Source organism: Lentzea sp. NPDC092896, assembly GCF_044754905.1.
Taxonomy (GTDB): domain Bacteria; phylum Actinomycetota; class Actinomycetes; order Mycobacteriales; family Pseudonocardiaceae; genus Lentzea.
This window is the reverse complement of the sequence record NZ_JBIVPX010000012.1, coordinates 108975-165756: the sequence shown is the minus strand read 5'-3', so window position 1 is coordinate 165756 and position 56782 is coordinate 108975. Positions and strand designations below refer to the sequence as shown.

At 68.7% G+C, this 56782-nt stretch carries 51 protein-coding genes and 2 pseudogenes (2 of these 53 only partly in view); 27 read left to right on the top strand and 26 right to left on the bottom strand.

All coding sequences use genetic code 11. The annotated features are described in order from the left end of the window. Positions 1-1078 carry the 5' portion of a M14 family zinc carboxypeptidase gene (locus ACIQF0_RS41685; protein WP_401039477.1) on the bottom strand. Its footprint begins 95 nt before the window's first position, so only the first 1078 of its 1173 coding nucleotides appear in the window; it begins with the start codon at positions 1076-1078; its stop codon lies off the left edge, out of view. After that, positions 1075-1698 carry a nicotinamide riboside transporter PnuC gene (pnuC, locus tag ACIQF0_RS41680; protein WP_360042208.1) on the bottom strand — a complete coding sequence of 208 codons (624 nt, stop codon included), beginning with the start codon at positions 1696-1698 and terminating at the stop codon, positions 1075-1077. Before pnuC ends, ACIQF0_RS41685 begins: the two co-directional genes overlap by 4 nt. Before the next feature lie 55 nt (positions 1699-1753). On the opposite strand from pnuC, the gene ACIQF0_RS41675 reads away from it, so the two are divergent. Both ACIQF0_RS41675 and ACIQF0_RS41670 read left to right on the top strand, forming a co-directional pair. Then, positions 1754-2863: a phytase gene (locus tag ACIQF0_RS41675; RefSeq protein WP_401039474.1), complete on the top strand. Its 1110-nt coding sequence runs from the start codon at positions 1754-1756 to the stop codon at positions 2861-2863. Next, positions 2851-3888, top strand: a complete 1038-nt coding sequence (locus tag ACIQF0_RS41670; protein WP_401039472.1) for a winged helix DNA-binding domain-containing protein — start codon at positions 2851-2853, stop codon at positions 3886-3888. Before ACIQF0_RS41675 ends, ACIQF0_RS41670 begins: the two co-directional genes overlap by 13 nt. Here the strand turns inward: ACIQF0_RS41670 and ACIQF0_RS41665 are convergent. From ACIQF0_RS41665 to ACIQF0_RS41655, 3 genes are all read right to left on the bottom strand, one after another. Next, positions 3885-4928 (bottom strand): glucose-1-phosphate thymidylyltransferase, encoded by a 1044-nt coding sequence (locus tag ACIQF0_RS41665; protein ID WP_360042200.1) that lies wholly within the window; start codon positions 4926-4928, stop codon positions 3885-3887. The genes ACIQF0_RS41670 and ACIQF0_RS41665 overlap by 4 nt on opposite strands. A gap of 140 nt (positions 4929-5068) precedes the next feature. Next, on the bottom strand, positions 5069-5839 hold the full coding sequence (locus ACIQF0_RS41660) for a hypothetical protein (RefSeq protein WP_401039468.1): 771 nt from the start codon (positions 5837-5839) through the stop codon (positions 5069-5071). 207 nt (positions 5840-6046) lie between these two features. Further along, a complete protein-coding gene (locus ACIQF0_RS41655) occupies positions 6047-7603 on the bottom strand; it encodes an alpha/beta fold hydrolase (protein ID WP_401039466.1) in 1557 nt (518 codons plus the stop codon). Positions 7604-7723: 120 nt separating this feature from the next. Here ACIQF0_RS41655 and ACIQF0_RS41650 point away from each other — a divergent pair. Continuing rightward, positions 7724-8875, top strand: a pseudogene (locus ACIQF0_RS41650) (PucR family transcriptional regulator); the annotation flags it as partial. Here the strand turns inward: ACIQF0_RS41650 and ACIQF0_RS41645 are convergent. Continuing rightward, positions 8850-8954: pseudogene (locus ACIQF0_RS41645) on the bottom strand (hypothetical protein); the annotation flags it as partial. The pseudogenes ACIQF0_RS41650 and ACIQF0_RS41645 overlap by 26 nt on opposite strands. 164 nt (positions 8955-9118) lie before the next feature. On the opposite strand from ACIQF0_RS41645, the gene ACIQF0_RS41640 reads away from it, so the two are divergent. Genes ACIQF0_RS41640 through fabF form a run of 4 tightly spaced genes read left to right on the top strand, consistent with a single transcriptional unit; the run spans position 9119 to position 12537 of the window. After that, positions 9119-10048: an ACP S-malonyltransferase gene (locus tag ACIQF0_RS41640; RefSeq protein WP_401039463.1), complete on the top strand. Its 930-nt coding sequence runs from the start codon at positions 9119-9121 to the stop codon at positions 10046-10048. Then, positions 10045-11022, top strand: coding sequence for a beta-ketoacyl-ACP synthase III (locus tag ACIQF0_RS41635; RefSeq protein ID WP_401039460.1), 978 nt, complete (start codon positions 10045-10047; stop codon positions 11020-11022). Before ACIQF0_RS41640 ends, ACIQF0_RS41635 begins: the two co-directional genes overlap by 4 nt. Positions 11023-11068: 46 nt before the next feature. Continuing rightward, the gene (locus ACIQF0_RS41630) at positions 11069-11305 is read left to right on the top strand and encodes an acyl carrier protein (RefSeq protein WP_030465146.1); all 237 of its coding nucleotides are present in this window, start codon (positions 11069-11071) and stop codon (positions 11303-11305) included. Next, positions 11302-12537: a beta-ketoacyl-ACP synthase II gene (gene fabF / locus ACIQF0_RS41625; RefSeq protein WP_360042185.1), complete on the top strand. Its 1236-nt coding sequence runs from the start codon at positions 11302-11304 to the stop codon at positions 12535-12537. The genes ACIQF0_RS41630 and fabF overlap by 4 nt, the downstream gene beginning before the upstream one ends. A 700-nt stretch (positions 12538-13237) precedes the next feature. Here fabF and ACIQF0_RS41620 read toward each other — a convergent pair. Next, a complete protein-coding gene (locus tag ACIQF0_RS41620) occupies positions 13238-13810 on the bottom strand; it encodes a hypothetical protein (protein ID WP_401039458.1) in 573 nt (190 codons plus the stop codon). A gap of 603 nt (positions 13811-14413) precedes the next feature. Here ACIQF0_RS41620 and lanKC point away from each other — a divergent pair. The 4 genes from lanKC to ACIQF0_RS41600 all read left to right on the top strand — a co-directional run bounded on the left by lanKC (position 14414) and on the right by ACIQF0_RS41600 (position 20654). After that, positions 14414-16975, top strand: coding sequence for a class III lanthionine synthetase LanKC (gene lanKC, locus ACIQF0_RS41615; protein ID WP_401039456.1), 2562 nt, complete (start codon positions 14414-14416; stop codon positions 16973-16975). A gap of 38 nt (positions 16976-17013) precedes the next feature. Beyond that, positions 17014-17175 carry a SapB/AmfS family lanthipeptide gene (locus tag ACIQF0_RS41610; protein ID WP_093600243.1) on the top strand — a complete coding sequence of 54 codons (162 nt, stop codon included), beginning with the start codon at positions 17014-17016 and terminating at the stop codon, positions 17173-17175. Between the two features lie 144 nt (positions 17176-17319). Further along, entirely contained in the window at positions 17320-18936 is a 1617-nt protein-coding gene (locus ACIQF0_RS41605; protein WP_401039454.1) for an ABC transporter ATP-binding protein, read from the top strand. After that, positions 18936-20654 carry an ABC transporter ATP-binding protein gene (locus ACIQF0_RS41600; RefSeq protein WP_401039452.1) on the top strand — a complete coding sequence of 573 codons (1719 nt, stop codon included), beginning with the start codon at positions 18936-18938 and terminating at the stop codon, positions 20652-20654. Before ACIQF0_RS41605 ends, ACIQF0_RS41600 begins: the two co-directional genes overlap by 1 nt. A gap of 30 nt (positions 20655-20684) precedes the next feature. Here the strand turns inward: ACIQF0_RS41600 and ACIQF0_RS41595 are convergent, their stop codons facing one another. Both ACIQF0_RS41595 and ACIQF0_RS41590 read right to left on the bottom strand, forming a co-directional pair. Then, positions 20685-21188, bottom strand: coding sequence for a DUF3145 domain-containing protein (locus ACIQF0_RS41595; RefSeq protein WP_030474501.1), 504 nt, complete (start codon positions 21186-21188; stop codon positions 20685-20687). A 200-nt stretch (positions 21189-21388) separates the two neighbouring features. Further along, the gene (locus tag ACIQF0_RS41590; protein WP_401039450.1) at positions 21389-22729 is read right to left on the bottom strand and encodes a S8 family peptidase; all 1341 of its coding nucleotides are present in this window, start codon (positions 22727-22729) and stop codon (positions 21389-21391) included. 143 nt (positions 22730-22872) lie between these two features. Here ACIQF0_RS41590 and ACIQF0_RS41585 point away from each other — a divergent pair, with 143 nt between their 5' ends. Genes ACIQF0_RS41585 through ACIQF0_RS41575 form a run of 3 tightly spaced genes read left to right on the top strand, consistent with a single transcriptional unit; the run spans position 22873 to position 25838 of the window. After that, positions 22873-24105 (top strand): hypothetical protein, encoded by a 1233-nt coding sequence (locus tag ACIQF0_RS41585; protein WP_401039448.1) that lies wholly within the window; start codon positions 22873-22875, stop codon positions 24103-24105. 12 nt (positions 24106-24117) lie between these two features. After that, positions 24118-24477, top strand: a complete 360-nt coding sequence (locus tag ACIQF0_RS41580) for a VOC family protein (protein ID WP_401039446.1) — start codon at positions 24118-24120, stop codon at positions 24475-24477. A gap of 20 nt (positions 24478-24497) precedes the next feature. Next, a complete protein-coding gene (locus tag ACIQF0_RS41575) occupies positions 24498-25838 on the top strand; it encodes a dihydrolipoyl dehydrogenase family protein (RefSeq protein WP_401039443.1) in 1341 nt (446 codons plus the stop codon). Here ACIQF0_RS41575 and ACIQF0_RS41570 read toward each other — a convergent pair. The 3 genes from ACIQF0_RS41570 to ACIQF0_RS41560 all read right to left on the bottom strand — a co-directional run bounded on the left by ACIQF0_RS41570 (position 25826) and on the right by ACIQF0_RS41560 (position 27369). Beyond that, positions 25826-26452: a TetR/AcrR family transcriptional regulator gene (locus ACIQF0_RS41570; RefSeq protein ID WP_401039440.1), complete on the bottom strand. Its 627-nt coding sequence runs from the start codon at positions 26450-26452 to the stop codon at positions 25826-25828. The genes ACIQF0_RS41575 and ACIQF0_RS41570 overlap by 13 nt on opposite strands. Before the next feature lie 94 nt (positions 26453-26546). Then, positions 26547-26765, bottom strand: a complete 219-nt coding sequence (locus ACIQF0_RS41565) for a DUF6343 family protein (RefSeq protein ID WP_360042152.1) — start codon at positions 26763-26765, stop codon at positions 26547-26549. A 1-nt stretch (position 26766) separates the two neighbouring features. Continuing rightward, positions 26767-27369: a hypothetical protein gene (locus tag ACIQF0_RS41560; protein ID WP_401039437.1), complete on the bottom strand. Its 603-nt coding sequence runs from the start codon at positions 27367-27369 to the stop codon at positions 26767-26769. 135 nt (positions 27370-27504) lie between these two features. On the opposite strand from ACIQF0_RS41560, the gene ACIQF0_RS41555 reads away from it, so the two are divergent. The 3 genes from ACIQF0_RS41555 to ACIQF0_RS41545 all read left to right on the top strand — a co-directional run bounded on the left by ACIQF0_RS41555 (position 27505) and on the right by ACIQF0_RS41545 (position 32980). Beyond that, a complete protein-coding gene (locus tag ACIQF0_RS41555; protein WP_401039434.1) occupies positions 27505-27933 on the top strand; it encodes a MarR family winged helix-turn-helix transcriptional regulator in 429 nt (142 codons plus the stop codon). Between the two features lie 125 nt (positions 27934-28058). Next, on the top strand, positions 28059-30284 hold the full coding sequence (locus tag ACIQF0_RS41550) for a HelD family protein (protein WP_401039668.1): 2226 nt from the start codon (positions 28059-28061) through the stop codon (positions 30282-30284). A gap of 95 nt (positions 30285-30379) precedes the next feature. Then, positions 30380-32980 carry an NACHT domain-containing protein gene (locus ACIQF0_RS41545; RefSeq protein WP_401039431.1) on the top strand — a complete coding sequence of 867 codons (2601 nt, stop codon included), beginning with the start codon at positions 30380-30382 and terminating at the stop codon, positions 32978-32980. Here ACIQF0_RS41545 and crcB read toward each other — a convergent pair. The 3 genes from crcB to ACIQF0_RS41530 are packed head-to-tail and all read right to left on the bottom strand — an operon-like array spanning position 32925 to position 34010. Beyond that, the gene (gene crcB, locus ACIQF0_RS41540; protein ID WP_401039428.1) at positions 32925-33263 is read right to left on the bottom strand and encodes a fluoride efflux transporter CrcB; all 339 of its coding nucleotides are present in this window, start codon (positions 33261-33263) and stop codon (positions 32925-32927) included. The two genes, ACIQF0_RS41545 and crcB, sit on opposite strands and share 56 nt — an antisense overlap. Further along, positions 33260-33586: a fluoride efflux transporter FluC gene (locus ACIQF0_RS41535; protein WP_401039425.1), complete on the bottom strand. Its 327-nt coding sequence runs from the start codon at positions 33584-33586 to the stop codon at positions 33260-33262. Before ACIQF0_RS41535 ends, crcB begins: the two co-directional genes overlap by 4 nt. Beyond that, entirely contained in the window at positions 33567-34010 is a 444-nt protein-coding gene (locus ACIQF0_RS41530) for a MarR family winged helix-turn-helix transcriptional regulator (RefSeq protein WP_258950829.1), read from the bottom strand. The genes ACIQF0_RS41535 and ACIQF0_RS41530 overlap by 20 nt, the downstream gene beginning before the upstream one ends. A gap of 57 nt (positions 34011-34067) precedes the next feature. On the opposite strand from ACIQF0_RS41530, the gene ACIQF0_RS41525 reads away from it, so the two are divergent. From ACIQF0_RS41525 to ACIQF0_RS41515, 3 genes are all read left to right on the top strand, one after another. Continuing rightward, on the top strand, positions 34068-35102 hold the full coding sequence (locus ACIQF0_RS41525) for an MFS transporter (protein ID WP_401039423.1): 1035 nt from the start codon (positions 34068-34070) through the stop codon (positions 35100-35102). A 73-nt stretch (positions 35103-35175) separates the two neighbouring features. Then, entirely contained in the window at positions 35176-35979 is an 804-nt protein-coding gene (locus tag ACIQF0_RS41520) for an SAM-dependent methyltransferase (protein WP_360042127.1), read from the top strand. A gap of 54 nt (positions 35980-36033) precedes the next feature. After that, entirely contained in the window at positions 36034-38007 is a 1974-nt protein-coding gene (locus ACIQF0_RS41515) for a putative bifunctional diguanylate cyclase/phosphodiesterase (RefSeq protein ID WP_401039420.1), read from the top strand. Here ACIQF0_RS41515 and ACIQF0_RS41510 read toward each other — a convergent pair. From ACIQF0_RS41510 to ACIQF0_RS41500, 3 genes are read right to left on the bottom strand one after another with little or no spacing between them, the layout of a single operon-like run. Continuing rightward, positions 37973-39331 (bottom strand): NAD(P)(+) transhydrogenase (Re/Si-specific) subunit beta, encoded by a 1359-nt coding sequence (locus tag ACIQF0_RS41510; RefSeq protein ID WP_360042121.1) that lies wholly within the window; start codon positions 39329-39331, stop codon positions 37973-37975. The two genes, ACIQF0_RS41515 and ACIQF0_RS41510, sit on opposite strands and share 35 nt — an antisense overlap. Then, complete coding sequence (locus ACIQF0_RS41505) at positions 39328-39594, bottom strand: NAD(P) transhydrogenase subunit alpha (protein ID WP_053737731.1); 267 nt, start codon at positions 39592-39594, stop codon at positions 39328-39330. Before ACIQF0_RS41505 ends, ACIQF0_RS41510 begins: the two co-directional genes overlap by 4 nt. Then, a complete protein-coding gene (locus ACIQF0_RS41500; protein ID WP_401039418.1) occupies positions 39591-40688 on the bottom strand; it encodes a Re/Si-specific NAD(P)(+) transhydrogenase subunit alpha in 1098 nt (365 codons plus the stop codon). Before ACIQF0_RS41500 ends, ACIQF0_RS41505 begins: the two co-directional genes overlap by 4 nt. A gap of 160 nt (positions 40689-40848) precedes the next feature. Here ACIQF0_RS41500 and ACIQF0_RS41495 point away from each other — a divergent pair, with 160 nt between their 5' ends. Further along, on the top strand, positions 40849-42057 hold the full coding sequence (locus ACIQF0_RS41495; protein WP_401039416.1) for an RNA-guided endonuclease InsQ/TnpB family protein: 1209 nt from the start codon (positions 40849-40851) through the stop codon (positions 42055-42057). Between the two features lie 41 nt (positions 42058-42098). Here the strand turns inward: ACIQF0_RS41495 and ACIQF0_RS41490 are convergent, their stop codons facing one another. From ACIQF0_RS41490 to ACIQF0_RS41480, 3 genes are all read right to left on the bottom strand, one after another. Beyond that, entirely contained in the window at positions 42099-43163 is a 1065-nt protein-coding gene (locus ACIQF0_RS41490) for an APC family permease (protein WP_401039665.1), read from the bottom strand. Between the two features lie 10 nt (positions 43164-43173). Continuing rightward, on the bottom strand, positions 43174-44349 hold the full coding sequence (locus ACIQF0_RS41485) for a nitric oxide synthase oxygenase (protein WP_401039413.1): 1176 nt from the start codon (positions 44347-44349) through the stop codon (positions 43174-43176). 182 nt (positions 44350-44531) lie between these two features. After that, positions 44532-45602 (bottom strand): FAD-dependent monooxygenase, encoded by a 1071-nt coding sequence (locus ACIQF0_RS41480; RefSeq protein WP_401039410.1) that lies wholly within the window; start codon positions 45600-45602, stop codon positions 44532-44534. Positions 45603-45672: 70 nt separating this feature from the next. On the opposite strand from ACIQF0_RS41480, the gene ACIQF0_RS41475 reads away from it, so the two are divergent. The 4 genes from ACIQF0_RS41475 to ACIQF0_RS41460 all read left to right on the top strand — a co-directional run bounded on the left by ACIQF0_RS41475 (position 45673) and on the right by ACIQF0_RS41460 (position 49304). After that, a complete protein-coding gene (locus ACIQF0_RS41475; protein WP_401039407.1) occupies positions 45673-46209 on the top strand; it encodes a TetR/AcrR family transcriptional regulator in 537 nt (178 codons plus the stop codon). A 125-nt stretch (positions 46210-46334) separates the two neighbouring features. After that, positions 46335-47876 (top strand): ABC-F family ATP-binding cassette domain-containing protein, encoded by a 1542-nt coding sequence (locus tag ACIQF0_RS41470; RefSeq protein WP_401039405.1) that lies wholly within the window; start codon positions 46335-46337, stop codon positions 47874-47876. A gap of 31 nt (positions 47877-47907) precedes the next feature. Further along, positions 47908-49116, top strand: coding sequence for a cytochrome P450 (locus ACIQF0_RS41465; protein ID WP_401039402.1), 1209 nt, complete (start codon positions 47908-47910; stop codon positions 49114-49116). Further along, positions 49113-49304, top strand: a complete 192-nt coding sequence (locus ACIQF0_RS41460; protein WP_360042100.1) for a ferredoxin — start codon at positions 49113-49115, stop codon at positions 49302-49304. The genes ACIQF0_RS41465 and ACIQF0_RS41460 overlap by 4 nt, the downstream gene beginning before the upstream one ends. Here the strand turns inward: ACIQF0_RS41460 and ACIQF0_RS41455 are convergent. Then, positions 49297-49926, bottom strand: coding sequence for a TNT domain-containing protein (locus tag ACIQF0_RS41455; RefSeq protein WP_401039399.1), 630 nt, complete (start codon positions 49924-49926; stop codon positions 49297-49299). The genes ACIQF0_RS41460 and ACIQF0_RS41455 overlap by 8 nt on opposite strands. Positions 49927-49975: 49 nt before the next feature. Between ACIQF0_RS41455 and ACIQF0_RS41450 the strand changes: the two genes are divergently transcribed. Beyond that, entirely contained in the window at positions 49976-50776 is an 801-nt protein-coding gene (locus ACIQF0_RS41450; RefSeq protein WP_360042094.1) for a phospholipid scramblase-related protein, read from the top strand. Here the strand turns inward: ACIQF0_RS41450 and ACIQF0_RS41445 are convergent. Next, a complete protein-coding gene (locus tag ACIQF0_RS41445; protein WP_401039397.1) occupies positions 50757-53693 on the bottom strand; it encodes a BTAD domain-containing putative transcriptional regulator in 2937 nt (978 codons plus the stop codon). The genes ACIQF0_RS41450 and ACIQF0_RS41445 overlap by 20 nt on opposite strands. A gap of 73 nt (positions 53694-53766) precedes the next feature. Between ACIQF0_RS41445 and ACIQF0_RS41440 the strand changes: the two genes are divergently transcribed. Next, on the top strand, positions 53767-54204 hold the full coding sequence (locus tag ACIQF0_RS41440) for a hypothetical protein (RefSeq protein WP_401039396.1): 438 nt from the start codon (positions 53767-53769) through the stop codon (positions 54202-54204). Positions 54205-54321: 117 nt separating this feature from the next. On the opposite strand, the gene ACIQF0_RS41435 is transcribed toward ACIQF0_RS41440, so the two are convergent. The 3 genes from ACIQF0_RS41435 to ACIQF0_RS41425 form a co-directional block, all read right to left on the bottom strand. Then, positions 54322-55248 carry a hypothetical protein gene (locus tag ACIQF0_RS41435; RefSeq protein ID WP_401039393.1) on the bottom strand — a complete coding sequence of 309 codons (927 nt, stop codon included), beginning with the start codon at positions 55246-55248 and terminating at the stop codon, positions 54322-54324. A gap of 309 nt (positions 55249-55557) precedes the next feature. Further along, the gene (locus tag ACIQF0_RS41430; protein ID WP_360042083.1) at positions 55558-55755 is read right to left on the bottom strand and encodes a ferredoxin; all 198 of its coding nucleotides are present in this window, start codon (positions 55753-55755) and stop codon (positions 55558-55560) included. Continuing rightward, positions 55752-56782, bottom strand: partial view of a cytochrome P450 gene (locus tag ACIQF0_RS41425; RefSeq protein WP_401039390.1) — the 3' portion only. The gene runs 163 nt beyond the window's last position; only the last 1031 of its 1194 coding nucleotides appear in the window; its start codon lies off the right edge, out of view — the gene reads right to left on this strand; its stop codon occupies positions 55752-55754. The genes ACIQF0_RS41430 and ACIQF0_RS41425 overlap by 4 nt, the downstream gene beginning before the upstream one ends.

Here is a 56782-nt window from a genome sequence, read left to right as displayed (position 1 = left end):
GCACGATGCGGTCGCCGCCTCGCAGGTACTGGGACGTGATGCCGTGCAGCGCCAGTTCGTCCTGCACGTCGCGGTACTGCGCGCCGGTCAGCACGTACCCGCATGGCGGGGTGGTCACCACGTCCGAGGGATCCGGGGCCTGGTTGTCGGCGCCGCCGAAGTAGATCGGGCCGGTGCGGACGGCGCGCGACGCCGCGTTGGCCGCCTCGATGCCGGACCGGTTCACGCGGACGAACGACTGGGTGCCGTCCAGCGCGAGCAGATGGGACTGGACGCGGTAAGCCGGGGTGTTGTCGACGTTGGTCTCGACCAGCAGGCCCATGCCGTGCTTCAACCCGCCCGTGTTGCGGAGGATGCGTTCCTGGCCATCACCCGCGATCTGGCCGGTCGGTTCGCCGGTCTCCGGGTCGATCAGGATGCCGTAGACGCCGGAAGTGCGGCCGGCCGCCTCCACCGAGGGCCGGACGTACGAGCGGGACAGCGTCTCCGAGAGCGAGTGCACGCCGTCAGCGACGTTCAGGTTGCGCGGCCACAGCCAGAGGACGTCCTTCACGTAGTACGGCTCGGACGGGCCGAACTCGTGCAGGTCGTGGATGACGTCGGGCTGCCAGTCGCGGATCACCGAGGCCATCGCGCGGGCCTCGGCGGAGCGCAGCAGCAGGTGGTCGCGGTTGATGTCGATGCCGGACGAGTTGCCGCGGGTGTCGGCCACGCGGCCGTCCGGGTTGGCGTTCGGGACGAACAGGTAGGTCACGTCGGACGAGCGCGGCAGCGAACGCATGCGGATCAGGCACGCCTCGCGGCCGGCGGGTTCGTCGCCGTGCTGCGAGCAGATGAAGAGAACCACCGTGCGCGCGGAGCGGGAGCCGACGCGCACGAGTTGGACGGGGCGGCCCTGGGCGGTGACGCCGATCTCCGTCACGGGGAGGCCGGTGGCGCGCAGGTAGGCCTGTTCCTCGGCCTCGGTGGTCCACTTGCCGGTGAGCTCGAATCCGGTGCGCGGCTCGGGAGCGGCGACGGCCGGAACGGCTACCAGCGACGAGACAGCGGTCAGCAGAGCGATCAACAGTCCCCTCATAGAGGAGACTTTGCCGCCTGTGTCAACCGGCGGGCGGTGCGGTTCCAGTCGACGAAACCGTGGATCACCAGGCCCGCGAAGATCACGTAGACGAACGCGCTGAAGTACAGGCCCGACTGGATCTGCAACGGCACGCCGACGGCGTCGACCACCAGCCACACCAGCCAGAACTCCACCAACCCGAGGCCCTGCAACGCGAAGGCCAGGATCGTGCCGATGAAGATCGCGGCGTCCGGCCACGGTGCCCACGAGGCGTCCAGGGCGTCCAGCACCAGTGCGAACGCGATCGTGCCGACGACGAAGGCGCCGGCCACGGCGGCACGTTCCCGCCAGGACCCCTTGCGCACCACCACACCGAAGACCGGGTCACGGCGACGCACCCACGCGTACCAGCCGTAGACGGCGATCGCACCAACGGCGACCTGCCTGGTCGCCAGGCCACCCAGGTGCGCCGACATGTACACGGTGAACAGCAAAGCGACCGAGACCAGCTGAACGGGCCAGGTCAAGAGTGAACGGCGCTGCGCGAGGAACACCACCGCGAGCGCCAGCACCTGCCCGACCAGCTCCGTGTAAGCGATCTTCTGGCCGAAGAGCGTCAATCCCACGTCGTACCACACGGTCTGTTCCCCCGCGGTTCAGTCGCAGTACATCGGTGTTTCCTACGGTCCCACCATGTCATCTTCCTTAGCACTGGCGCTCGTCCCTTTGTTCCTCACCGCCCCTGCGACGCCCGTCATCACACCGACGGTCATCACGCAGACGTTCGAGGAGCCTGCCGACGCGGACGATCCCGCCATCTGGGTGAACCCGCGCAACATCGAACGCAGTGTGGTCCTGGGCACACTCAAGGAAGGCGGCTTGGCGGCGTTCGACCTGAACGGCCGCACGATCGGCGTCCACCCGGCGCCGCTGCCGCCCACGCCCGACGCGAAGCCCGGCCGCTTCAACAACGTCGACGTCCTCGGCGACCTGGCGTTCGTCAGCGACCGCGGCCGTGACCGCGTCCGGGTGTTCCAAGTGGACGAACGCGGCGTGAAGGACGTCACGAACCCCGCGACCAGGCCGGTGTTCTCCAGGACCGAGGCAGAGGTCGACGAGCAGCACACCGCCTACGGCCTCGCCGCCGGTCGCGTAGACGGCAAGGACGTCGTCGTCGCGAGCCGGCGCAACGAGACCAGCATCGCGCTCCTCCAGGTCCAGAAGGGCAAGACCTACGACACCAGGAAGGTGTCCACTCTGGACCTTCCGAGCACCTTCACCCTGCCCGACGGCAAGAAGTGGACCGTCTGCGGCGAGCCGGGCGAGGGCCCGCAGGTCGAGGGCATGGTGATCGACGAGAGCACGAACACCCTGTACGCCGCGCAGGAAGATGTCGGCATCTGGCGGATCCCGTTGCGTTCCAACGGCTTCGGCAAGCCGCAGCTCGTCGACAAGGTCCGCACGTGGGGCGCGCCGCAGAGGTACAACCCCGAGACCGAGGAGTGCGAGGCCGACGGCCCGAACCCCGGCTTCGGCGGCAAGTGGCTCGAGGCCGACGCCGAGGGCCTCACGATCGCGGACGACGTGCTGCTCGCGTCCAGCCAGGGCGACTCGCGGTTCGTCGCGTACCGCAAGGCCGACATGAAGCCGCTCAAGGACTTCCGGATCAAGGACGTCGAGCACTCCGACGGCGCCGACATCGTCCTGGGCAGGATCAACCTGCTCGTCGTCCACGACGGCGAACGGCCGAACGGCACCGGATTCGCGTTCGTCCGGCATAACCTGTCCCGATGGGGACTCTGAGCCTGGACCAGCTCAACAGAGCACTGATCGAACGCCAGATGCTGCGCGAGCGCGCGAACCAGAGCGCGCTCGCCACCATCGAGCACCTCTTCGGCATCCAGGCGCAGGAACCGAAGTCGCCCTACGTCGGCCTCTGGACGCGACTGAACGACTTCCAGCCGCAGGAGCTCGAAGACCTCCTGACCAACCGGGAAGCCGTCCGCATGCTCCTGATGCGCGGCACGATCCACCTGGTCAGCGCGCGGGACGCGCTCGGCCTGCGGCCCCACACCCAGCTCAGGCTCGACCGCGAACTGCAGAGCGGCCCGTTCGCCGCCCGCCTCCGGGGACTCGACTTCGACGAGATCGCCGAAGCGGGCCGCAAGATCCTCGACGAGACCCCGCAGGGCACCGCGGAAGCCGGCAAGCAGCTCGAACAACGCTGGCCCGACCGCGAGCACACCGTCCTCGGCAACGCCCTGCGCAACAAGCTCGCCCTGGTCCAACTCCCGCCGCGCGGCTTCTGGCACAAGAGCGGCCGAGTGGTCTGCACGACCGTCGAGAACTGGCTCGGGCAGCCGCAACGGGCCATGGACAAGCAGGAACTCGTCCTGCGCTACCTCAGGGCGTTCGGCCCGGCCTCCGTCATGGACGCCCAGCAGTGGTCCGGCCTCACCAGGCTCGCCGAGACGTTCGCGGCGCTGCGCCCGCGGCTCGTGACGTTCCGGAACGAGGCGGGCAAGGAGCTGTTCGACCTCCCCGACTCCCCGCGCCCCGACCCGGAAACGCCGGTGCCGGTGAGGCTGCTGCCCGAGTTCGACAACATCCTGCTCGCCCACGCCGACCGCAGGAGGGTCATCGCCGACGACAGGCTCAGCGTCGTCATCGGCGGGAAGCCCACGGTCCTCGTCGACGGCTACGTCGTCGCCACCTGGGTGATCACCAAGGAACGCCGCGTCACCGTCGACTACATCGACCAGCTGGACAGGAGCAGGCAGAAGGCGGTCGCCCAGGAGTGCGACCGCCTTCAGGACTGGATCAACTAGGCGGCGACTTCGACGTGCGCGCCGTCGCCGACGACCAGCCGGTGCTGGCGCGCCGAACCGACGCGGGCCCGGCGGCCGATCAACGACGTCTCGATCCCGGAGACGTTGTGCACGGACGCCTCGTTCAGCACGATCGAGTCGGCCACCCCGGACTCGACGATCCGGCAGTCCGCGCCGATCGACGTGTACGGCCCGATGATCGACTCCTCGACCAGAGTCCCGGCGCCGATGATCACGGGCCCGACGATGCACGACCGCACCACGCGCGCACCCTCCTCGACCACGACGTCACCGATCAGCCGGGACTCGTCGTCGACGATGCCCTGGATGTCCGTCCGCAGGCCCATGAGCAGCTCGCGGTTGCACTCCAGGACGTCCTCGACCTTGCCGGTGTCCTTCCAGAACCCCGAGTACATCCGCGCCCGCACATCGCGTTCGTGCGTCACCAGCCACTGCAGCGCGTCGGTGATCTCGAACTGGCCGCGCCACGACGGCTCGATCGCGTCGACCGCGGCGTGGATCGCGGGGGTGAAGAAGTAGACGCCGATCATCGCGAGGTCGCTGCGCGGCTCCTGGGGGTGCTCGATCAGCCGCGTCACGCGCGAGTTCTCGTCCACCTCCGCGACGCCGTACAGCCGCGGGTCCTCGACCTTGTCCACGAGCACCTGCGCGGACGGCCGCAACCGCTCGAACTCGTCGGCGATCTGGGCGATTCCTTCAACGAGAACGTTGTCGCCCACGTACATCACGAAGTCGTCGTCACCGAGGAACGGCCGGGCGATCCGCACGCAGTGCGCGAGGCCCAGCGCCACGTCCTGCTGGATGTAGGTGATCGAGACACCCAGGTACGCGCCATCGCCGAACAGCTCGGAGATCTCCTGCGCGCCGTCGCCCACGACGATGCCGATGTCGGTGATGCCGACGTCCCGCAGGTTCTCCACGACGTACTCGAGCACCGGCTTGTTCGCGATGGGGACGATCTGCCGTGGCAGCGAGTATCCGGCCGGGCGTACGCCCGCGGACAGCACAAGGGCTTTCATAGGTCCTCCACCGCGACGGAACAGTTCGGGTGGATACGAGGCTGCGGCCGGGCACTGGACCGGAACTGGAGAACTGTCAGAACACCAGAAAGGGGCCGTGCGCAAGATGTTTGCGCACGGCCCCTTCCACGAGGTGAGAACTACCTCTCGGACATCGGGCTGCCCGACGGAGGCGTCTGCATGTCACCCATGCGGCCGCCCACGGTCTGCGGCATCTCCTGCGACGCACGCGGCATCGGCGACTGGGTCTGCGCCTCGTCCTGCACGCGGGTCAGCCAGCCCTCCCAGCGCTGCTGCATCGGGCGGACCAGGCCGCCACCCACACCGATGACGATCACGCCGGCGACGGTGGCGAGCACGGCGATCAAGACCGGCATGGTCACCGAGATCGCGATGCCCAGCTGGTTGAGCGCCGCGATGACGCCGAGCGCCATCACGAAGCCGTAGGTGATGTTGCCCATGATCTTCGTGTACGAGCGCTGGCCGAGCGCGCCGGTCACGAGGCCCTTGAGCGCCGTGCCGATGGCCGACGCGACGATCACGAGCACCAGGGCCACGACGATGCGCGGCAGGTACGCGATGACCTCGTTGAGCAGCGTGCTGACCGGGTTCGAGGCGCCGAAGACGCCGAACGCCAGCTGCAGCGCGATGAGCAGCACGAAGTAGTACACGATCTTGGCGATGAGGCCGGACGCGTCCATCGACGACTGCCGCATCGCGCCGTTGAGGCCCGACTTGTCGACGAGCTTCTCGAAGCCGACGCGCTTGAGCAGGAAGCCGACGCCCTTCGCGAGCGCCTTGGCGATGAACCAGCCGATGACCAGAACGAGCAGGAAGCCGAGCAGCTTCGGCACGAACGTGGCGATCATCGCCCACGCCTGGCCCAGGCCCTCGGTGATTTGCGAGCCCACGGGCCCTCCAAGATCAAAAGTTGCGGTGAGTGAAGATCAGACGAGGTGATCGTTTCGTGGATCACACCGCTCCACAACTTCGACACTGCTACACGAAAGGGTGGCTGACGTGGATTTTTGTCGCAATACAGTCCAGAGTGGAACTACCGGTGGGGACCGGGGAGAGGGAAGCGCCCGCCACGCTCCGTGGCGGGCGCTTCCACATTTCTACGGTCGTGCGGAGAGTCCCCTGCCGTCCAGATAGGCCTGGATCCCCTCGGGGGACAACGCCGGCGCCGCGCCTCCCTGCCCGTCCTTCGGCACGTCGGGCCGCGGGTCACCGGCGCACTCGGAACTGCTGCCCGGCAGCGCCCCGTCGATCAGGTACCGGTTGACCTTGTCGTCGACGCACTTGTTGCCGCCGTTGTAGAGGCCGTGCTTGCCCTCGTCGGTGACGGTGATGAGGTTGTGCCCGAGCCGCTGGGCCATCGCCGGGCCGCTCGCGTACTGGGTCTGCGTGTCGCCCTCGGACTGCACGACGATGCCGATCGGGTAGCCGTTGCGACCGAGCCTGACCGGCGCCTCCGGCGGCGTGAACGAGCGGAACGTGCAGGTCATCGGCGCGGCGCGGACGATGCCGAAGCCGTACGGGTAGCGCTCGCGGAACATCCGCATGTCCTCGTAGTAGACGTGCAGGTCGGTCGGCCAGTCCGACTCGCAGGTGACCGTGTCGAACACGCCCGACCGCAGCTCCTCCAGCCCGGTCTTCGCAAGCACCTCACCGGCCTTGGCGCCCTCGGCGTTGTCCGGCTTCTCCCCCGACCTCAGCTTGATCACGATCGACGCCAGATCAGACCACAGTGGACGGTAGCGCGCACCGACACCCGTTGCGCCGTCGAAGGAAGAGCGGTTGTGCTCACCGATCGGCGTGGCGTGCAGCTTCGCCGCCACCTTCTCGACCTCGGCCAGCACCTCGTCGCGCGACTTGCCCAGTCCGAACTTCTCGTTGCGCTCCCCCGCCCACGCCGCCCACGCCTCGACGTCCATCCGGTAGGCCACGGCCTGCTGGCGGAACTGCTCGTGCCAGACCCACTCCGGGTGCACGGCCGAGTCGAGCACGCTGCGGTCGAGCCGGTTCGGGAACAACGTCCCGTACACCGCGCCCAGGTACGTGCCGTAGGAGTAACCCAGGTAGTTGATCTTCTGCTCACCGAGCACGGCACGCACGACGTCCATGTCCCGCGCGGTGTTCGCGGTGCTGATGAACTGCCGGATCCCGCCGCCCGACTTCTGGCACGCCTCCTCGGCCTCGCGCGCCTCGGCCGCCCACTTGCCGAACTCGCCGTCGGCGGGCCTCGACTCCGGCTCGGCGATCGCGGGCGCGGCGCGGCAGTTCAGCGCCGTCGACCCGCCGACGCCGCGCGGGTCGATGCCGATCACGTCGTAGACCTGCGAGAGCTCGGACTTCCCCAGGAACAGCGGCAGGCCGAGCCCCGAGCCGCCAGGTCCACCCGGATTGGTGAACAGCGCGCCACGCCTGCGATCGGCCGCCACCGCCTTCTTCCGGCTGATCGTCAGGTTGATCCTGTCGCCACCGGGTTTGGCGTAGTCGAGCGGCGCGACGAGCGTGGCGCATTCCAGTTCGGCGAGTTTTCCGCTGCACGGCGCCCACTTCACCGGTTGGGCGTGGAACTCGGCCAGCGGGTCGGGCGGATCAGCCGCGGCGGTCACGCTCGTCGTCAGCAACGCCACCACGCTCAGGGCAAGTGCCGGGAACCTACGCAAGACGAACCTCCGCGCCGCACTGAAAGATCTCTCCCGCCCGACGGTATGGCCGCGCAAACAGCCACATGGGTTCTGTCACCCATCCCGGTGATGTCCCCTCCTGAGCCCTAAGCTGCGGGTATGACCAGCAGCAAGGCGAAGGAGGAGCACCCGCCCACGCTCTCCGCCCGCACGATGCGCAAGATCGAACGCGCGTCGGGTTCGCTCGCCACCGCCAGCGTGGCCGAGATGGAACGGCGGCTGTCGTGGTTCGCGCGAATGCCCGCGGACCAGCGCGCGAGCGTGCTGCTGCTGATCCAGAACGGCGTGGCCGGGTTCGTCGAGTGGCTGCACGACCGGCAGCAGGCGATCCGGCTCACCGCGGACGCGTTCCGCAGCGCCCCCAAGGACATCTCCCGCTGGGTCAGCCTGCGCCAGACCGTGGAACTGGTCCGGATAGCGCTGGAGCTGTTCGAGGAGCAGATGCCGCAGATGGCGGCGGACGAGGCGGAGCGCGCGCTGCTGATGGAGGGCGTGCTGCGGTACGGGCGGGAGATCGCCTTCTCGGCCGCCACCTCGTACGCGACCGCCGCCGAGGCGCGCGGCGCGTGGGACGCGCGGCTGGAAGCTCTGGTCGTGGACGGCATCGTGCGTGGCGACCCCGAGGAGTCGCTGCTGTCCCGCGCCGCCGCGCTCGGCTGGGACCCGGCGATCGAGGCCACGGTGCTGGTCGGCAACCCGGGCGGCGAGGACCCTCCGACGATCATCTACTCGGTGCGCAGCAAGGCCGCCCGCGCCGGCCGGCCGGTGCTGCTGTCCGTGCAGGGCTCCCGGCTCGTCGTCGTGCTCGGTGGTCCGACCGAGACCGGGGAGGACGTGCTGGGCCGCATCTCCGAGGGCTTCGGCGAAGGTCCCGTGGTCGCCGGACCCACCGTGACCAGCCTTTCCGAGGCTCATCGCAGCGCCAGCGACGCGCTGAGCGGCCTGCGCGCGGTCGTCGGCTGGCCCGCGGCGCCGCGGCCCGTTCGCTCGCTCGACCTGTTGCCGGAACGCGCGCTGGCCGGCGATCCGGAGGCCGAGTGGCAGCTGGTGGACAGGGTCGCGCGGCCGTTGGAGGACGCCGGCGGCGCGTTGCTGGAGACCGTGGACGCCTTCCTGGAGGTAGGGGGCGTGCTGGAGACGTGCGCGAAAAGACTGTTCGTGCACCCGAACACGGTCAGATATCGCCTTCGGCGCGTTCAGGAAATGACGGGAAGAAATGCACATGACGCTCGAGACGCGCTTGTGCTTCGCGTCGCTTTGTCTGTAGGACGCCTTGCTCGCGCCCGGGGCCTGTGGTAGCCGAACGGGCTGTGACGGACTTCGCACACATCCGTTGGGGTGAGGGCCAAACGATCCCTCACCGCGCTGAGCTGGGCTTACGTCGCGGAGCGTTCACCTGGCAGACACTTTTGTAGGATCTCTACAAATACGATCGCAGTACTTCGTTCTTTACAGCATGGGGTACCGGTGGGTTCACCAGCTTTAGTAATCGACGTGATCGCACTCCTCGCGCCCGGACAAGGGTCCCAGACGCCCGGCATGCTCACCCCCTGGCTCGAACTGGAGGGGGCGGAGAAGCAGGTCCGGTCGTGGTCGGAGATCACGGGCCTGGACCTGGTGCGTCTCGGCACCACCGCGGAGGCCGACGAGATCGTCGACACCGCGATCACCCAGCCGCTCGTCGTGGCTCTCGCGCTGCTCGCGTTCGGTGAGCTGCGCCGCCGCGTCGAACTGCCCTCCGCCGTGATCGTCGGCGGCCACTCGGTCGGCGAGCTCGCCGCCGCGTCGGTCGCGGGCGTCATCAGCGCCGACGACGCCGTCGCACTGGCCGCCGTGCGCGGTGCCGCGATGGCCGAGGCCTGCGCCCTGGAACCGACCGGCATGGCCGCGGTGCTCGGTGGCGACGAGCAGGAGGTGCTCGCGCGCCTCGAGGAACTCGGCCTCGTGCCCGCCAACCGCAACGGCGCTGGCCAGATCGTCGCCGCCGGTCCGCGTGCCGCGCTCGACGAGCTCGCGGAGACCCCGCCGGGCACGGCGAAGGTCCGCAAGCTGGCCGTCGCGGGCGCGTTCCACACCAAGTACATGGCGCCGGCCGAAGACGCCGTGCGCGCGCGTGCCGCCGAAGTCACCACGCACGACCCGTTGCTGCCGCTGCTGTCCAACAAGGACGGTCAGGTCGTCACCGAGGGCACCGAGGTGCTGCGCCGCCTGGTCTCCCAGGTCACGAGCCCGGTCCGCTGGGACGTCTGCCAGGCCACCCTCGTCGAGAAGGGCATCGCCGGCTCGATCGAGCTGCCGCCCGCCGGCGCGCTCACGGGTCTCGCCAAGCGTGCGATGAAGGGCACCGCCACCCTCGCCCTGAAGACCCCTGACCAGTTCGACAAGGTCGCGGAGCTCTTCGACACCGTTGGAGCTGCTAAGTGACAGGCTTTCAGGCCCCGCAGGCAGCCGCGGGTAGCCGCGTCATCGGTCTCGGCAGCTACCAGCCGGAGACCGTGGTGAGCAACCACGACCTCGCCCAGCGCATGGACACCTCGGACGAGTGGATCCGCGAGCGCGTCGGCATCGTCAACCGGCACGTGGCGGCCAAGGACGAGGGCGTCGTGGACATGTCCGTCGCGGCGGCCACCAAGGCGATCGCCGACGCCGGTCTCACCGCGGCCGACATCGGCGGCGTGATCGTGGCGACGTGCACCATGCCGTCGACCATCCCGAACGCCGCCGCACAGGTCGCCACCCGGCTGGGCATCACCGCCGCGGCCGCGTTCGACCTGAACGCCGCGTGCGCGGGCTTCTGCTACGCCGTCGCGACCGCGGCGGACATCGTCCGCGGGGGCGCGGTGAAGAACTTCCTCGTCATCGGCGCGGAGAAGCTCACCGACTGGACCCACCCCGACGACCGCTCGACCGCGATCATCTTCGCGGACGGCGCGGGTGCCGTCGTCGTCGGTGCCAGCGACGAGAACCACATCGGACCCGTCGCCTGGGGCTCGGACGGCTCGATGTCCGAGGTCATCAGGATCGACGACCGCGACTCGTTCATCCACCAGGAAGGCCAGACGGTCTTCCGGTGGGCGACGACCCAGATCGCACCGGTAGCGCTCCGTGCCGCCGAACTCGCGGGTGTCGAACTGTCCGAAGTGGACGTGTTCGCCCCGCACCAGGCCAACCTCAGGATCATCGAGGCCATCGCCAAGCGCCTGCGCAACAATGGTGCGCGCGAGGACCTGAAGATCGCTCGAGACATCGTCGAATCCGGCAACACCTCCTCGGCCTCCATCCCCATGGCGCTCGACCACATGCGGTCGGCGGGCGAGATCTCGTCAGGAGACGTGGTGCTGATGGTCGGGTTCGGCGCGGGCCTGTCCTACGCGGGCCAGGTGATCAGGTGCCCCTGAGCACCACCCCGAGTTTTTCCATCGTTTCAATCGAAAGGGAACTTCAGTGAGCGACAACGTCCTGTCCGGTCTTGCCGAGATCGTCGAAGAGGTCGCCGGCGTTGCCGCCGACGACGTCACCGCTGAGAAGTCCTTCGTGGACGACCTCGACATCGACTCGCTGTCGATGGTCGAGATCGCCGTCCAGGCTGAGGACAAGTTCGGCGTGAAGATCCCGGACGACGAGCTGGCCAACCTCAAGACCGTTGGTGACGCGGTGAACTACATCACCAGCAACAAGTGAGTTCGGGCATCGAGGTCGTCATCACCGGGCTGGGTGCCACCACCCCGCTCGGTGGTGATGTCACGTCCACCTGGGACGCGCTTCTGGCAGGCAAGAGCGGGGTCGGCCCCATGACCCACGAGTGGGTCGCGAAGTACGACCTGCCTGTCAAGATCGCGTCCGAGCTCGTGGTGGACCCGACCGAGGTGCTCCCCCGAGTGGAAGCTCGACGCCTGGACCGCTCCGAGCAGGTCGCCATCGTGGCGTCCCGCCAGGCCTGGTCCGACGCGGGACACGACGACGACACCGTCGACCGCCAGCGCCTCGCCGTGATCATCGGCACGGGCATCGGCGGCGCGATCACCCTGCTGACCCAGGACGACCTCCTGGAGCAGCACGGCCTGCGCAAGGTGTCGCCGCTGACCGTCCCGATGCTCATGCCGAACGGCCCGGCCGCGCACGTGGGCCTGGAACTGAAGGCACAGGCGGGCGTGCACGCCCCGGTCTCCGCCTGCGCGTCCGGCGCGGAAGCCATCGCGTGGGCCTACCGCATGATCATGTCCGGCGAAGCCGACGTGGTCGTGGCAGGCGGCGCGGAAGCGTGCATCACCGCGATCCCGGTCGCGGGCTTCTCGCAGGCCCGCACCATGAGCACCCGCAACGACGAGCCGGAAAAGGCCTCGCGCCCGTTCGACACGGCCCGCGACGGCTTCGTCCTCGGCGAGGGCGCGGGCGTCATGGTCCTGGAACGCCGCGAGTTCGCAGAGGCCCGCGGAGCTCGCATTTACGGCCGTCTCGCCGGCATCGGCACCTCGGCCGACGGCTACCACATCACCGCCCCGGACCCCGAGGGCGTCGGCCAGTCGCGCGCCATCGCCGCAGCCCTGCGCTCCGGCGGCATCGACCCGTCCGACGTGGGCCACGTGAACTGCCACGCCACCTCCACCCCGGTGGGCGACGTCGCGGAAACCGTGGCCATCCGCAAGGCGATCGGCGACCACCCGGTCCTGACCGCCCCGAAGGGCTCACTGGGCCACCTGCTGGGAGCAGCAGGCGCGGTCGAGGCCATCATCACGGTCCTCTCGATCCGCGACGGCATCGTTCCCCAGACGCTCAACCTGGAGAACCTCGACCCGGCCGTCACGCTGGACGTGGTGGCGGGCGAACCGCGCAAGATCAAGCTGGACGCCGCGGTGAACGACTCGTTCGGGTTCGGCGGCCACAACGTGGCCCTGGCCTTCACCCCGGCCTGAGCACCACCCGCTCCACCGCACGCCCCGGTCCGCTCAGCGGATCGGGGCGTTGCGCTTTGCGACAAGGGATCGGGCACGCTCACGCAGGGGTCCCCTCGGGTTCAGGCTCCCCCGCGACCCAACGTAGCGACCGGATCTGACAGTCCCGCGCGAACGAGACAGGGCGAGACAGAGGAGCAAGGCGGCGGGGAATCGCTCAGGGGTACGCCACCCCACGCGATGCCGAAGGCGAGCTGTCCGAGCGCAAGGTCATGGGCACACCACCACCCGCACGCGATGCCGAAGGCGAGCCGTCCTTACCGCGCGGTCAGGGTGGGGTGGTCCCGTCACGAGTCGCACCTCAGCTCTTGCCGCGTGCAGGTAGGGGTGTCAAGCGGGCACGCTTTTCGCCCGCTTGACACCCCTACCTGCATGTGGCCCGCTCGGGTGCGGCTCGTGACGGGACCACCCCACCAACGCACCCCTCAAAGCAACGCGCCTCCGCCCAACGCAACAGGCGTGCCATCTACCCGCGTGTGGCGTGGACCGGTCTTTGATCAGATTGTGGGGGTCTGGGGGCGGAGTCCCCAGGAAGCAGCCGCCACAGACGCCCCGCAAGGCGACCACTTACGAACAACAACCAGGAACCCGCCAACGAAACAGGGGGACGACCTGCGCAACCGACGCGCCGAAGCCGAAGGCGAGGCAAGGGCCGAACACCTCAGCACTTCTCCATCTGAGGGTTCCGGTTCTCCGCCGCCTCATCCACCTTCAACACCCCGCCCTCCCACACCAGCACATAAACCACCCGCCACCTAATACACCCCTCGGGCAACGCGGGCGGAGCCTTGGCGACATCCTGAGTGGACACGAACGAGATCAACACCCGCAGCCGCCGAGTGACCACATCGGTCTCGACCCGCTGCACCACCATCCCGCCGTCCTTGGTGCTCTCGTAAGCAGCAACCCAAGAAGCCTCAGGCGTGGACGAAACCCGCCGAGCCGACACGACCCCGCGCCAGGCGTCGAAGTCGCGCGAGTTGATCGCGTCGAAGTAGGCCTGCAGCACCCGCTGCACAGCGGTCCGGTCCGGATGCGTGAACGAGTCCGGGCTCAGCCGGACCTCCGCGGACCCCGGCACCGGACCGGCGACGGACGAGGACGCGACCACCGGCGCCCCCTTGGCCTCGGCCGGACGCGAGTACACGGTCCGTCCCACCATCCCTGCCGCCACCGCGGCACCGGTGATCACCACCACGGCCGGCACCAGCCAGCGGCTCGCCACGCTCCCCACACGCGCAGCCTAGCCGCACGACACGCCGGGCAGCAGAGGGCCGCTCACAAAACGTGTCGCGTTACAACGGAACACGGATTTCACTCGAACGATTACGTCACATAGGGATTTGGCCGGTTGCATGTAGCAAGACAATGTTTGATACATAATTAGTCGGTAGCCAATCTCATCCTACGAATGGGTTCCAACGGGGTATCCCTTACCGCCATTCGGCCGTATCAAACACGCAATGGAAGCCAATTTTGGCTTCACTCGGAAAGAGCAACCAACACAGCGCGTGCACGACGTTTGTACCCACCCAACTATACGTCGGGATCGAACTGGAATACCGCAGCTCAGAGGCATCCATGATCAGGAACGCCCCGGTGCCGTTTAGCGAAAACGCAGCACACCCCCACTCAGGCCCCCGGCAGCAAACATCTCAACCGGGTGAGATGGGCCCAAACTTCATCACCAGACGTCACATACGCACCGGTAACGGATGTTCTTTCGGACACGAACGGGGGACCCATATGACCCTAACGGCGGATTCCCCATAGCCGCGTGATTGTGCGGAAATATGCGGCATCAAAGAAACGAAAACGAGTCAGGGAGGGGAATTCGGTGGACCTCAGATACGAGGCGTACTGCTTCGCCGATCGGCAGTTCTACGATCTGCAGAGCAGCACCGAAAGCACCCCCAAGGACGACTTTTCCACCGAACTCCCCGCGCTCCCACCCGACTGGGCGACGGTTGAACGCAACGTGTGGCGACACCACCACCCGATGGGGGTACAGCTTCCCAACCAAGGGTGGAAAATCCACGTTTCCGCTGGACTCGACAACGCCGGCCGGGTACTGAAGGCCACTTTCGACTATTGCGTCGAGCGTCGCATCAGTTTCAAGTACCTGCAGACGATGTCGATCGTGCTGGCTCGCAACTCGAAGTACGCGCCCCGTGAGGGCAGCGGCAAGCTGGTCACGATCTACCCGCTCGACGCCGCGCACCTCGAGGAGATCCTCACCGGGCTCGCCCACGTGCTCGAAGGTGAGCACGGCGCGTACATCCTGAGCGACCTGCGGTTCGGCAAGGGGCCGCTGTACGTCCGGTACGGCGGGTTCGCCGAGCAGTGGCTGGAGGTCGACGGGCAGCAGGTGCTCGCGATCGAAGGCGCCGACGGCACGCTCATCCCGGACCGGCGCAAGCCCGTCTTCAGCCTGCCCGAGTGGATCGAGCTGCCGGCGTTCCTCAAGCCGCACCTCGCCGAGCGCAACGCGGGCGACCCGCAGCGGTTCCCGTACCAGATCAAGAGCTCGCTGCACTTCTCCAACGGCGGCGGCGTCTACCTCGCCACGCGGAAGTCCGACGGCAAGGAGGTCGTGCTCAAGGAAGCGCGGCCACACGCCGGGCTCGACCGCGAGGGCGAGGACGCGGTGGCACGGCTGGACCGCGAGTACGAGATCCTCACCAGGCTGCAGGGCATCAAGGGTGTGCCAGAGGTGTACGACCGCTTCACCGAGTGGGAGCACCTCTTCGTCGCCATGGAGTTCATGCCCGGCCGCTCGCTCGGGCAGTGGCTCGGCAGGCACTACCCGTTGACGCACAAGGACGTCAGCGACGAGACGATCGTCGGGTACAAGGCCCGCGCGCTCGCCATGGTCGACCGGGTCGAGAGCCTGATGGCCGAGGTCCACGAGCGCGGGGTCGTGTTCGGTGACCTGCACACGCTCAACATCCTCGTCACCGAGGACGACGAGATCTCGCTCATCGACTTCGAGCTGAGCTCGACGATCGACGCCGTCCGCAAGCCCACGCTCGGTGCGCCGGGGTTCCAGGCGCCACGGGACCGCGACGGGTTCGACATCGACGCGCACCCGCTCGCCGCCCTCCGGCTCTGGATCTTCCTGCCGCTCAACACGGTGCTGGAACTGGCGCCGGCCAAGATCAGGCAGCACGTCAGGGTCGTCCAGCAGCGCTTCGGGCTCAACGACGAGTACTGCGCGCCGATCGTCGACGTGCTCACCCCGCGCGTCGACCCTCCGACGGACCCGGCGTTCACCGAGTTCGACGAGGAGACCCCGGACTGGGCGTTGGTGCGCAAGGAGATCGCCACGGCGATCCTGCACAGCGCCACACCTCACCGCCAGGACCGGCTGTTCCCCGGCGACATCGAGCAGTTCGAGACCGGTGGCACGGGCTTCGGGTACGGCGCGGCGGGAGTGCTGCACGCGCTCGCGGAGTCCGGCGAAGGCCGCTTCCCCGAGCACGAACAGTGGCTGCTCGACGCGCTCCGCAAAGACCCGCCGAAGCAGCCGGGCTTCTACATCGGCGCGCACGGCATCGCGCACGTGCTGGAGAACTTCGGCCACCACGACGCCGCGACCGAGATCGTCGAGAGCTACGCCGAACTCGTACCGTCCACTCAGGACCACGGGCTGAGCGCGGGTCTGTCCGGCATCGGCCTGAACCTGTTGCATTTCGCGAACTCCCGCGAGGACGACGGCTACGCGGCCCAGGCGGAGCACCTCGCGGAACGGCTCGCGAAGCAACTCGCGGACGCCCCGGGCCCGGCGGACAAGGCGAAGGCGGGACTGCTGCACGGCTGGTCCGGACCGGCGCTGTTCTTCCTGCGGATGTTCGAGCACACCGGCGAACGGCGCTGGCTCAAGCTGTCCGAGCAGGCACTGGAACGCGACCTGGCCGAGACGATGATCGCGCTCGACGGTTCGCTGCAGGTGCGCGACGGCACGCTGCGCAGCCTTCCGTACGTGGGCATCGGCGGCGCCGGCATCGCTCTCGTGCTGACGGAGTTCGCCAAGCTGGCGCCGGAACGGCCGTGCGTCGAGAAGCTGCCCGAACTGCTCACCGGCTGCACCGGCGAGTTCGTCATCCAGCCCGCGTTCACGCTGGGCAGGGCCGGACTGCTCGCCACGCTGGCCCACGCCACGCGCCACCAGCCGAACGCACGCTTCGAACGCGCCATCGGGCAGCACCTCAAAGCCCTGGGCTGGCACGCCACGCGCTACGGCGGCGGGCTCGCGTTCCCCGGCGTGCAGCTGCGCCGGCTCTCCATGGACCTCAACACCGGCGGTGCGGGCGTTCTGCTCGCCATAGCGTCCACAGTGGACGGCCGTGCACCACTGCCCTTCCTGGGCTCACGAACGCCGGTCCTCGCGGACCGGTAGCGGTAAAGAGATCGATCCCTCGAAATCAGGAGACAGTCATGGGCTTCATCCTTGACATGCAGGACCTCGAGACCCCCGAGGCCCCCGCCAACATGATGGCCGGCGGTTCGGGTGGTGGCGGCGGCGGTTCGACCACCGCGTCGAGCGCCTCGCTGCTGCTCCCGTGCAGCCACAGCAGCGCGTCCCTGCTGCTGTGCTGATCCAGCTCCACCAGCACGTGATCGGCCGGTGAGCGGCATAGGCGAAGTATGCCGCTCACCCGCCTGAAGAGGGGCTCGGCAGCCGGCCAGCTGCTGGGCCCCTCGCTTCATGATGGGCCCAGATGAGCCTCGGAGGAACAGCCGATGACCAAACCCGGTGACCAGCTGTTGTTCTCCACCGTCCGACGCGACTACCGCCCGTGGTTGCTGCTTCTCAACGCCGCCGTCGCCACGACCGGCGGCCTCCTGCTTCCCGCCGCGCTCGCCGGCGCCGTCGACATGGCCCTGAGCGGCACGTTCGTGCTGGCGACGATCGTGTTCCTGCTGGTGCTGGCCGGTGTCGAGATCCTCGGCGACGCGATCGGCATCATCCTCGCGGCGAGCATCACAGCCCGTGCCACGGCCTGGCTCCGGCGCCGCCTGACCCGGCGTTTGCTCACTCTCGGTCACCCGTCGCCGTTCGCCGCGGGAGACGCCGTCAGCCGCGTCACCGGCGACTGCGGCAACGCGGGCAGCATCGCGGTGACCGTGATCAGCCTCGCCGTCACCGCCGTGTCGTCGGTCGGCTCGGTGGTCGCACTGGCCCTTCTGGACTGGCGGCTCGCGGCGGTGTTCCTGGTGAGCGCCCCTCTCGCGGGCTATCTCGTCCGCACGCACATGCGCCTCACCGCCGACGACGTCCTGGCGTACCAGGAGGTGTCCGGCGAAGTGTCCGCGCGGCTGCTCGACTCGGTGTCCGGCCTGCGCACCATCGCCGCCGCCGGCATCGCCGACCGCGAGACGAACCGCGTGCTGGAGCCGCTCCCCCGGCTCGCCGCGGCGGGCGCCGGCATGTGGCGCACCCAGGCGAAGATGATGTGGCGGGCCGGGTTGCTGCTGCCCGCCGTCGAGGTCGCGGTGCTCACCGCCGCCGGTTTCGGAGTGATGGAGGGCAGGCTGAGCACCGGTGACGTGCTCGCCGCGCTCGGCTACGCGGCGCTCGGCATGGGCATCGTCGGCCAGATGACCCAGCTGACCGTGCTGGAACGGACCCGCGCGAGCGCCGGCCGGATCGCCGAGGTCCTCGACACCCCGGCACCGAGACGCCCCGCTCCCAAACCGTCCAACGGGGTCATCGAGCTGCGGAACGTCCGCGTCGGCGACGCGCTGCACGACGTGAACCTGATGATCCCTGCCGGCACGTTCGCCGCGATCGTCGGCAGTTCCGGCGCGGGCAAGTCGACGCTGGCCGCGGTGCTCGGCGGACTGTCCGCTGTGGACGCGGGCGAGGTCGTCGGCGACGACGCGGTCGGGTACGCCTTCGAACGCCCGGCGCTGCTCGGCGCGACGATCGGCCGTTCGATCGGCTATGGAACGGATTCCGACGAGATCCAGATCAGGGACGCCGCCGTCGCCGCGCAGGTGCACGACGTGCTGATCCGGCTGCCGCAGGGATATGAGACGCCGATGGCCGACGCCCCGCTGTCCGGCGGTGAGCTGCAACGGATCGGGCTGGCCCGCGCGATCATCCGGGATCCCGAGGTGCTCGTGCTCGACGACGCCACCGCGAGTCTGGACACCGTGACCGAGGCCAAAGTGGACAGGGCGCTCACCACGGCGCTGCCCGGCCGGACTCGCGTCGTCGTGACGCACCGCCCCGCCACGGCCGCGAGAGCAGACCTCGTGGTGTGGCTGGAAGAAGGCCGGGTCCGCGGTACCGGCACCCATCAGGAGCTGTGGAACGACGAGGACTACCGCGCAGTGTTCACCGGGGGCGAGTGATGCGTTTCTACCTCTCCACGCTGGCAGGACACCGCAGAGGCGTCCTGATCCTGCTCGGCTGGTCCATGCTCGAAGGCATCCCGGCGTTCTTCGGCGGCAGGCTCGTCGGCACGGCCGTCGACCAGGGCTTCGCGGCGGGAGATCCGCTGGCCGGCGTGCTGTGGCTGCTCGCGTTCGCGGCACTCGCGGTGGCGGGCGCGCTGGGCCAGCGGCAGGTGTTCGCGCGGCTCGGCGCCGTCGTCGAACCGATGCGCGACGCCCTGGTCACCCGCGTGGTGAAAGGCGTGCTGAACGACCCGTCACATCGCCGCACACCGGACGCCAGCGCGGTCGCCATGATCACCCGGCACGTCGAGGTGGTCCGCGACGCCACCGCGGGCGTGCTGGTGCAGGCCCGTGCCCTTCTGGTCACGACGATCGCCGCGCTCGTCGGTCTCGCGACCACGGCCGCCGCGTTGATCTGGCTGGTCGTGCTGCCGATCGTGGCGGCGTTGCTGCTCTTCGGGTTGATGCTTCCCTCGCTGGCCAAACGACAACGCGACGCCGTGATGGCCGACGAACGCACGGCGGAGGCGTCCGGTGCGGTGCTGACCGGGCTGCGTGACGTCGCCGCCTGCGACGCGTCCGCCGAGGCCTACCAGGACGTCGCGAAGCAGATCAACCTGCAGGCCAGTGCCACCGTCACCGTCGCGTGGGCGAACTCGTTGCGCGCCACGGTGATCGCGATCGGCGGCTTCGCCCCCGTCGTGCTGCTGGTCGCGTTCGCTCCCCCGCTGGTCGCCTCCGGGCAGCTCACCACGGGTGCGGTGCTCGCGGCCGTCGTCTACCTGACCAACAGCGTGAACCCCGCGCTGCACGGCCTCGCCCGCACCACCAGCACCGTCGTGATGCGGTTGATGGTCGCGCTCAAACGACTTCAGGAAGCGGCGCCGCGGACGGGCAAGGAGATCGGCGCCGAGATCCCGGCCAACGGCGAGTTCGTGCTGCGGGACGTCACGTTCGGCTGGAGCCCCGACGCGGAACCGGTGCTGCGCGGCCTGTCGCTCGACCTGAGTCCCGGCGACCACCTGGCGGTCGTCGGCCCGTCCGGCATCGGCAAGTCCACAATGGCCAGTCTGCTCACCGGTCTGATGCCACCGGACAACGGCTGTGTCCTGTTCGGCGGCGCGCCCGTCGACCGGGTGGCACCGGCGATCAGGCACCACGCGATCGCCCTGATTCCGCAGGAGACGTACCTGTTCACGGGCACTGTGCGAGAGAACCTCACGCTTCTCGCGCCGTGGGCGACCGACGAGGATCTCGTCGACGCGGTGAAAAAGGTTGGCGCCAAACCACTTCTGGACGGACTCGGTGGCCTCGACGCCGCGCTCGGCCATGGCGGAGAAGGACTTTCCGCTGGTGAGGCGCAGCTGCTGGCACTCGCGCGGGTCTACGTCACGTCCGCGAGCGTCGTCATCCTCGACGAGGCGACCTCACATCTGGATCCCGCCGCCGAGGCCAGGGTCGAACGGGCTTTCGCGCAACGGGAGGGAGTTCTCGTGGTGATCGCGCACCGGCTGAGCTCGGCGTTGCGAGCGAACCGCGTGCTGGTCATGGACGGCGGCAGGCCGTTGCTCGGCTCCCACGAGCACCTGCTCAAGACGTCCGCGCTCTACGGGCAGCTCATGCTGGCCTGGGATCCCACGCACCGCGAGGAAACCCCGCTGCCCAAACGGTGAGCGGGGTCCACACAGGACTAAACAGTTCCGTTAGCCGACACGGTGCAGCCAGGTCACCGGAGCGCCGTCGCCCGCGCGACGGAACGGCTCCAGCGCGTCGTCCCACGCGGCACCGAGCAGTTCGTCGACGCCGTGCGCGAAGGATTCGCCGCCTCTGGCACGTACAGCCAGTGAACGCAGCTGGTCCTCGTTGACCACGATGTCGCCGTTCGCCGACGTACGGGCGTGCCACAGCCCCAAAACGGGCGCGAAGCAGAAGCGCTCGCCGTCCTGACCGGAGGACGGTTCCTCGGTCACCTCGAACCTGAGCATGGGCCACGCGCGCAGCGCAGCCACTAGTTTGGCGCCGGTGCCGGCGTCTCCGGTCCATGCGCATTCAGCGCGCAACTGGCCTGGTGCCGCGGGTTGCGCTGCCCACCTGAGGTCTACCCGGACACCGAGGGTGCCCGAGATCGCCCACTCGACGTGCGGACAGACCGCAGACGGCGACGAGTGGACGTAAACCACGCCACTGGTGCTGCCACGGGTGCTCACTGCTGACCTCCGCTACTCGACGAGGGACGTCTTCCCCTACGCCTTTGTCGAGAGTGAGGTGATCATCGTGGAACCCGTTCGCTGCATTCTGCCTCGACTTGAGGCAAGTCCGCCATAAGAACCAGCTCGATCATCACCCGACCGGGGCAGATACAGGTCTTAAGTCCCGATCTCCCGGCCGAGCGATGCCTGATCGTGATCTACAGAGCGTTTACCGCGGCCACCACGTCGACTAGACCCGTGCCCTTGTCGAACGACGAGGTGTAGGGCCCGACAGGCCCGTAACCGGTGCCGTACTTGTGGGCCGTCAACTTCAGCGCCCGCTCGATGTCGGCCGGGGTCGCGGAAGGCTTGGCCTGGAACAGCTGTGCGACGATCCCGGCGATGTGCGGTGCCGCCATCGAGGTGCCGCTGATCGTGTTGAACGTGCCGAGGTCGAGCAGTCCCGGCCCGTTCTGCGGCTTCAGGCCGGTCGCGCAGATCGGCAGGTAGAGCCGGCACGACGAGGTGATGTTCTCCCCCGGCGCCGAGATGTCGGGCCACGTCGAGGAGTCGGTGGCGAGACCACGGGATGAGAAGTCCGACACAGCGCCGTCGCGGGTGCCGGTCTCCTGGTCGTTGTAGGAGGCGACCGAGATCACGCCGGGAGTCGGGTCGATGCCCGGCGGGTTGGACAGGTTCGCTGAACCATCGCCCCCGTCGTTGCCGTTCGCCCACACCACGACGACGCCTTCGGCCACGAGCTGTCGTTGCAGTTTGACAGTGACCGACTCAGGGTCGAACGCACCGCCGCCAGATGGCCCATAGGAGTTGTTGATCACCTTGATCGGCGGGCAGGCAGACGCGGGGACACCGGCCCCGCACGGAGCGTTGTGATTCTCCAGCACCCAGTTCAGCGCGGCGTCCGCGCCGAGGATGAGGATCGCCGCGCCGGTCGAGATCACGACGCCCTTCGCGCCCGGCGCCGCGCCGTGGATCACCGGTCCGCCGGTGGTCTGCACGTCGCCGCCGATCGCGATGCCGGTGACGTGGGTGCCGTGGCCGCCCAACGACGTGGTGTCGGTGTCGAGGAAGTTCGGCACCGGCACGATGCAGTTCGTCTGCGTCGAGCCGTCCAGGCACAGGCTCTTCAGGTTGCGGACGATCCGGCCGCCGAACGACGGGTGGTTCGGGTCGACGCCCGAGTCGATCACCGCGACCGACACTCCCGCGCCGGTCAGACCGAGGCTGTTGCGGGCGTCCAGGCCGCGCGTGGCGGTGTGCGAGGTCGACCCGAGGAACTTGATCGGCTTCTGGACCTCGACGCGCGTCACGCCCGCTTTGGCCCTGGCGGAGGAGATCCGCGCGGAGTCACCCCGCGCGGCCACGACACCGATCTTGCGGAAGCTCGTGAGCTTCTGCAGACCGGCCGCCTCGACCGCCTGTTCCGCGGCGGTGATGTCGGCTCCGTGGACGTAGACCGTGGAGGTCGGCGCGGCCGTCGCGACAGGGGATGCGGCGGCCACCAGCAGAACGGCGAGCAATGCAGCGCGTGTGTACATGGACCCTCCGTGAACATTGGCAGGCAATCCATCTAACGAGTGATCCACATAACGGTGACGGCCATCACGCAATGTCTCGACCGGCTGCGTTGGGTCGACCCCGGACCGCTACGGTGTCCCCCCGTGCGGAAAGGTAGGGACTCGTGCGGCTGATCCGTCTGGGCGCTGAACCTTCGGCCATTGGGGCGGACGTCCGTGCCGCCCTCACGGCCTGCGGCGCGGGTACCCAAGCTCTGGGTGGCGTTGCGCTCATCGGCGTGCAACCACCCGACTGTCCGGTGCCGCTGGACGCGATCGTCGTGCTCCCCAAGGGCGTTCTCGTGATCGTCGGCGTCGACCTGCCCGACCCCGCGCTGAAACTGGAAGCGCCGCTCGGCGGGCAGTGGACGATCGACGGCTGGCCGCTGGTCGCCCAGGACGGCGCGCCCAACCCGGCGACCGAGGCCGTGGCGGCGGCGACCGCGGTGGCGCAGCGGATCCAGGCGATGCGGGCGGAACCGCTCCCGGTGAGCACCGTCGTGGCGGTCGGCCCGTTCGTGGACCAGGTCGTGCAGCCGACGGTCGACCTCAACCGCGGCGTGCGGGTGCTGCACCCCAAACCGTCCACTTTGCTCAGTGCGGCCCGCGAACTCGCGACGTCGACGGTGCCCTGCACGGCCGAACACGCCGTGAAGCTCCTCGCGATCCTGCAGACCACCGGCACGCCGCCGGACGCGCGATCACTGCTCTCCGAGGGTTTCAGCGACGCGGTGTCGGATCTCGCGTCCGCCAGCACGATGCTGATCCCCAAGGCCGCGATGAGGCCGCTCATTTCGCGCAAGCGCTTGCCGGGCAAGCTGACCTGGCCGTATCTCGCGGTCGCGGCGGTGGTCGCGCTGATCCTCGTCGGGTGGCTGATCGTGGCGCTGCCCGGTGACGACAAGCCGGCCGACGCGACGCCCGCGCCGACGTCCACGCAGCCGACGACGGTGGTGGTGGACGGCACGACGTTCGTGCCGAAGGAGATGAAGAAGGACCAGGACTGCCAGGCGCAGGCGTTCGGCGACGTGAAGGCGTGGCTGAACGCGAACGACTGCGGCGTGCTGCTGCGCGCCACCTACGAGACGACGGTGCAGGGCAAGCCGGCGACCGTGCTGGTGGCGGACATGGACCTGTACGACGCGCCGAGCGCGAAGTCGTTGCACGCGGTCGTCGTGCTGCCGGGATCCGGTGGCGTGCACGGGCTGGACGGCAAACCGCTGGAGAACGCGGCTTTCGCGAACGGCACCAAGGGCAGCCACGTGACGCTGGCGTTCGCGGTGTGGTCGGGTGGCGCGGGTGACTCGACGCTCGACCCGATCGCCAAGCAGGCGTTGCGGCTGCCCACCACCCGGTAGAGGGTGGAGGGCATGGTCGGACAACTTCGTTCTGTCGTGCTCGACTGCCCGGAACCGTCGGAGCTCGCGTCGTTCTACGAGGAACTGCTCGGTGCCGAACGCCTGCCCGACGGCGACGAGACGTGGGTGGTGATCGTCGCGAACGGCACGCGGATCGCCTTCCAGCGCGCCACCGAGTACGTGGCACCGGTGTTCCCGGATCCGCACGCGTCTCAACAGGTCCACCTCGACGTGCTGGTCGACGACGTCGAGGAGGCGGAGCCGAAGGTGCTGGCACTCGGCGCGCGGCTGCTGCAGAAGGACACCGACGGCTGGTTCCGGGTCTACGCGGATCCGGTCGGGCATCCCTTCTGCCTGCTGTGGCTTTCCTGATCCGGGCCTAATGTGGCGCCATGGACTTCGACGTCATCGTCATCGGTGGTGGCCCCGTAGGTGAGAACGTGGCTTGGCGGACGGCCGCGGGCGGCCTGTCCACCGCCATGATCGAGAAGGAGCTCGTCGGCGGCGAGTGCTCGTACTGGGCGTGCATGCCTTCGAAGGCGCTGCTGCGCTCCGGGCACGCGCTCGCCGCGGCCAAGCGGGTCAAGGGTGTGGTCGGCGGGTCGCTCGACCCGGCCGCGGTGCTGGAGCGGCGCACCGGGTTCACCTCCAACTGGGACGACACCGGCCAGGTCAAGTGGGCCGAGTCGGAGAACATCCACGTCATCCGCGGCGACGGTGAGGTCACCGGCGAGCGCGAGGTCACGGTCGGCGGTGAGGTCCACCGGGCTCGGCAGGCCGTGGTGGTGTGCACCGGCAGCGTGCCGAAGATGCCGCCGCTGGAAGGACTTTCGGACACTCCTGTGTGGACTTCGCGCGAGGCCACGTCGGCGCGTGAGGTGCCGGAGTCGCTGGTCGTCGTCGGCGGCGGTGTCGTCGGCGTCGAGATGGCGCAGGCGTGGGCGCGGCTCGGCTCGAAGGTGCAACTGGTGGTGTCCGGCGACCGGCCGCTGCCGAAGATGGAGGAGTTCGTCGGCCCGCTGGTCGTCGAGGGCCTGGAAGAAGACGGCGTCGAGGTGCTGCTCAACGCGCGTGCCTCGTCGATCAAGCCGGGCGAGCTGACGTTGCGGGACGGCCGGGTCGTCCAGGGCTCGGAGATCCTCATCGCGACCGGACGGGTGCCGGCGACCAAGGACGGCAAGCCGCTGACCATCGACGACTCCGGCCTGGTGTCCGGTGTGGACGGACGCTGGCTGTACGCGGCCGGTGACGTCACCGGACGGGCGTTGCTGACGCACCAGGGCAAGTACCAGGGCCGCGCGGTCGGCACGGCGATCCTGGAGCGGTCCCGCGGGTTCGAGCCGAAGCAGTGGTCGGCGGGCCAGGCGTGGGCCGATCACGTGGCCGTGCCGCAGGTCGTGTTCACCGACCCCGAGGTGGCGTTCGTCGGGCACACCGCCGAGGAGGCGCGCGCCCAGGGCCGTGACATCAAGGTGGTCGACCTGGACATCGCGGTCGCCGGGTCGTCGCTGCACGCCGACGGGTACAAGGGCAAGACGCGGATGGTCGTGGACGAGCGCACGCGGACGCTGGTCGGTGTCACGTTCGTCGGCCAGGACGTCGCCGAGCTGCTGCACTCGGCCACCGTCGCGATCGTCGGGGAGGTCACCGTGGACCGGTTGTGGCACGCGGTGCCCTCGTACCCGACGATCAGCGAGGTCTGGCTGCGGTTGCTGGAGTCCTACGGGCTCTGAGTCTGATCCCGGGGTTTGTCCAGCACGGACCCCAGCATGCCGGTGAGCAGTTCGTTCGCCGTGCCGACCACGTACGCGCGGTCGTCCTCGTCGACCCGTTCGGCGAGCTTGAACAGCGCGTCCGCGGTCTGCACGGCGATCCGGAACGTCAGCATCACCGGGGCGTCGCCGTGGGCACCGAACCGGTTGACGAACATCTCCGCCAGCCGTTCGGCCATCAGCTCGTACTGGTCGACGCTGGAGTCGAGCCGGTGGCTGTCCAGCATGTCGCTGAACCGCACGCGGCCGAAGCCCGGCACGTCCGTCAGCATCCGCATGTACACCGCGACGATCTGCGTCATGGCCCCGCGCCACGTGTCCGCGATCAGATCCGCGGCGAACAGCTCCTCGATCTCGCGGAGATAGGTCTCCATACCGCGAAGCGCCAGAGCGTGCACAACGGATCGTTTGTCGGGGAAGTACTGATAGAAGGAACCAATGGGCACTCCGGCCACATCGACGATGCGAGCCGTCGTGATGTCGTCGTAGTCATATTCGTTCAGCAGGCTCGCACAAGCGTCCAGGATCGCGGAGACAGTCGCCGCGCCGCGCTGTTGCACAGGCTGCCGGCGCATCACCCTGGCTAACCTGCCTTTTGCCGGATCTTCATGCACACGAACATCTTTATCCATACGAGTGCTTATTGCCCAGCACAGGTTCCTGACAGGTTCAGCCCGGATCTCCGCGATGTTTGCGATGAACCACCCAGCCGAAGTCCACGACACAGACGACGGCGAGTAGTAAAAGCAGGATTCCAAGCCAAACGAGGTCAGCTCGCAACGCCAGCCAGCCCGCGACCGAGTTGAAGACCAGACCGAAACCGGCCAGCCACAACCGCAAGGTCAGCGCACTGCGCGGTGGTGCGGGAGGGGGCAGGTAGTCGCTCACCTCATCCGGTTTCCCGCAGCAACGGTGCCTCAACCCGCCTCAGCCGGCGCGGGGGTTTCGTCACATAGGGCCTGACGAGACGCGTCACGGCCAGGCCAGGGGCGATGAGCGGGACCACGGCGGTCAGCACGGCGGCGGTGATGCCCGCTCGGACGACGTCCTTGGGCATGACGGCGACGCGGTCGACGACGAACGCGCGCCGCCCGGTGATCGACACGGCCGCGAGGACGAGCAGGAACACGACCATGCTGAGCATCGCCCGTTGCACCGCGTGCTCGTACCCGGCTGCTTCTCCCGCGACGAGCACCGCGAACCACCCGGCGAGAGCGGGCAGCTGACCCTGTTCCGTGGTGGCCGCCCAGCTCAGACCGCCGAGCGTGGCGAGCCAGACGAGGACCTCTGCGCGCTCCTGAGCCCATAGGGATGCCGAATCGAGGGGAATGCCGGTCCAGGCGAGTAGCCCGAGCGGGCTCAGGGGGTCGTCGGCGAGCTGGCCGAGCACCCAGGCGAGCGTCCACGCGGACAGCAGGAACGCCACGACGAGCTGCCACCGGGGCCGGCGCACCACGCAACGGGCGAGCCGGACGATCTCCGCACGCGTCATACCCCCACCATGCCGCTTCCTGGTGGTTTGCGGAGAAACGTCACCCCAACGCTCACCCTGTCGGCCCCCGTCCGGGGCGGTTCCTCACGGAGCGCTATCCACGATCGGGGGACAGATCTTTTCTAGACTGAGGACATGAGCATTGATCAGCTTCTGCGTCTCCCCAGCTATCTGATGCTCGGGCTGGTGCGGGAAGCGCGCCGGATCGGGCGAGCGGACCTGCGGGGGCCTCACCTGACGGTGCTCGCGTACCTGTCCGAGCAGGAGGCGGTGGCGCAGAAGCGGATCAGCGACCGGGTGCGGATGGATCCGAGCGACCTCGTGTCGGTGCTCGACGTGCTCGAAGGCTTCGGGTTCGCCCAGCGCAGACGCGACGAGAAGGACCGGCGGCGGTTCACGGTGTCGATCACCGACGAGGGCAGGGAGGCGCTGCGGGAGAGACTGGAGGCGGCTCAGGCACACGAGGAAGAGCTGCTGGCGCCGTTGACACCGCACGAGCGCGATACGTTGGCCACACTGCTGCGTAAGGCGTACCTGCATCACGCTGATATGCGTGTAGATTAGACAGTCTGCGCTCAGCGACCACAGCGCGGGCAGGACATTGCGAATCGGAATAAAAGCCGACGCCGCATGATATCGAGAAATGAGGCAAGTTGTCAAGCCCCTCCGATGACCTCCGGCTCGCCGAAATGGAGCCGGAGCAGGAATACGTGGCCATGTTGTACGGCCGGCTCGACGACCTCCGCGAACAGACGTCGAAACGACTCGCACAATCGTTGCGACAAACCGGCGGCACGCATCAGATGCGGTCCGAGCGCGACACGTCCGTCGCGATGTACACAGATCAATTGGCCCAGTACAGCGCGGTCGAGAACGGACTCGCGTTCGGCAGGCTCGATTTCCACAACGAAGACCGCTTCTACATCGGCCGAATCGGTCTCTTCGACGAGGACAAGGATTACGAGCCGCTGCTGATGGACTGGCGGGCGCCCGCCGCCAGGCCGTTCTACCTCGCCACCGCCGCCTCCCCTGACGGCGTGCGGCGACGCAGGCACCTGCGGACCCGCTCGCGCAAGGTGATCGGCCTCGACGACGAGGTGCTCGACATCAACTCGGTCAGCCGCTCGTCCAAGGACAGCCTGACCGGCGAGGCGACGCTGCTCGCCGCGCTGAACGAGTCGCGCACCGGCCAGATGAGCGACATCGTCGCGACCATCCAGGCCGAGCAGGACAGGATCATCCGGTCCGAGCTCAACGGCGTCGTCGTCGTGCAGGGCGGACCCGGCACCGGTAAGACCGCCGTGGCCCTGCACCGAGCCGCATACCTGTTGTATACACACCGTCGACAGCTGGCGAAACGCGGTGTTCTGGTCGTAGGCCCGAACACGACGTTCCTGCGATATATCAGTCAGGTCCTCCCGTCGCTGGGCGAGACCGGCGTCCTGCTGTCCACGGTCGGCGAGCTCTACCCGAACCTGACCGCCACCGGACGCGAGTCGGCAGCGGCGGCCGCGATCAAGGGCCGCCTCGAGATGGCCGACGTGATCGCCGCGGCCGTGCGGGACCGCCAGGAGGCGCCGCCGTCCGTCGAGATCCGCTTCGACAACGACGTGCTGCGCCTGGACCGCCGGGCGATCTCCGAGGCACGCGGCAGGGCCCGCCGGACCCGCCGCGCGCACAACGAGGCGCGCCGCACGTTCGCCCGCGAGATCATCTCGACGCTGTCGGGCATGGTGGTCAACAGGCTGGGCGGGCACCTGCTCGACAAGGCGGACGTGGACGACATCCGCCGAGAGCTGCGCGAGTCCCCCGAGGTCCAGGCCGCGATCGCGTCGCTGTGGCCGGTGCTGACGCCGTTCTCGCTGCTCTCGGAGCTCTACGCGAACCCGAAGCGCCGCAACCGGGCGATGTCGAAGTTCACCCGCGAGGAACGCGACCTGCTGCAGCGCGTCTCCGACGACTGGACGCCGGCCGACGTCCCACTGCTGGACGAGGCCGCCGAACTGCTCGGCGAGGACGACACGGAGGCCAAGGCCCGCGCCGAACGCCAGCGCCGCCAGGCCGTCGAGTACGCGCAGGGAGTCCTCGACATCCTCGACCTGGACGACGACGCGGACCCGGACATGCTGACGGCCACGGACCTGGTGGACGCGTACCGCCTGGCCGAGCGCCACGGCGTCGACCGCTACGAAACCGCCGCGGAACGCGCCGCGGCCGACCGCACCTGGACGTTCGGCCACATCATCGTGGACGAGGCCCAGGAGCTGTCGGCGATGGCGTGGCGCACGCTGATGCGCCGCTGCCCCAGCAAGTCCATGACGGTCGTAGGCGACATCGCGCAGACCGGCGACATCGGCGGCGCCACCTCGTGGGGTTCCGTGCTCTCGCCATACGTCCAGAACCGTTGGCGCCTCACGGAACTGACGGTCAACTACCGCACGCCGGCCGAGATCATGGAGGTCGCCGCGGACGTGCTCGCCTCGGTGGACGCCTCCCTGGTGCCACCGACCTCGGTGCGGGAAACCGGCGTGGCACCTTGGGTATCCACGGTCACGTCGTACGCGTCCGAGGTGCCAGCGCTCATCGCCCGCGAGGTCACCGCCGTCGGCGACGGCAAGATCGCGGTCATCGTGCCGGCAGCGCTGCTCTCGTCGGTGGGCTCTGCCGTGGCGTCGTCGGTTCCGGGTTCCTCCGTCGGCAACGAGCTGGAAGAGGCCCAGGTCGTCGTGCTCGGCGTGACCGACGCGAAGGGCCTGGAGTTCGACTCGGTGGTCGTGGTCGATCCGGACGGCATCCTCGCGGAGTCGCCGCGTGGCGCTTCGGATCTGTACGTCGCGCTGACCCGTGCCACGCAACGGCTCGGCGTCGTGCACACCGGCACGCTGCCAGATGTGCTATCCCGTCTGAAGGACTGATCTGGCCGAGGCACCTCCTCCGCGAAACGATGCGCGCTCCAGCGACGACACGCTGAGTGCGCATCGTTTCGTCGTCTTCGGCTAGGAGCCTCCTGTTGCCCAGCATCGAGTCGACAGTGATCCAGGTCGTCGTGGAGGTGAGCGACCAACTCTCCGCTCGGCTCACCGAGAAGCTGGAGTTCCGGCGCGTCTCGTCCTGGACCGTCGAGACCGAGAGGCTCCTGCGGGACCTCGGCCGGGACGCGGACGCGTTGCTGGGCTACCTGGAATCGCCCGACTTCGCGGCGGTGGCCGCACAGCAACGTTTCGGTGCCACGATGGACGCGGTCGTGAAAGACCAACTGTGCCAGGGACTTCGCCTCGCCGGGATACCGGACCAGCTGTTGGAGAGGTCCACCGACGTCGTGCACGACGTGCTGGTGACCGCCTGCCAGGAAGCCAGGCCTGTGTTCGCCGGCGCCAGCGCCAAGATCGACCAGAATGACCTGGTCGCCGCGGCGGCGATCACCTCCCTCCTGCTCAAGGGACTCACATCGCTCACCCGGATCCACGCGTTCGCGGCCCGCATGCGCTCCCAGGTCGCCGCGCTGCACAGCCAGATCCGCCTGCCGCACGCGGGAGTCAGCCGGTCCGTCGAGTACACACGGCTCTACATCGAACCCACGCTCGCGTCACCGTTCGTCCTGAGGCTGGGCGCTCCGGGACAACGGGTGCTGGTGCAGGGCGATCCCGGCGCCGGGAAGTCGACACTGGCAGCGAAGTTCGCGCACGACATCGCGAACGACGGCTCCGGCCGCGTGCCGTTCCTGCTGGTGCTGCGGGAGTTCACCGCCGCGTTCGACGAGGGCGGCCGGGACCTCCCGCACTACCTGGAGAAGCTGTGCCAGGCGCCGTACAACGTGAAGCCACCGCCCGACGGCGTCGAGTACCTGCTGCGCACCGGCCGGGCCGTGGTCGTCCTCGACGGCCTCGACGAGTTGGTGCGGACGGAGCTGAGACGCCGGGTGGTGGCGTTGGTCGAAGGCTTCGCGCACCTGTACCCGTTGGTGCCGATCCTCGTCACGGCGCGGAAGATCGGCTATGAGGATGCGCCGCTCAGCGCGGACCTGTTCGTCCCGAGCCACATCGCGGAGTTCGACGACGAGCAGGTCACCGGTTACGTGTCCCGGTGGTTCGAGCTGGACGAGGCCACCTCGCCGGTCGAGCGGGAGCGGCTGGCCACGTCGTTCATGGAGGACAGCCGGCAGATCACCGAGCTGCGCAGCAATCCGTTGCTGCTGACCCTGTTGTGCGCCATGTATTCCAGTGACCGCTACCTGCCGCAGAATCTCGCCCAGGTCTACGAGCGCTGTGCGCTGATGCTGTTCGAGCAGTGGGACTCGAAGCGCGGCATCGCGTTGCCGCTGCGGTTCCACGGGCGGCTGCGCGGCGCCGTGCAGCACCTCGCGTGGAAGATGCTCAACGCCAAGGTATCCGGCAAAGCCCTGTCGCGCACCAGGATCGTCAACGTCCTGACCGGCTATCTCGACGCCAAGATCGACGACCACGACGAGTCAGTGGCGATGGCGGAGGAGTTCCTCGCGTTCTGCACCGGACGGGCGTGGATCCTCACCGACGTCGGCGCTACCGAGTCCGAGGCGCAGTACGGGTTCACCCACCGGACGTTCCTCGAGTACTTCGCCGCCGAGTACCTGGTCCGCACCCATCGCACCGCCGCGGAACTGTGGAAGGTGTTGTCGCCTCAGCACGACCAGTGGGACGTCGTCGCGCAGATCGTGCTCCAGCTCTACGACCGCAACGTCGAGGGCGGCGTCGACGAACTGCTCACCGAGGCGCTCGCCAACGAGGGAGTCGACTTCGCGGCTCGCTCACTGCACCACGTGCATCCCAGTACCCGTACGGTCCGGGCGATCACCACTGAGGCCGTGGACAGGTCCGTCCGCTTCCCGCTGGACCTGCGCATCGACACCGAGGTGCGCGACCTGACCAAAGTCGACGGGCCGCTGCGGGACTGCATGTACGCGTCCTCTCCGGTCAACCTCCCGCTCATCACGCAGGTGGTCACCGACCGCTTCAGCACGCACATCCGCGACGGGGAGGCCGGTGTCGCGCTCGTGCTCGATTTCATGATCAGGAACGACCTCTGCCAGGAAGGTCACCTCTGGCGGCAGCGCCGGCAGGAGCTGACCGCGCTGCACCAGGAACGGTTGGACGAACTGCGCAAGGCGGTCCCCTGGGCGGGCGGATCGATGCTCTTCCGGCCGGAGATTCTGCACGAGATCCTGCACCGCTTCGGAGTCCGGACGCTCTACTCGCGGTGCATGTACCTCGACACCGACCACGTCAGCGCGGTGACGATCTTCATGCGGGAGTCCGGACAACCGTTCTCCCCTGCCGTCGCGAACGACATCGCCGTCACGATGACGACGCTGCCAGTCCCGTGGGCCGAACGCCGCCACCTGCGCGGCATCTCCTGGGAGGTCCACCGCATCTCCCCCGATGACAGCCTGAAGGTGCTGCTGTCGCTGCCCCCTCGCGAGATGAACAAGCCCGTTCGACGGAATCTGCCGTTCTGGTGGCAGAAGAGCGGTCTTCCTCCTGAGGTGCGCGACTTCCTGGAAGCCTGGGAGCGCGGCGAACTCAGCGTGCTAGACCCAGCCCGACAGCCGCCGCCCCCACACCCAGAACAACACTGACCAGAACGTTCAGCAAGGCTGAACGGTACTTCTCCGCCTCCAGCAGCTTCACCGTCTCGTAGCTGAACGTCGAGTACGTGGTCAGCCCTCCGCAGAACCCCACGCCCAGGAGCGGCATCCACGACGTCCCCACGACGAACCCGATCAACAGGCACCCGATGACGTTCACCGTCAAGGTGCCCCAGGGAAAGTCCGACGAGTGCCGCGCCTGCACGAACCGGTCGAGCAGGTACCGGCAAGGCGCACCCAAAGCGGCCCCGAGGAACACCACCAGCACGGTCATCGCGTCACCCGCAGCCCGAGAAACGCCGCCAGCACAGCACAAACCGGCGTGGCCAGCAGCGCCCACGACCACGAAGCCGCATAGGACGAGAACGCCGTGAAGCCGCCCAGCACCCCCACCCCGAAGAACGCGCGCACCAACGGCCGCGGCACCAGCCCCATCAGCACGCCGATCAAGAACGACCCCAGGACGTTGATGATGAACAGCCCCCACGCGCCAGGAACGAGCAGAGACAGGCCGTAGCGCGCCACTCCGCCGAGCCCGCCGCCCAGCGACACCAACGAGACGAACGCCAGCGGACGGTCAGGTGGTGGGCTCGGCAAGGTGCTCCACCAGGTGGTCCAGGGCCTTCAACGCGCGCACGACGTCCTCCCGTTCCGAGGACTCCAGCTTGCCCAGTGCGGCGCCGATCCGCTTCTCGTGTTCGCGCTGCCAGACGAGCAGCTGTTCGTGTCCACGGGGTGAGACGGATAGCCGGGCTACCCGTCTGTCCTTGGGGTCTCCGCCGCGGACGACCAGGCCTGAGTCGATCAGTTGGGACACGAGTCCGGACACCGTGTTGGGGGCCAGCCGCAGGGCCGCGGCGAGGTCGCCGACCTTCATCGGCGGGCGCTCCGCGAGGGTCTGCAGCAGCTCTACCTGCGCCATCGGCAGGGATTCCCACGGCCAGTCGGCCCGGATGCTCGTCCGCAACGCCCGGCGCAGGCGAGTGACGACGTCGGTGAGCGTGCGGGCTTCGTCTGACATGCGGAAATCTTACTGAACTCCCGGCAATAGCTCTGTGTCAGATATAATCTGAACACGATGAACTGGTTCGTCACGGAGTCGCCCAGACCGGCGTGGATCGCCCGCCGGTCGTACGCGCCTTGGCTGGTCATCGCGACGGTCTGCTTCGGCGCCTTCATGGGGCAGCTCGACGCCTCGATCGTCACGCTGGCGTTCCCCGCGATGAGCGCGCACTTCGGCGCCGACCCGGAGTGGATCTCGCTCAGTTACCTGATCACGCTCGTGGCGCTGCTCGTCCCAATGGGCAGGATCGCGGACCGGATCGGGCGCAAGATCGTCTACATCTACGGCTTCGCGTTGTTCACCGGCGCGTCCATCGCGTGCGTGTACGCGCCGGGGTTCGACTCGCTCATCGCCGCCCGGATCGCGCAGGCCGTAGGGGCGGCGATGTTGCAGGCGAACAGCGTCGCGCTCGTCACCACGGCGGTGGCGCCGGAGCAGCGGCGCAGGGCACTTGGGGTTCAGGCCGCGGCGCAGGCGACCGGGCTGGCGGCGGGGCCGTTGCTCGGTGGGTACCTGACCGAGAACTTCGGGTGGCAGGCCGTGTTCGCGATCAACGTGCCCATCGGCGTCGTCGCGATGGTGCTGGGGCACTACCTGCTCCCCCGCACGAAAACGGCGCGCGACAAGGGAAAGCCGTCACCAAAAGTCCTGCCAGGGCTGGTGGGTGTGCTGCTCACCTACGCCGCGTTGTTCGCGCCGATGACGTTGCTGCCGTTCACCATGAAACAACCCTTGGCACATATAGGACTCACGGTCGCCGCGTTGCCGCTCGGGTTCGCGGTCGCGGCGACGGTGCTGAGCAGGCCTGGGATCAGGACAGGAGCGCTGATCACGGCCGTGGCGCTGATCCTGCCTGTGCCGCAGGTGGTTCAGCTCGTCGTCGCGGGCATCGGGCTCGGGATCATCGCGCCTGCCTGCACGAAACGGGTGATGGGCGCGCTGCCGGAGGGGTCGGCCGGGGTCGGCAGCGGGCTGGTCAACGTCGCGCGAGGACTCGGCACGGCACTGGGCGTCGCCGTGGCGACGCTGTTGATTCACACTTTCCAGTGATAGCAGCGGTTCTGATGGAGCAATGGGACTCAAGCACTGCCGTACGCGTGTGGCGTCTCAGTAGCCTGGTCACATGTCTGAACGGGTGAGCTGGGTTCCGGAAGGCGTCGACACGGGCAGGCCGAGCGCCGCGCGCCTCTACGACTACCTGCTCGGGGGCGGGCACAACTTCGCGGCCGATCGGGCCCTCGCGGAGAAGTTCCTGCGGGCCCAGCCGAACGCCCGCACGATCGCCCGGCTGAACAGGGCGTTCCTGCGCCGGGCCGTGCTGCTCATGATCGACGAGGGCATCCGCCAGTTCCTCGACCTCGGCTCCGGCATCCCGACGGTCGGCAACGTGCACGAGATCGCCCGCAAGGCCGACCCGGAGGCGCACGTCGTCTACGTGGACTTCGAGGAGGTCGCGGTCGCGCACAGCCAGCTCATCCTGGAGGGCGACCCGCGTGCCACGATCGTCCAGGAGGACATGACCAAGCCCGACGCGGTGCTGCGGTCGGCACGGGACAGCGGCCTGATCGACTTCTCGCAGCCCGTCGGGGTGCTCACGGCCGGCGTCTTCCACTTCGTGCCACCGGAGGCCGATCCGAACGCGATCGTGGCCGCCTACCGCGACGCCGTGCCCGCGGGCAGCTACCTCGCCGTCTCGCAGTTCACGCAGGACCTGCAGCCCGCGGAGATGGCCGGGATCGTCGAGGTCATGAAGAAGAGCCAGAACCCGATGTACCCGCGCACGAAGAGCGAGATCGAGGCGCTCTTCGCCGGGTTCGAACTGCTGGAGCCCGGCATCGTGCCGACGCCGCTGTGGCGGCCGGAGGGCACGAACACCGACGATCCGGACAAGGCGGGCATCTACGCCGCCGTCGGCCGGAAGTCGTAGTGCGCCCGTCGCTGTTGGCCGGGGAGCGGTGAATCCGTACGCTCTGTGAACAGCATGGAACTTCCGGAACTCGCCGCCCGCTGGATGCACGCGCTGACGCCCACCGCGTACATCCCGCTGTCCCACGCCGAAATCGAGCAAACACTGCTCGATTCGCTGCGCGAGCTGCCGGAGTCACCTGAATCGGTCGCCTATCGATTGGTGTCACTGCACGCGACCGGACCCGACTCGTTGCGTGCCACGATCGAGGTCCTTTCGCCCGCGTTCGCACTACCCGTGCTGGCCCGGCTGAGCTCCGCGTACGCACAGGCCATGCGGATGGACGCGTTCGACCAGCAGGAGCAGATCAAAGTCGCGATCGTGCGGGCCAAGCAACGGGTCGAGCGCACGCTGATGGTCAGCCAGGCGCGGTTCCAGGAGGTGTTCGACTCCGCCGCGCTGGGCATCGCGATCACCGACTTCACCGGCAGGTGCGTCCAGGCGAACGACGCGCTCGCCGAGATCGTGGGACTGGAGTCGGGCGCCGACGTCACCGACCGCGACCTGCGCGAGTTCTACCACCCCGAGGACGTGGCCGCCCTGGGCGCCTCGTACCGGAAGGTGCAGGAGGGCCACGTCGACAGGTTCCGCGACCAGCGCAAGCTGATCCGCGTGGACGGCGAACCGGTGTGGGTGCACCTCGCGGTGTCGGTGCTGCGCGACGCGGACGGCGAGCCGACGCACCACGTGACGATGGTCGAGGACATCAGCGAGCTGCACCTGTTGCAGCGCAGCCTCGACCACCAGCTGCTGCACGACTCGCTCACCGGCCTGTCGAACCGCCAGTACTTCATCTCGCAGGTGGAACGCCGGCTCGACGGTGCGCCGATCACGTTGTACCACCTGGGTCTGGACGCGTTCTCGGTCGTGAACAACGGCCTCGGCCAGGAGACCGGCGACAAGCTGCTCAAGATCGTCGCCACCAGGCTGGGCAAGTTCGCCGCCGAGAAGCACGCGGTGGTGGCGCGGGTCGGCGGCGACGAGTTCGCGATCCTGGTCACCTCGGACACCGTCACCTCGACGGTGGAGGAGATCCAGGAGGTCCTCGGCGAACCGACCTTTGTGGACGATCACGGCATCGCGCTGTCGGCGAGCATCGGCGTGGTGGACCGGCCGCCGGCGTTCGCCACGGCCGCCGAGCTGATGCGCTGCGCGAACTCCGCGCTGCGCCAGGCGAAAGCGCGCGGCAAGCGGCAGTGGGCGTTGCACGACCCGCACGACGACGCCCGCCGCCGCGGCAAGTACGCGCTGGCCGCGTCGATGCCGGGCGCGTGGGAACACGGCGAGATCGAGATCGTCTACGCGCCGGTGCACGACCTGGAGACGAGCGAGGTGCTCGGCGCCGTCGCACGGCTGCACTGGGACGACCTGAGCCACAACGACACCATGGCGCTGGCCGACTCGACGGGCCTGTCGCTGCCGATCGGCCGGTGGCTGCTGCGGGAGGCGTGCGCGCAGGCCGCGAGATGGGTGACGGAGTTCGGCGACCGGGCGCCCACGCTGCACATCGCGTTGGGCGCCCTGCAGTCCCGCGACGAGGACCTGGTGGCCGACGTCAAGCGGGCACTCGACGAGACGGGCCTGCCCGCCGAACGGCTGCGGCTCTCCCTGGACATCTCGTCGGTGCTGGCGGGCGACGACAACGCGGTGGTGCTGCACGACAGCGGGATCGTCACGGCCCTGGACGGGTTCCGCGGCGGCCACGACGAACTGGCCGTGCTGACCGAGGTGCCGGTCCGCTCGGTGATCACCCGCGCGCCCGCGCCCAGCCCGGATTCCCCTCTGCACCAGGCGATGCGCGCCCTGATCGCCACCGTGCACAGCCTCGGCGTGCGGTTCGGCGTCGACGAGGTGCACACCCGCGCCGACGCCGAGCACTGGAGACAGGCGGGTGCGGACGGCGTGATCGGGTTGCTGCCCGCCCTGACCGCGGCCGAGGTGACCGAACTGCTGGCTACAGCTGCTTCACCGCCGCCAGCAGCTTCGTGAGCGAGTCCTTCGCATCACCGAACAGCAGCGTCGTCTTCGGGTTGTAGAGCAGTTCGTTGTCCACGCCGGCGAACCCCGGCCGCATCGAGCGCTTCATGAACACCACGGACTTCGCGCGGTCCACGTCGAAGATCGGCATGCCGTAGATCGGGCTGGACGGCTCGTCCCGCGCGCCCGGATTGACCACGTCGTTCGCACCGACCACCACGGCCACGTCGACCGACGTGATGCCGGGGTTGACGTCGTCGAGCTCCTTGAGCTGCTCGTACGGCACGTCCGCCTCGGCCAGCAGCACGTTCATGTGCCCCGGCATGCGGCCCGCGACGGGATGGATCCCGTACGCGACCGACACTCCACGCCGTTCGAGCTGCGACACGAGCTCACGGACGGCGTGCTGCGCCTGCGCGACAGCGAGCCCGTAGCCCGGCACGACGACCACGTTGTTCGCGTACCCCAGCAGGATCGCGACGTCCTCGACCGTGCCCGACTTGACCGTCCGCTGCTCTTCCCCTTGCACCGCAACGGTCGTGGCCTTGAACGCGCCGAACAGGATGTTCGTGAGCGACCGTCCCATGGCCTGCGCCATCAGCCGGGTCAGGATGGTGCCGGACGCGCCGACGAGCGTGCCCGCGACGATCAGCAGCGTGTTCGCCAGCACGTACCCGGACGCGGCGACCGCGAGACCGGTGAACGCGTTGAGCAACGAGATCGCGATCGGCACGTCCGCGCCACCGACCGGCAGCACGAACAACACGCCCAAAGCGAGCCCGACGACCGCCAACAACCACAGCAGGAACCCGTTCGGCACCGCCATCGTCAAGGCGCACAGGGCGATCGACGACACGCCGGCCGCGATCGCCAGCTGCTGCCCGGCCGGCAACAGCACCGGACGGGTCGTCATCAGCTCCTGCAGCTTGAGGAACGTGACCACCGAACCGGAGAAGCTGACCGAGCCGATCAGCACCGTCAGCACGGTCGCGAGCCGGAACATCACGTCGGTGTCCGGCACGGCGAAGAACTCGGCCAGCGCCACCAGTGCCGCCGCCGCGCCACCGACACCGTTGAACAGCGCCACCATCTGCGGGATGGCCGTCATCTTCACCGACCGCGCGGCCGGAATGCCCACCACGACACCGAGTGCGACGGCGATCAGGATCCACAGTCCGTTGTGGACGACGCCGTGCACGTAGGCGGTGATGACCGCGACCAGCATGCCGAACGCGCCGATGAAGTTGCCGTAGCGCGCGTATTTGGGCGAGCTCAGGCCTTTCAGCGCCAGGATGAAGCACACCGACGCGACGAGGTACATCAGCTGGACCGTCATCGCTTGAACATCTCCAGCATCCGGTCGGTCACCACGAAGCCGCCGACCACGTTGACCGTGGCCAGGAACACCGCGAGCAGCCCCAGAACCAGCTCCAGGGTGCTCTCGGCGGACCCGGTGATCAGGATCGCGCCGACCAGGATGACGCCGTGGATGGCGTTGGCGCCGGACATCAGCGGCGTGTGCAGGATCGTGGACACCTTCGAGACCACCTCGAAGCCCACGAACACGGCCAGCACGAAGATCGTCAGCAGGTCGATCACGGCGACTCCTTGCGGATCTGACCGTCGTGGGTGAGGCAGCAGCCGTCGAGCACCTCGTCTTCGAGGTTCGGCCGTACGACGCCGTCCGCGATCATCAGCTTGAGCAGGTTCAGCACGTTGCGCGAGTAGAGCTTGCTCGCGTGCACCGGCATGGACGACGGCAGGTTCAACGCGCCGTGCACGAGCACCTCACCGACCCAGGTCTCCTGTCCCGCAACGGAAGCGGCGCAGTTGCCACCGGACTCCGCCGCCAGGTCGACCAGCACGGAACCGGGGGTCATGGCCTTGAGCATGTCGGTCGTGACGAGCACCGGGGCCTTGCGACCGGGGATCGCGGCCGTGGTGATCACGACGTCGGACGCCGCGACGTGCTCGCCGATGAGTTCTCGCTGGCGTTCCAGGAACTCCTCGGACTGCACGGACGCGTAGACGCCGGACTGGGTCTCCAGTTCGAGTTCGAGGAACTTCGCGCCGAGGCTGCGGACCTCTTCACCCGCGGCCTTGCGCACGTCGTAGGCCTCCACGACGGCGCCGAGCCTGCGCGCGGTCGCGATCGCCTGCAGACCGGCGACTCCGGCCCCCAGCACGAGCACCTTCGCCGGCGGCACGGTGCCCGCCGCAGTGGTGAACATCGGCAGGAACCGCGGTAGTCGCTCGGCGGCGACCAGAACGGCCCGATAGCCGGCGACCAGCGCCTGGGAGGACAGGGCGTCCGCGCTCTGGGCACGGGTGACCCTGGGCAGCAGGTCGAAGCTGAACGACGTGACGTTCCGCCGCGCATAGACCTCTAGTAGTTCCCGCTCGCCTTGGGGCTGCAGAAAACTGATGGTGACCGCGCCGGGTTTGAGCTTCTCGGCCTGGTCGGTGGTCAGCGGTTGCACGGACACGACGACGTCGGATTCCGGCGTCGGGTCCTCGGGCGTCACGGTCGCCCCGGCCGCGCGGTAGGCGGCGTCGGGGGCGTGGGCATGACGCCCGGCGTTTTCTTGGACGTGCACGGTCAGTCCAGCGTCGACCAACGACGACACCGTTTCCGGTACGCAGGCGACTCGGCGCTCGGCGGGCCGCGACTCTGCGGGGGTTCCCACTTTCACCGTACGCACGTTACGCGATCAATGGTGACCTGGGCCACATCACAATTGCCAGGGAGGAATTCAGGGTCTGGCAGAGCCGAGTTGGTCGGAGCGCGCAGCGCGCCGGCAATGTCCGCAGCCACCTGAAAAGAGCGAACGTCTGTTCGATAATCTTGCTTGCATGGCAGATGAGGCGGGTGTGGCCCGGTATACCTACCGGCTGCGCCTGTCCTCGTCCGCCCGTCGCATGTTGCTGGTGGAGTGGGATCGGTGCCGGTGGGTGTGGAATCAGTGCGTCGCACAGTCGCGTGAGACCCATCGGCACAACCACGAGAATCCCGATGACCCGCGCACGTGCGGGCCAGCACAGCTGGACAAGCTCCTGACTGGCTGGCGTGCCGGGCATGTGTGGTTGCGGGCTGGGTCGTCGGTTGCGGAGCAACAGGTCATCCGAGAATTCGGTGCGTCGCGTGCCAAGGCGCTCAAGGATGTGCGGGAGCGGGTGCCGCAGCGGCGGCGTGCCGGGATGCCGCGGTTCAAGAAGCGGTCGCTGGCCAAGCCGACACTCAACTACACCCGGCGCGGGTTCCGGTTGCGTGACGGTGCGCTGCAGCTGGCGGGCGGGATCGTGGTGAGGCCGGTGTGGTCGCGGGATTTGCCCGCAGCGCCGTCGTCGGTGCGCGTGTACCGCGACGGTCTCGGCCACTGGTACTGCTCCTTCGTCGTCAACACACGAGTCCAAGCCTTGCCCGAGACCGGCTGGGTGATCGGTGTTGACTGGGGTGTGAGGGAACTCGCCACCACCACCAGCGACGCGTACGACTTGCCGCACCCCGAGCACGGCAAGAGCGCCGCGGCGCGCCTGGCAAGGTATCAGCGGATGATGGCCCGTCGCCGCCCGCCGAAGGGTCGTCCCGGTTCGAAGGGCTACCAGCACGCCAAACGGCAAGCCGCGAAGATCCAGAAGAAGATCGCCCGGCGGCGGCAGGACACCGGACGCAAGTGGGCCAAGCGGGTTGTGCGCGACCATGACGCGCTCGCCGTGGAGGACTTCCGGCCGAAGTTCCTGGCCAGATCCGCGATGGCCCGCAAGTCCATGGACGCCGCGATCGGTGCCACCAAGCGTGAGCTGATTGCGATGGCCCGCAAACACGGCCGCGACCTGCGGCTGGTGGACCCGAAACACACCACGATGGACTGCGCGGCATGCGGTGCGAGAGCCAAGCACGCCTTGCCGCTGCACGAACGCATCTACAGCTGCACGTCGTGCGGAGCCGTGTCCCCCAGGGACAAGAACTCCGCGGCGGTGATGCTGGTCCGGGCAGGTTTGAACCCGGTCGGCGATGACGGCACAAGACCTGCTCGTCCGCCGGACGAGCAGGCAGCCTGAGCCGAAAATTCCCCACGCAGCCCTCGCAGGGCGGGGAGCATTCAAAGTTGCCAGAGCACCGCACCGGCCAATGTCAGGCACCCCACCAGCCCAATCGCCGGTACGACGCGCTTACCGAGCGTCCACGCGGCGGCGTTGGCGATCGCGTAGTAGAGCAGCACGCAGAACGAACTGAACACGATCGCGCGCGTGACGTCGACAGCGAGCACCAGTGCGATCGCGGCCAGCCCGGTGGCGATCTCGGCCGCGCGCAGGTCCGCCGGCAGACCGGGCAACCGGCGGTCGCGTGCCATCGCCAGTGCGGTCCGGCTGACCCCCATTTGCAACGAGAGCAACGAACCGAGCGCGGCCAGGCAGGCGGCGACGCGGATGACGGGCGCCAGCGACGGCGACACGTCAGCGAGCGTGCTCTGGGCCAGATCACCGCCCAGCGCGTCCAACGCCACGAGAGCCACGGTCGCGTAGACGACCAGCGTGATCGCCAACGAGATGACTACGGCACGTGGAATCGTCCGTGCGGGTTCTCGCACCTCCTCTCCGAGGGTGGCGATGCGCGCGTAGCCGGCGAACGCGAAGAACAGCAGCGCGGCGGCGGGAAGGATTCCTGACGGCAGGAACTCCGCCGGCTGCACGGCGTCGCGGGCCGTGACGGTGGTCAAGGCCAGCACGAGCAGCACCGCGATCACGATGATCCGGGTGACCAGCGCGGACTTCTGGACGCCGGTCAGGTTCAGCACGGTCAGCGCCACGATCGCCGCCACCGCAACGGGTTTCGGCGCACCGGCGTAGGTGCCGACGGTCAACGCCATGGCGGCGCACGACGCCGTCTTGCCCAGCACGAACGCCCACCCGGCCAGATCACCCCAGACGCGCCCGAGGCGTTCGCGGCCGTAGACGTACGTGCCGCCGGATTGCGGGTACCTGGCGGCGAGCCAGGCGCTCGACAACGCGTTGCAGCAGGCGATCACGCCCGCCACCACCAGGCTGACGAGCAACGCGGACCCGGCCGCCGCCGCGGCCGGGGCGAACACCACGAACACGCCGGCACCGACCATGGAGCCGAGCCCCACGAAGACGGCGTCGGTCAGGCTCAGACTCCGGGTCAGCTGCACACGGTCAGTGTGGAACAGGGCATCCGGCGGGCTTGTCGGCGGGGAAGAAGTTCGGCAGCAGTTCACCGGAGTCGTAGTAGCGGTGGTAGACCGGCGTCACCCCGCCCGACACGGGTGGCACGATCCAGGACCAGTCGGCGGGGCAGGATCGTCCCGCGGCCTCCTCCTTCTCCAGGTGCGTCAGGAACCTCTTCGACTCGGTGTGGTGGTCGGTGATCGTCACGCCGGCCTCGCCGAACGAGTGCAGGACGGCGCGGTTGAGCTCCACGAGAGCTCGGTCGCGCCACAACGTCGCCTCCGACGACATGTCCAGGCCCATTCGCTTGGCGAGGTACGGCAGCAGGTCGTAGCGGTCGTGGTCGGCCAGGTTGCGGGCGCCGATCTCGGTGCCCATGTACCAGCCGTTGAACGGCGCCGACGGGTAGTCGATGCCGCCGATGCGCAGGCGCATGTTGCTGATGGCGGGGACGGCGTGCCACTTCACGCCGAGCGCCCCGAGCCACGGGAAGTCCGGGTGCGCCAGCGGGACCTCCAGCACGGCGTCCTCGGGGATCTCGACGAGCGCGGGGTCGTGGCCCTTGCACGACACCATGAGCGGCAGCACGTCGAACGGGCCGCGCGTCGCGGGCGGTTGCCAGCCGCGTTTCAACGCGAGGTCGGTGAGCGCCAGGTTGCGCGCGTCGCCGAGCACTCCGCCGTCGGAGCCGCGGTAGGCGGCGTAGCGGATGATCTGCTCGTTGATGATCTGCGGCGCCTCCATGCCGGGCTCGGCGGGGCCGAAAATCGTGATGACGGGCCGGATCTTGCCCTTGTTCGTGGCGACGCGGAGGTGCTCGACGCAGTCCGCCGCCACCTCGGCGGGGGCAGAGACCTCGCGCTGGTCGCGCACTTTCAAGCTCCGCCAGTACAGGCGGCCGATGCAGCGGGAGCTGTTGCGCCAGGCCACGCGGGCGCCGAAGGTCAGTTCGGCGGTCGTGTGGCGGTAGGTGCCGGTCGCGGCGATCTCCGCGTGCACCTCGGCCAGCCTGGCCTCGACGGGACCGAGTTCCGGATGTTCGGCGTGGTGCTGCCGGACGAAGTCCTCAGCCTCGGAGATGTCGATCTCGCCGCTGTTCTCGACCTGCGCCGGGGGAAGCGCCGAGAGGGAACGGGGCAGCACATCAGTCGGGACGGGGGTCATGGCGAGGCACCGTAGTTGCGCTTTCGTGGAGCGGGAACCGCCTGTCGCGCTACGCCATCTGGATCACTGGACCGCGTCCGATACGTACAGCGATTACTTGATACCGCAACCGGGTGACAATGGGCGCTACAAAGGGTGGTTCTCGACCGTTATCGCGCCGACATCAAACATTGACCTGTGATTCACTTCACCGCTGGATTCGACCCGTTCGAGTGAACTTCGGGGACGTTCCACGAAGAGAAACGCGTCATCCCCTGAATTGCCAACGAAGGTGGCATCACGCGGAAGGCGAAGTTCCGCAACGCCAAGGCGATCGGTGACCGCAGTTCGATCCCGAACCTTCCAGCCATCCGCGATCCCTTCCACACGGACTGCGTGCGTGGACGCCGCAAAGCGTCGTATCGCGCGAGATCACCGTTGCACAGGGCCAAAGTCACGGCGTCCTCCAACGCCATGCACGCGCCCTGACCGAGGTACGGCGTCATCGCGTGCGCCGCGTCGCCGAGCAACGCCACACGCCCCTTCACGAACGTCGGAAGCAACGGCAGGTGGTAGATGTCGTGCCTGATCACGTCCGGAGTCGACGCCAGCAGTTCAGGCAGCGGGTCGTGCCAGTCCGCGAACAACGCGACCGGGTCCAGGTCGGCCTGAGCGGGAGCGACGGCCGCGACGTACCAGCAGACCCTGCCGTCCCCGAGCGGCAGGACGCCCGCCTCGCCGCCGGGGCCGAGCGTCTGCGAGATGGGCAGGTCGCAGGGGCCCGGCGCCACCCCTCGCCACGCCGTGGCGCCCGCGTAGACCGGTCCCGGCGCGTCGGGCAGCAGTTCCGCGCGCAGGCGGCTGTTGATGCCGTCCGCCGCCACCACGAGGTCAGCGTCCAGGTCGTCGGCGCTGGTCACCTCGGTGTCGGTGAAGAGGATCTCGGACGGGAGCGCGCGCAGCAGGACGCCGTGCAGGTCGGCGCGGTGCATCGCGATGACCTTCTCCTGGCCGACGTCGGGCAGGTGCACGAGCCAGCGCCCGTCGACCGCCCGGACCCCACCGGAGACGCGCGGCGTGCCCAGCCGCCGGACCTCGTCGGCGACGCCCATCCACTCCAGCGCCCGCAACGCGTTCGGCATCACGCCCACGCCGGCACCGATCTCACCGAACGCGGCCGCGCGTTCGTGCACGACGACCTCCCAGCCGACGCGGCGCAACGACACCGCCGCCGCCAGCCCGCCGATGCCGCCGCCCACCACGATCGCCTTCATCGCATCCTCCTCTACAGATGTAGAAGACTCTACATCTGTAGACTACAGCTGTAGAGAGACGAGGAGCACAGTGCGCAAAGACCTGATCACCGACGCCGCGATCCAGCTCGTCGCCGAACAGGGCATGCGCGGGCTCACCCACCGCGCGGTGGACCGTCAGGCCGGGCTGCCGGAGGGCTCCACCAGCGCGTACTTCCGCACCCGCAAGGCGTTGATCGAGGGGTTCGTGGCGCGGCTCGCGGACCAGGAGCGACTGGACGTCGTGCCCGATCCCGACGACGTCGCGGGCAGCATCGCGCGGACGCTCGACAGCTGGCTCGTCGAGCGGAACAGGACGCTCGCGAGGTACGCGGCGATGCTGGAGGCCACGCACCACCCCGAGCTGAAGTCGATCATGGTCCACTCCCCGCGCGAGCAGGCCACCGCGATCGCGAAGATGCTGGGCCACTCCGATCCCGAACGGGCGGGCGCGCACTTCACGGCGTTCCTGGAGGGCCTGCTCTTCTACCGGCTCGTCGGCGGCGGCAGCACGGTCGGGCCGGAGCCGGGCACCGAGGAGAGCGTTCAGGACCTCCGCAAGGCCGTCGAAAAAGCGTTGCGACCGTAAGTACCGTGGGTTTCATGGGATTCGGGTACGGGGTCTTCTACCTCTGATCACGGACGTGTGCCACCGCGCAACACGTCCTGATTTCGCGTACCCAGAAGAGGATCCCCGTGCGTTCGCATGTTCATTTGACGACCCAAGATCTCACCAAGGGCTATGAGGCCGGGCCCGTCGTCGACGGCATCTCGCTGAAGGTCTCCGCGGGCCAGCGTCTCGGCATCATCGGCGAGAACGGTCGCGGCAAGACCACCCTGCTCCGCCTGCTGGCCGAGGACCTGGTGCCGGACCAGGGAACTGTCACCCGGCACGGTTCGTTGAGCCTCGTGCAACAGGAAATGCCGTTCCACACAACCGAAACGGTGGGGGACCTGCTGTCCGAGGCGTTGCGCGAAAGCCGTCAGGCACTGTCCGAACTGGACGGTGCGGCGGAGCCGTTCGACGAGCAGCGTTACGAGAAGGCCCTGGCCCACGCCGAGAACATCGAGGCGTGGGACGCCGAACGCCGCGCCGACATCGCGCTCAAGGCCCTCGACGCCGACCACGCCAGGTCGACGAGACTGGCCGGGCTCAGCGTCGGGCAGCGCTACCGCGTCCGGCTCGCCTGCCTGCTCGCCGAGCGCGCGGACGTCCTGCTGCTCGACGAACCGACCAACCACCTCGACGCGGGCGCGCTGGCGTTCCTGACCGAACGCCTCCAGCAGCACCACGGCGTCGTGGTGCTCGTGAGCCACGACCGCACGTTGCTGGACGACGTCTGCACCCAGTTGCTCGACCTCGACCCGTCCCCGGACGGCGAGGTGCACCTGCACGGCGGCGGCTACCGGGCCTTCAAGGAGGCCAAACGCGCCGAGCGCCGGCGCTGGGAGCAGCGGTTCGCCCAGGAGGAGGCCGAGCACGGCGACCTGGCCGAGAAGGTCGACCGCGCCCAGTCCCGCCTGATCGACGGCTGGCGTCCGCCGAAGGGCACGGGCAGGCACCAGCGCACCACCCGTGCGGCGAACAAGATGCGCAACGTCGCGCGCCGACTGGCGGAGCTGGACGACCAGCGCGTCGACGCTCCCCCGCCACCGATGCGCTTCACGCCGCCGGAGCTGGAGGCGAGCGGCGACCTGCTGCACGCCACCCCGCTCGACGTACCCGGAAGGCTGAACCTCACCGAGCCGATCTCCCTCAGCGCGGGCGAGAAGCTGCTCGTCACCGGCCCGAACGGAGCGGGCAAGTCGACGCTGCTGAACGTGCTGGCGGGCCGCCTGCAGCCGTCGAACGGCACGGTGCACCACGTCGGCAGGGTCGCGCTGCTGGCCCAGGAGTCGACGTTCGAGAACGAGGACGCCACGGCCGCACAGCTGTGTTCGCGGGTGGGGGAACTCGGTCTGCTCAGCGGAAAAGACCTGGTGCGCCCGGTCGGCCGGCTGTCCACTGGACAGCGCAGGCGCCTGGAGCTGGCGATCCTGCTGAGCAGCGCTCCGCACGTCCTGCTGCTCGACGAACCGACCAACCACCTGTCGATCGCCCTGGTCGACGAACTGACCGAGGCGCTGGACCAGACCCGTGCGGCGGTGGCCGTCGCGACCCACGACCGGCAGATGCGGACAGATTTCGGTTCGTGGCGGTCCGTAACCCTCGATTCATCTTCACGGAGTCATGAAACTTCTGTAGCTTCGAAATAGGTCCTCTACCGAGCACTGGGAGGTGTGCGAGATGACCGAACTGATCTCCGAGAAACTGCCCACGACGCGCCAGAACCCGTTCGACCCGCCGGCCGAGGTCACCCGGATCCGCGAGCAGGCCCGCGTCAGCAGGCTGAAGTTCGCCGACGGCCACCTCGGCTGGCTCGTCACCGGTCACCACCAGGTGCGCGAGGTCCTGGGGAGCCCGAAGTTCACCAACGACCCCGGCCGGCACCACATGCTGGACGTCAGGTTCCAGGGCGAGGCGCCGGCGGAGAAGCGCAAGGTCGAGCCGGGCATGTTCCTGAGCCAGGACCCGCCGGACCACACCCGGCTGCGCAGGATGCTGCAGGGCCAGTTCACCGTCCGGCGGATGAACCAGCTGGCCGAGTGGATCGGCACGATCGTCGACGACCAGCTCAAGCACCTGCACACGTTCGACGGCCACGCGGACCTCGTGAAGGAGTTCGCGCTTCCGGTGCCGTCGCTGGTGATCTGCGCGATTCTCGGCGTCGACTACGACGAGCGGCACAGGTTCCAGGAAGACACGACGAAGATGCTGAGCCTGGAGTCGACGTTCAAAGAGGCCATGGAGGCGATAGCGCGCATCCAGGAGTTCATGCGCGAGCTGATCGTCCGCAAGAAGGCCGACCCGGGCGACGACATGATCAGCGATCTGCTCGCCACCGGTGAGCCGACCGACGAGGAAGCGTCGAACATGGCGCTGCTGCTCCTGCTGGCCGGCCACGAGACCACGGCGAACATGCTGGGCCTCGGCACGTTCACGCTGCTGCGGCACCCGGACCAGCTCAAGATCCTGCGCGACGAGCCGGAGGTCGTCGACAACGCCGTCGAGGAGCTGATGCGGTACCTGTCGATCATCCACTTCGGACCGACGCGCACCGCCGTCGAGGACGTGGAGATCGACGGCCACCTCATCAAGGCCGGTGACACCGTGGTGATGCACGTGCCTGCGGCCAACCGCGACCCGGAGAAGTTCCCCGGCAACCCCGAGGAGCTCGACCTGCGCCGTCCGGCGAGCGGCCACGTGGCGTTCGGGCACGGCATCCACCAGTGCCTGGGTCAGCAGCTCGCGCGAATCGAGATGCGGATCGGTTTCTCCAGGCTGTTCCAGGAGTTCCCGGACCTGCGGCTCGACATCGACCCCGAGGAGGTGCCGCTGCGCACCGACATGGGGATCTACGGAGTCCACTCGCTGCCAGTAGCGTGGACGGCATGAAGATCTCCGTCGACCAGACGAAGTGCTGCGGTTCGGGAATGTGCGTTTTGACCGATCCCGACCTCTTCGACCAGAGCGAAGACGACGGCACCGTCGTACTGCTGGAAGAGCACCCCGACGCCGCGCACGAGGCCACCGCGAAGGAAGCGGCGAGCCTGTGCCCGGCGGGCGCGATCACGGTCAGTTGATCCGCACGAGGTAACCGTTGGAGAGCAGCCAGGCGACGTTCAGTGCCCCGTCGCCTGGCACCAGCGCCCTGTCCAGCTTCTGCTGCAGCCCGCCGCCGGGCTGCTCGAACCAGGGCGCGATGGGCCCCTCCCACACCGCGAACGCCTTGGTGACCTTGTAGGCGTGGTAGTTGCACCGGTACGCGGCATCGAACGTGTAGAGGCTTTGCGGCGGAATCGCCCTGGTCGAGTAGTGCGCACCCTTGTACGCCAGGAACCTGCCGAACTCGCTGCCGAACCGGTCGAGCCTGGTCTCGGGGCGCAACGTCGTCCTGTACTTGATCGGCTCACCGTCGGGCCGCAGCCAGAACCCGTCCTGCGGCGGGTAGTTCCACCCCGTGCCGTTCCAGTACCTGGCCAGGAAGGCGTCCTGCCCGAGCGAGCCGAACCGCTGGTACCCGGCGACCAGCGGCCCCACGGGCTGCTGCCACGGGCGGGGCAACGTCTCCGGCCCGAGCCTGCTGTCGTTCTGGTAGGCGCCCGCGCACGCTTCCGGTGCGGCACCGGCGATTCCGGCATTGACGCCGAACAGGACGAGTACCGCGGTCAGCAACGCCGCGAAGAATCGTTTGCCCACGAACATGCTTCCGATCCTGACTCAGTTCCACGACCGGCGCACTACTCTCATCGGTGTGAACTTCGCGCCAGGCTGGTACCCGGACAACGCCGACCAGCGCTTCGTCCGCTGGTGGGACGGCACCCAGTGGACGCCCCACGTGCAGCCGCGCCAGGAGCAGGCCGACGCCCACCACGCCGAGGTGCAGATGGGCGGCACCGGTCAGGACCGGGTGGCGCGGCAGGTGCAGCGCGCCGGCGTCCAGGGCGTCGTCGGCGGAGGCGGTGGCACCCTGTTCACCGAGCCCGTCCTGGTCGTGAACCAGAAGGCGAAGCTCGTCGAGATGTCGAACTCCTACGTCGTCTACGACCAGCACGCCCGCCACATCGGCACGGTGGAACAGGTCGGCCAGTCCGGCGCCGCCAAAGCCCTGCGCGCCTTCACCAAGATGGACGCGATGCTCGACGTCCGCCTGGAGATCCGCGACGTGCAGGGCCTTCCGCTGCTGCGCATCACCCGTCCCGCGACGATGTGGAAGTCCAAGGTCCTGGTCGAGCGCGGCGACGGCATGCCGATCGGCGAGATCGTGCAGGAGAACGTCTTCGGCAAGGTCCGCTTCGCCTACGTGTGCAACGGGATGAAGGTGGGCGGCATCTACGCGGAGAACTGGCGCGCGTGGAACTTCTCGTTGCAGGACCACACCGACACCGAGGTCGCGCGCATCACGAAGACCTGGCAGGGCATGGCGAAGGCCATGTTCTCGACGGCGGACAACTACGTCGTGCAGTTCCACCGCCAGGTGCCGGACCCGTTGCTCAGCATGATCATCGCGTCCGGCGTCACGGTCGACACGGTGCTCAGCCAGAACCAGGGCTAGTCGCCAGGCGGAGTTCGTCGACCTCGGCCTGGAACCCGGCCGCCGTCAGCGTTTCCTCCGCCAGCTGCCAGTGCTCGCGCGCCTCGTCCCGCCGCCCGGCGCGCTCCAGCGCGTTGCCCAGCACCCGCAACGACCGCCCGAACTCCGGCGGCGACCCCATCTTCCGAGCCTGTTCCATGGCGAGGGAGGCCAGCGTCAACGCCTCTTCCGCGGTGGAGGCCATCCCGGACCTCAGGCGCCACACCCAGATGCGGCCCTGCCGGTCGTCGTGCTCCTCGAAGAACTCCCAGGCCTGCCGCAGCTGGTCCTCCGCGAGGGAGTCCTGCCCCGACCGGATCAGCGTGTCCGCCAGGAACAGCCGGATGTTCGCGGCCAGGTCCGGGTCCCCGAACTTCTGCGCGGCGGCGAGGGACGCCCGCAGGAACTCCACCGACAACGTCAGCTCGCCGGTGAACTGGTGCAACCGCCCCAGTTCCAGCGTGGCCATCAACTCGCTCTGCGAGTCCCCCATCTGCCCGGCGAGCCGGCAGGCCCGTTCCAGGTAGCCCTGCGCGGCGACCAGTCCGCCGGCCCGGCGCTCGATGGCGCCCAGCGAGCACAGCACCTCGATCTCGCCGTGCGGGTTGTCGGAGGCGGCGAATCGGGCCTTGGCCTCGCGATGCGCCTCACGGGCCTCCGCGGACCGTCCGCTCCACTCGTGCATCCAGCCCATGCCGTACCAGGCGTAGGCCTCGCCCCACACGTCTCCGGCGGCGGCGAAACCCTCCTGTGCGGCCTGGAAGTGGGCAGAGGCCGCGGCGTAGTCGTGCAGCCGGGCGCTCAGGATCCCGCGCTGCTGGAACAGCATCGGCCGGCGGGACTCGGGCGCGCAGGACAGGCCGAGGTCGTTGATCTGCTCCCAGTCGTCGAACCGGGCCCGCAGGTCGCAGAACGCCGCCGACCGGATCGCCAGCTCGGCGGCCAGCACGCCCAGTCCCAGCGCCGCCGCCTGGGTGATCACGGCGTGGATGTTCAGCCACTCCGCGTCGAACCAGTCGGCCGCGTCGCCGAGGTCGAACCGTTCCAGCTCGAGGGGTTCCAGCCGGACGCCCTGGTGCGGCAGCTCCGCGTCGGCCCGCATCGCCAGGTCGAGCCACTGCTCGAACAACGGCCCGAGCGCGATGGCCGCGTCCTCCGAGGCGGCCTCCCGGCCGAAGGCGCGCAACAGGTCGTGCAGCCGGTACCGCACCTGTCCCAGCGCGTCCCGGCCCGCGTACTCGACCAGGCGGGCGTCGACCAGCGCCTCGACGTGGTCCTCGGCGTCGTCGAGATCGAGGCCCAGCAACGGGGACGCGACCCACGCCGGGAAGTCCGGGGTGTCCACCAGGGACAGCAGCCGGAACGCGGTCTGGCGCGTCTTGTCCAGGCCGTCGTAGGACAACGCGAGTGAGGCCCGCACGTCGAGATCGCCCAGCGACAGCTCGTCGAACCTGCGGCGTTCGTCGGACAACCGGCCGGCGAGCTTCGCGAGCTGCCAGTGCGGACGCGCCACCAGCCGGGCCGCGGCCACCCGCAACGCCAGCGGCAGCTTGCCGCAGTAGGTCACGATCTCCTGCGCCGCGGCGGGTTCGGCGGCACACCGGGCCTCCCCGACCGCGGCCCGCAGCAACGCCAGCGCGTCCGCGGACGGCAGCACGTCCAGCGGCACGACGTGCGCCGCCTCCAGCCCGGCCAGCGCGGCCCGCGAGGTCACCAGGGCGGCACCCGAGGTGGTCCCCGGCAGCAACGGCCGGACCTGGGCCTCGTTCACCGCGTTGTCCAGCACGACGAGGATCCGCCGGTCCGACAACAGGTCCCGGTAGAGATCGACCCGATCCTCCACAGAGGACGGAATGGCACCGCCGGACACGCCGAGGCCGCGCAGCAACCGGTCCAGGGCGGCCGCGGGTTCGACGGGCTTCTGCTCACCGCCGCGCAGGTTCAGGTACAGCTGCCCGTCCGGGAAGGCGTCCCGGACGGCGTGGGCGCAGTGCACGGCCAGCGACGTCTTGCCGACGCCACCGGGCCCGGTGATCGTCCAGGTGCCCCCGGCCCGCAACCCGGCGGTCAGCCGCACGACCTCGTCGGACCGCCCGGAGAAGTCACCGACCGCGGGCGGCAGCCAGGACGGTCCCGAGTGGACGGCGACCGGCGCGGAAGAGCCCGCGAGGACCTCCATGTGCAGGGCGCGGAGCTCGGCGTTCGGGTCGATGCCGAGCTCGTCGGCGAGCACCTCGCTGGCCCGGCGGTAGACGTCCAGCGCCTGCGCCTGCTGGCCGGTGCGGTGCAACGCGAGCATGAGCTGGTACCAGAAGCGTTCGCGCAGCGGGTGTTCCGCGACGAGCGAGCGCAGTTCGTCGACGATCTGGTCGTGCCGGCCCAGCTGCAGCTCGGCGTCGTTGCGGCGTTCCAGCACCTCCCAGCGCTGTTCGTTCAGGCGCTGCACGTCGGTCTGTTCCATCCGCAGCGACGACACCTGGTCCAGGGCCGGGCCGCGCCACAACGCCGCGGCCTCGCCCAGCAGCCGCGCCTCCGTCTCCAGATCGGGCGCGCGCCGGGCTTCCGCGCGCAGCCGCTGGAACGTCAGCAGGTCGAGCTGGTCGTCCTCGACGTGGATCGAGTAGCCGGTCGGCCACGTGCGCACGAGTTTGCGGTCGGCCAGGTCGTCCAGCGTCTGCCTCAACCGCATGACGTACGTCTGCAAGGTCGCGCGCGCCGCACCCGACGGCTCGTCGCCCCAGAGGTGTTCCATCAGCTCGTAGGACGAGACCGGCGCGTTCGCCTTCATCAGCAACGCGGCGAGCAGGACACGCTGTTTGGCCGAGCGCAGCTCCACCGCCCGGCCCGAGTCGGTGACCTGCAACGATCCGAGAACCCTGAACTCCCACCGGCGTTGCATGGGCCCGATCCTAACCAGCCGGTAACCCGAGGTGTCAGCGAAATGTCAGCGGGCCGCGTGATGCTTCTCGCCCATGAAGCGGACAACCTTCCTCGCCGTCGCGGCGTTGTTCCTGGGAGTGGTGACGTCCGGCCAGGCCCAGGCCGAGAGCGCCCCCGGCTGCGGACCGGTGACGCAGATCGGCACCACCGGCTACATCGGTTCCGGCGGGCAGAAGTGGGCCTCGGTCAAGCAGTTCAAGGGCTGCGGCAAGAACTGGGCGTACATCTACACCTGGGACAGCGTGCACAACGCGGGCGCGCCCTACACCCCGGTGTTCGTCATCATCGCGAAGTGGGGCAGCGAGTCCTCACGTGAGCCGTACGCGCACGCGGGCCGCAAGGCGGGCAGCTACCGGCAGCAGGAACTCTGGTCCTACGGCACGGACACCCTGGACACCTGCACCAACGCGTTCGCCGAGTGGTACTCCGGCGCCGCGACCTACCGCGCCGAGACCAGCATCCGCTGCTGACGCACCAGACCGGAGCGGCGTCTTGGCCCCCCAGCGGGGCGCCGCTCCCCTTCAGACGGTGTCGCCGGGGCCCGAAGCCCAAACCTCTCCTCGGGCCCCGGTGACGCCTCCACGCTGCTAGGCCGCTCCTTGTGACGTCATGAACTTCCCCAGACGTGACGCCAGATCGTCCGCGGCCTCGTTGCCCCGCAACCGTTCCGCCTCCTGCTTCAACGGCCGCATGCGATCCCGGGTGCGGGCCGAGCGGATGGGACCGGACACCGCGATCGCCTGTTCCCCGACCTCGCGCGCGCGTTCGGTGTCGTTCTGCACCAGGTGGTTCATCGCCAGCGCGGCCAGCCGGAACGACTGGCTGCGCGACGTTTCCTCTCCCCCGGCGGAAATGGCCCTGGTGAGCAGCGGGATCGCCGTCCGCGCGTACTTCACGTCGCACGTGCGTGCGAGTTCGGTGTGCACCATGCCGCCGATGGACACCAGGTCGGCGAGGTCGAAGAACCGCGCCCACGGCGGTGCGTCCTCGGCGACGGACTGTCCGAACTCGTCCTCAGCACGTGCGAACTGGCGCAACGCCTGCCTTTCCGCGCCCATCTTCGCGAACGCCCACGCCTCGTTGGCGTGCAGGATCGACACGGCCAGCGTGGATCCGCTGGCCTGCGCGATGGGCAGACCTCGTTGGAACGACGCCAAAGCGTCCTCGGCGAGCTCGTAGTGCAGGTGCACGCGGCCCATCCGGTAGTGGATGTTCGCCTCCAGCGCGCTGTTGCCGGACGCGCGCGCGAGGCCCATCGCACGGCCGAAGTGCAGGTGTGCGGACTCCAGCAGTCCCATGTCGAACGACGCCCAGCCGGCCAGGTTGTGCAGGTCCGCGATGGCCACCTGGAGGCGGTGCAGGACCCGTCCTGCGGAGGCGGTGTCGAGCAGCGGGTTCGCCCAGTTCAGCAACGCGACGCAGGCGTCCCGGCAGGCACCGCCGCCATATTCGTGATCGAGTGCCCGAAGCGCACTTGTCAGAGATTCGACATGCCGCACGTCGGTCTTGTCCACGCGAGCCGGAAAAGCTTCGCCGCTGAACATAGGTTGGCCCTCCTGACGTGCGCCGCGCACCCGTTGCAGAGGTACCCGCTACACACCGCCGGTATTCACCGCGCCGCCGCCACCATCCCTCTGTCGGGCCTGGTCGGGAAGGGTCTTTGGACCTTCCCGGAACACGTCGGCGCGGCCACCACAACGCCGTGGTGGCCGCGCCTACGATTTCGGACGGCCGTGGTGATCGGAAAGGGGCCAACAAGGTGTCAGCACCGCCGAACTGAATCCATTTCCGGTAATTGCTCCTCACCGGAACGGCCGATCAAGTCACTCTTCCAGGCTCACCACCTGAGCGGGACACCTGTCCACCGCGTCACGAACACCCGGCAGCAGGTCGGCGGACGGTTCGGCGACCAGCACGAGGCCGAGCCCGTCGTCATCCGACTGATCGAACACGTCCGGTGCGGCGAGCACGCACTGGCCCGATCCGATGCACTTCGTCTGGTCTATCCGGACTGTCGTCACCAGACCACCGGAATCTCGGCGGCGCCATAGGTGATCATGTCGTTGCGGTACCTCAACTCCGTCACGGGCACGGCGGGCCGCAGGTTCGGGAACCGTTCGAACAGCGACCGAAGCCCGATCTGCAGCTCCGCGCGGGCCAGGTTGGCGCCGAGGCACTGGTGCGGCCCGAAACCGAACCCCAGGTGCGACACGGCGTCCCGTTCCAGGTCGAGCTCCCCGGCCCGCGGGCAGAGCGCCTCGTCGAGGTTCGCCATGAGCGACACGCTCACCCAGTCCCCCGCCCTGATCAGCACGCCGTCGACCTCGACGTCCTCGGTCGCCCTGCGGATCAGACCGGAGCCGCCGAGCTGGCCCACCGTGTACCGCATCAGCTCCTCGACCATCACGTCCGCGCGGCTCGGGTCGCGCTGGAGGATCTCCAGCTGGTCGGGCTTCTCGAACAGGTGCAGCGTGAACAGGCCGAGGAAGTTCGACGTGGTCTCGTGCCCGGCCGCGAGCAGCCCGATGCAGAGGAAGATCAGCTCGTCCATGCTGAAGTCGGTGTCGTTGGCCATCAGGCCGATCATGTCGTCGTTCGAGCCGGCGGCCTTCTTCTCCGCGACGATCGGCGCGAGCACCTCGGCGAGCTTGGTGGCGTGCGCGAGGTACTCGTCCTTCGAGCCGTTCTTGCCGAACAGGTCGCCCGCCGTGGCCTGGAACAGCTCCTGGTGCTCCGGCGGCACGCCCAGCAGTTCGGCGATCACCAGCGACGGCAGCGGCAGGCACAGCGAGGTGACCAGGTCCGCGGGAGCGCCCTTGGCCTCCATCACGTCGAGGTGCTCGTCGACGATCTGCTGGATGCGCGGACGCAGCTCGTTCATGCGCTTGACCATGAAGCCGCGCGAGAGAGGGCGGCGCAACCGCATGTGCTCGGCGCCGTCGATGCCGTTGATGTTGCCCGGCTGGTCGGGGTCGAGCACGGTCTCGCCCTCGTCGGTGCGCATCTCGGGCTGGCCGCCCTTGCGGGTGCTGAACCGCGCGTCGGACA

What these genes read in the sequence shown, in the direction of transcription:
- ACIQF0_RS41675 (WP_401039474.1), top strand. Translation starts at nt 1,754, where the DNA reads ATGTCATCTTCCTTAGCACTGGCGCTCGTCCCTTTGTTCCTCACCGCC.
- ACIQF0_RS41670 (WP_401039472.1), top strand. Translation starts at nt 2,851, where the DNA reads ATGGGGACTCTGAGCCTGGACCAGCTCAACAGAGCACTGATCGAACGC.
- ACIQF0_RS41665 (WP_360042200.1), bottom strand. Translation starts at nt 4,928, where the DNA reads ATGAAAGCCCTTGTGCTGTCCGCGGGCGTACGCCCGGCCGGATACTCG.
- ACIQF0_RS41610 (WP_093600243.1), top strand. Translation starts at nt 17,014, where the DNA reads ATGGGCTTCATCCTTGACATGCAGGACCTCGAGACCCCCGAGGCCCCC.
- ACIQF0_RS41605 (WP_401039454.1), top strand. Translation starts at nt 17,320, where the DNA reads ATGACCAAACCCGGTGACCAGCTGTTGTTCTCCACCGTCCGACGCGAC.
- ACIQF0_RS41600 (WP_401039452.1), top strand. Translation starts at nt 18,936, where the DNA reads ATGCGTTTCTACCTCTCCACGCTGGCAGGACACCGCAGAGGCGTCCTG.
- ACIQF0_RS41590 (WP_401039450.1), bottom strand. Translation starts at nt 22,729, where the DNA reads ATGTACACACGCGCTGCATTGCTCGCCGTTCTGCTGGTGGCCGCCGCA.
- ACIQF0_RS41580 (WP_401039446.1), top strand. Translation starts at nt 24,118, where the DNA reads ATGGTCGGACAACTTCGTTCTGTCGTGCTCGACTGCCCGGAACCGTCG.
- ACIQF0_RS41575 (WP_401039443.1), top strand. Translation starts at nt 24,498, where the DNA reads ATGGACTTCGACGTCATCGTCATCGGTGGTGGCCCCGTAGGTGAGAAC.
- ACIQF0_RS41570 (WP_401039440.1), bottom strand. Translation starts at nt 26,452, where the DNA reads ATGCGCCGGCAGCCTGTGCAACAGCGCGGCGCGGCGACTGTCTCCGCG.
- ACIQF0_RS41560 (WP_401039437.1), bottom strand. Translation starts at nt 27,369, where the DNA reads ATGACGCGTGCGGAGATCGTCCGGCTCGCCCGTTGCGTGGTGCGCCGG.
- ACIQF0_RS41555 (WP_401039434.1), top strand. Translation starts at nt 27,505, where the DNA reads ATGAGCATTGATCAGCTTCTGCGTCTCCCCAGCTATCTGATGCTCGGG.
- ACIQF0_RS41550 (WP_401039668.1), top strand. Translation starts at nt 28,059, where the DNA reads ATGGAGCCGGAGCAGGAATACGTGGCCATGTTGTACGGCCGGCTCGAC.
- crcB (WP_401039428.1), bottom strand. Translation starts at nt 33,263, where the DNA reads ATGACCGTGCTGGTGGTGTTCCTCGGGGCCGCTTTGGGTGCGCCTTGC.
- ACIQF0_RS41530 (WP_258950829.1), bottom strand. Translation starts at nt 34,010, where the DNA reads ATGTCAGACGAAGCCCGCACGCTCACCGACGTCGTCACTCGCCTGCGC.
- ACIQF0_RS41525 (WP_401039423.1), top strand. Translation starts at nt 34,068, where the DNA reads ATGAACTGGTTCGTCACGGAGTCGCCCAGACCGGCGTGGATCGCCCGC.
- ACIQF0_RS41520 (WP_360042127.1), top strand. Translation starts at nt 35,176, where the DNA reads ATGTCTGAACGGGTGAGCTGGGTTCCGGAAGGCGTCGACACGGGCAGG.
- ACIQF0_RS41515 (WP_401039420.1), top strand. Translation starts at nt 36,034, where the DNA reads ATGGAACTTCCGGAACTCGCCGCCCGCTGGATGCACGCGCTGACGCCC.
- ACIQF0_RS41510 (WP_360042121.1), bottom strand. Translation starts at nt 39,331, where the DNA reads ATGACGGTCCAGCTGATGTACCTCGTCGCGTCGGTGTGCTTCATCCTG.
- ACIQF0_RS41495 (WP_401039416.1), top strand. Translation starts at nt 40,849, where the DNA reads ATGGCAGATGAGGCGGGTGTGGCCCGGTATACCTACCGGCTGCGCCTG.
- ACIQF0_RS41485 (WP_401039413.1), bottom strand. Translation starts at nt 44,349, where the DNA reads ATGACCCCCGTCCCGACTGATGTGCTGCCCCGTTCCCTCTCGGCGCTT.
- ACIQF0_RS41480 (WP_401039410.1), bottom strand. Translation starts at nt 45,602, where the DNA reads ATGAAGGCGATCGTGGTGGGCGGCGGCATCGGCGGGCTGGCGGCGGCG.
- ACIQF0_RS41465 (WP_401039402.1), top strand. Translation starts at nt 47,908, where the DNA reads ATGACCGAACTGATCTCCGAGAAACTGCCCACGACGCGCCAGAACCCG.
- ACIQF0_RS41460 (WP_360042100.1), top strand. Translation starts at nt 49,113, where the DNA reads ATGAAGATCTCCGTCGACCAGACGAAGTGCTGCGGTTCGGGAATGTGC.
- ACIQF0_RS41455 (WP_401039399.1), bottom strand. Translation starts at nt 49,926, where the DNA reads ATGTTCGTGGGCAAACGATTCTTCGCGGCGTTGCTGACCGCGGTACTC.
- ACIQF0_RS41445 (WP_401039397.1), bottom strand. Translation starts at nt 53,693, where the DNA reads ATGCAACGCCGGTGGGAGTTCAGGGTTCTCGGATCGTTGCAGGTCACC.
- ACIQF0_RS41440 (WP_401039396.1), top strand. Translation starts at nt 53,767, where the DNA reads ATGAAGCGGACAACCTTCCTCGCCGTCGCGGCGTTGTTCCTGGGAGTG.